Source organism: Flavobacteriaceae bacterium, assembly GCA_014075215.1.
GTDB lineage: Bacteria > Bacteroidota > Bacteroidia > Flavobacteriales > Flavobacteriaceae > Polaribacter.
On the sequence record CP046177.1, the window covers coordinates 4,150,038 to 4,207,708 of the forward strand.

The window sequence follows — 57,671 nt, forward strand, 5'->3', positions numbered from 1 at the left end:
ATAGTTGTGATAATGCTACTGTCGTTAATGCCTTTCCATATAATGATACCGGAGATGGAACAAATGCTACTAATAATAATGGTTTTATATCTGTTTGTTCGCTTGGGATGAATGACGGGGTTTGGTATACTTTTACAACTGGTAATGCCGGAACTGTTGATATAGCCATAACTGGTGTAACCGGGTGGGATCCTGAGTTAGCCATTTATTCCGGGAGCTGCGGAACATTTACTTGTGTAAGTAGTGCTGATGTCGGAGGATCCGGAAGTGGAGAAACACTTTCAGGTGTTACTGTAGCAGCCGGAACCCAATATTGGATAAATGTAGGACAATTCAGTAATTCTGCTGATGGAGCAGAAGGTCCTTTTACTATAAGTATAACTACCAGTGATACTACAACACTAAGCTTAGAAGATAATAAGATAGAAGGGTTCACATTATTCCCAACAATAGTAAAACAAGATTTAAATTTCAATGCATTGGAAAATGTAGAAGAATTATCCGTATATAATCTGTTAGGCCAACAAGTGTTTTCCAGCAGACCAAATGCAACCAATGCTTCTGTTGATTTATCAACACTAAAAGCAGGAATGTACTTGGTGAAAGTAAACGTTGGAAACGCTCAGGGAACATACAAGATTGTTAAAGAATAATCATTTTTAAATAATTATAAAAACGCAAGCTGAAAAGTTTGCGTTTTTTTATTTTAGCTATTGAACTCATTTGCATATTTATGATTTAGAATGGATATCGTTTCAATATTTAATGAAAAATGATCATTTTCTTAGCGTTAGTGCAGGCTTTAAACCCGGAACTTTCCAACTTTAAACGGAAATGATATACTCAATGATAATTCCTGTTTATAATCGCCCGCAAGAAATGGACGAGCTTATGAGTAGTATTGCTAATCAGGATTATAAAGGTTTTGCTGAGGTTGTTATTGTGGAAGATGGCTCTACTTTAAAAAGTGATTGCGTGATTGAAAAATACAAGAGGCAGCTCACTATAAAGTATTATGAAAAAGAAAATTCAGGCCCGGGAGCTTCCAGAAATTATGGAATGGCACGTGCCAAGGGAGATTATTTCATTATTTTGGATTCGGATGTCATCCTCCCAAAACACTACTTAACAAAAGTAAACGAGCAATTGAAGAAGTATTATACGGACGGTTTTGGTGGGCCTGACGCGGCACATTCAAACTTTACTCCTTTGCAAAAAGCCATCAATTATTCCATGACATCATTTCTTACAACGGGTGGAATTCGGGGGAAGAGAAAAGGTATTGGGAGATTTCAACCGAGAAGTTTTAATATGGGAATCTCCCGAAAAGCGTTTAAGGTTACAAATGGTTTTTCAGATGTAAGAGTAGGGGAGGATATAGATTTTACCTTCCGGTTGTGGGAAGCAGGTTTTGAAACACAATTGATACAAGAAGCTTTTGTGTATCATAAAAGACGAAATACCATTAAAAACTTCTTCAAACAGACGTATGCTTTTGGAATGGCCCGTGCAAAACTAAACAATCGCTACCCTAAAGAAGCAAAATGGATATATTGGCTCCCTGCTTTATTTATCATCGGGATCGATATAAGTATGCTGTTTTTCTTATTGGGTTATTGGCAGTTTATCACTTTTTACGGATTTTATTTTATCGCAATTTTTTTAACTGCAACGGTAGAAAACAAAAACCTCAAAGTTGGGTTTTTAAGTATGATTACTTCTCTTATCCAATTTCTTGGTTATAGCTTAGGGTTTTTAGTATCCCAAATTTTTACTAAAAACAATACCAAAAAGAATCGTATTCGATCAAAACATTCCTCGGATAAATAGTACCGACATTAGACGGGTCTTATAAAGCTTTTGATAAAAACAGAAAATACGGTTGAAATTTAGGAGAGACTATACTTCTAACAATCCATTTGTTTTTTGAACTCCTTCGGCAGATTCTTTCAAATGCATTTTTTCAGCATCATTGAGAGGAATGTGAACAATACTTTCAATGCCGTTTTTTCCTAAGATAACAGGAACTCCAATACATAAATCATTTAACCCGTATTCTCCTTCCAGTAGTGCAGAGCAAGGAAATATTTTTTGTTGATTACATGCAATTGCCTGAACTAGTCCGGATACGGCAGCACCGGGCGCATACCACGCAGAAGTCCCTAATAACTTTGTTAAAGTTGCCCCGCCTACCTTTGTATCTTCTTTTACCTGTAGTAATCTTTCATTAGAAATAAATTCCGAAACAGGAACCGAATTTCTGGTAGCTAATCGTATTAGAGGTACCATTCCTTTATCGGAATGCCCTCCTATAACCATACCGTCTATATCAGAAATGGGGGCTCCTAAAGCTTCGGCCAATCTATATTTAAAACGGGCCGAATCTAAAGCACCACCCATCCCAATGATTCTGTTTTTAGGTAAATTAGTAGTTTTGTGAACCAAATAAGTCATCGTGTCCATAGGGTTGGAAACCACAATAATGATAGTGTCAGAAGAATGTTCAATCAGATTTGAAGCAACTGTCTTTACAATTCCCGCATTAATTCCAATGAGTTCCTCGCGAGTCATTCCCGGTTTACGAGGAATTCCTGACGTGATTACACAGATATCAGAATTTACTGTTTTTATATAATCATTTGTGCTTCCGGTAATTCTTGTGTCAAAACCGTTTAAAGAAGCTGTTTGCATTAAATCCATGGCTTTGCCTTCGGCATACCCCTCTTTGATATCTAACAGAACCACTTCGGAAGCAAAATTCTTAATAGCAATATATTCGGCACAACTGGCACCTACTGCACCCGCTCCAACTACAGTAATTTTCATATGTATAAATTTTAGGTTTGTTTTCCGGAAATACGAAAGTAGGATAAAATATCGAGAAATTGATAACTACATATTAAAAGAAATCTTAAAATTACCCTAACAGGTTTTTTTAGCCTGTCTATTATCTAAAACCGAATGCAATTCCCAAACCAACGGTATTGTATTCTTGCAAGGTATAATCAGCAAATAACTTGAAAAAGCCTAAGCTTATTCTTGCCCCGATAGTAGATCTAAAACCGGAAACATTAAAATATTGATTTATCGGATCTACAATAGATCTTGTAAGAGTCCCTCCGTTGTATTCCAAATCATATGTTCCTAACATTTTGAATGTGGAATTCCCTCCGCTATAACCAAAACCTCCATAAAAATTGATAATTGGAAAATTTAAAGAAGCAATTGCTTGTGCGGTAAATGAGTGTAGTTCCAAATTGGTAGATTGGTTTGACCCGCTTACAGTACTATTCTGAATTTGATAATCAACATTCATATTAGTATAGGCAGCCAGAAGCGAGACATGCAAAGGAGTTTTGGTAACAGGGCCAAACCAACTAGTGATCTCTTTTTTCAAACCCAACCCGATTAGATTTCCTTTTACATCATCCGTACCAACTTTTGGTACTAAACGAACCATAGCCTCAAATTTTGCCGGTAACCCTAAATTAAATTGAACTTGCGGAACAGGAACCGCATTTAAAGGTAAGTCATCTTTTACCCCTCCGGGCATAGTAAATGTGGCGGTAGCCGGTGCACCATTAATAGTAGTGGTTACGTTTATCTGAGGGCGTAAATCATTAGGGCCGGCAACAGTAGCCGCAGAAGTGGAAGTTGATGTTACGGAGGATGTTAATCCGAGATCAGCAAAATTAAATAGCTCATCCTTATTGGGGACAACAGAAGCATTTACACCTATTGAAATATCAAATCCAAGAATTTTATGAACTTTTGCCGTATGATACCAACCATTGTTCATGCCATAAATGAACCCTTTCATTGCAGGGTTTATATAAGCTTTTGAAAGTCTATTAGCATCTTCTACAGTTGCTTGAAGGATTGCTTCTAATCCGCTTTGAGCTTTTGTAATAGTTACCAGCCCAAAAACACTTATTAAAATGAAAACGTATTTTTTCATATATGTAAAATTTGATTCATAAATTTATTTGATTGTCCGATATTACACTTAATTGTGTTTTTCAAATGAAATATTAAAGAGTTTTAATTTTACACCCTCTTTGATATTCAATAAATTAAACAATTCAAAGATTCAAGGATTTAAAAATTCTAATGATTCCTTTTATATTATTTTATCTTTTTCAAAAAAATAACTTGAAACTTTGAACTTTAAACTATATTAGATATGTAAACAAGTATTCAATTATTTAAGTATAACTAAAGAAATTAATTGTATTATTAAATACTATAAACATCAAAATCTTAAAATTATTATTCACATTAAATATATAAAAAAGTATGTTCTTAATTGAAGATTTATCAGTTTAGGTTCTATTAGGCATCTATATTAGCGTACTTTGCGTTTTTCTCAATAAATTCTCTCCGTGGAGGGACTTCATCGCCCATTAGCATAGAAAAAACTCTGTCGGCTTCTGTCAAACTGTCGATAGTTACCTGACGTAGCGTTCTAAACTCAGGATTCATAGTAGTATCCCATAACTGTTCTGCATTCATTTCTCCCAAGCCTTTGTATCGTTGAATGCTAACTCCGCCACCCATTTTTTGAGCAATTAAATCACGCTGATTATCATCCCATGCATATTCTCTCTTTTGACCTTTTTTAACTAAATAAAGAGGTGGTGTGGCAATAAAAACATACCCCTGCTCTATCATTTCCTTCATATACCTAAAGAAAAATGTCAAAATCAATGTTGCAATATGAGAGCCATCGACATCAGCATCACACATAATGACCACTTTATGATATCGCACTTTGGTCAAATTCAATGCCCTTGGGTCTTCTTCCGTACCAATAGAAACGCCCAATGCCGTAAACATATTTTTAATTTCTTCATTTTCAAAAACCTTATGTTGCATGGCTTTCTCCACATTTAAGATTTTTCCTCTTAAAGGTAAAATAGCCTGAAAATTTCGATCTCTGCCTTGCTTTGCTGTTCCCCCTGCCGAATCTCCCTCCACTAGAAATATTTCACAAGCAGCAGGATCCGTTTCAGAGCAATCCGATAATTTACCTGGCAGGCCGCCAATACTCATCACTGTTTTGCGCTGTACCATTTCACGGGCTTTACGTGCTGCATGACGTGCCTGGGCAGCCAGGATTACTTTTTGTACAATAGTTTTAGCATCATTCGGATTCTCTTCCAAGTAATCTGTTAGCATTTCGGATACAGCTTGTGATACAGCAGCAGTAACTTCTCTATTTCCTAATTTGGTTTTGGTTTGTCCCTCAAATTGTGGTTCGGAAACTTTAACAGAAACAATGGCTGTTAATCCTTCCCGAAAATCATCACCGGCAATCTCAAATTTAACATTTTTAAGTAATCCGGAAGTATCGGCATATTTCTTCAAAGTACCGGTCAAACCACGTCTGAAACCGGATAAATGAGTTCCTCCTTCATGTGTATTGATATTATTTACATAAGAATGTAAATTTTCTGCATAAGAGGTATTATATACCAAAGCTACCTCTACGGGAATCCCGTTTTTCTCTCCTTCCATAGAAATTACTCTGGTGGTTAGCTGTTCCCGGGTACCATCCAAATACCTGATAAACTCAGGTAAACCTTCATCACTGTAAAACGTTTCTCGGGTATAATTCCCCTCATCGTCTTTATTTCTTTTATCAGTTAATGTAATAGTGATCCCCTTATTTAAGAAAGACAATTCTCTTAAACGTGTAGCAAGTGTTTCATAATTATACTCTATCGTTTGGGTAAAAATAGACCTGTCTGGTAAAAAAGTGACGATAGTTCCGGTAAAATCTGTTTCCCCGATAGTTTTAACAGGATATAAAGTTTTTCCTTTTTTATATTCTTGCTGCCAAATTTTACCTTCCTTATGAACGGTAGCTGTTAAATGATCAGATAAGGCATTTACACAAGAAACACCAACACCATGAAGACCTCCGGAAACTTTATAAGAATCTTTATCAAATTTACCCCCTGCGCCAATTTTAGTCATGACTACTTCCAATGCCGATACACCTTCTTTTTTATGGATGCCGACAGGTATCCCACGGCCATTATCTTTAGTAGTAATGGAGTTATCTTCATTAATAATGACATCTATGGTATCACAATGCCCCGCCAGTGCTTCATCAATAGAATTATCTACCACTTCATACACTAAATGATGTAAACCTCTGACACCTACATCTCCGATATACATAGACGGACGCATTCTAACATGCTCCATCCCTTCTAATGCCTGGATACTGTCAGCAGAATAATGGTGTTGTTTTTGTTCTTCGGCCATATATTATTTTATAAAATTCACAAAAAAAATCATCATTGGAAAATGATGAAATCAACTTTTACGAAGTTACAAAAAAAAACAATTTTTTGAAAAGAAAAAACGAAACACATCCCTATAATTATTAACATTTGTTGATTACTGAAAAGAGTTTTGGAGTTGCTCAAAAAAGGGTCTTAAAAATGATATATTAATTGACTGAACTTTGCATGTATTATATAAATTATAAATTTTTATATCTTCAATATCAACTGATTAAAGTTAATTTTTGTGAAATTGATTTTTAGACTCAATGAACTCATTTAAACTTTATATAATCATCAAATCAAAATGTACATAAAGGTAAAATATTTAGTATTAGCATATTTTGATTAAAAAGATGTTGAATTTTAAATAATCAAAGATTAAAGTTATAATCTTTTTATTATATTTCCGTTTTAATAGTTGTTAAAGAGGGCTAAATGATTTATACAATTATGTAGAAATTATGTTTAAAAATAGTAATATAATATGTGTAACCCCAAAAAGCAACGTTGTAACAAATTTTTAAAAAATAGTTTATATAGTTTACTCCTTTTTTTAGTTACTTCACAAGCTTTTTCACAAAGTATAAGTATTTTAACGGCAATTGTAAGGTCTTGTGCCGGAGAAATTTCTGTTAGTGTTAGTGGAGGTTTGGCCCCTTATTCTTATGCGTGGTACCAGGAAGATCCGGCAGATTCGGGAACTTATGTCCTAATTACGGGGGAGACAACACAGCAGATTACCGGATATCCACCGGGGAATTATCGTATAGTTGTTACGGATTCAACCACACCTACACCCGAAACCATTACCGGCGAGTATACAATATCACCGGGCTTTCCATTATTAGGAGTGGCTAATTTTTCTGGATTAGCTTGTGTTGAAGACCCTAATTCGGGAGTGATTATGGTAAATTTTAATAATGGAATTGCTCCTTTTAATTGGAGTTTGTCAAACACCGGAGGAGGTGTGGTACGGACAGGCACGGAAAATGATTTTTTCCTTACAGTAGAAGGACTCACTGCAGGTGATTATATATTAAACTGGTCAGATGATAATGCGTGTATGGGTACCGAAGCGATAAATGTAGCTGTGCCTGGTGTTCGAGACTTGACAGTTAACAGTACTGCAGGTGCGTCTTGTTTTGGTGCTTCCGACGGTGCAGCTAACGTATCAGTTAATGGAGGTTGGGGAGCTGATTATTTTATTCTTTTAGTGAGCGTTGATGCAAATGGTAATGAATCCCAAGTATTTAATTGGACAAATATTGGCACTGCTCAAAATTACGATATAACCAATTTATCGGCCGGTACGTATCGGGTTTATCATCAGGATCGTTTGTTTGGACCGCCTTTTTCTACAAGTTATATGTTTAATCCCATAATTTATGCTGCCTGCAACAAGTTTGAAGATTTTGTCATTACGGAGCCTAATGAAATAATAGGCATGGTTACCGGAGAACTTTTACAATGTTTTGGAGATACTGACGGGAATATTACAGGTACCATCACCGGGGGAATGGCTCCTTATACAATACAAATGGATGGTACTACAAACTCAATGAATGTAGCTACTGATGGAGGACCTTTTGATTTTTCCGGCCTAAGTAGTGGAGCTTATACATTTACAATTACAGATGCAAGCGGGTGTACAGCAAATACACAAGCATCAATTACTGAGCCGAACCATATCATTACTAATTTTGTAATAAGTCAGGGTGCTTCATGTAATGCCGGAAATGATGGCAGTATTACCATCTCCGTTACCGGAGGGACTCCAAATTATACTTTTACAGTAAATGGAAATCTAGTAAGCCCGACAAATACCAGTGGTAATAATTATACCTTAGGGAACTTAACTGCAGGTCCACATACGATTGTAGTTTCAGATCAAAATAATTGTATTGCAAATCAGGTTATTAATCAAACTATCACTGAACCTCAGGCAATAAATGTTGCTATTTCAGGAGAAACACTCGTCTGTTTTGGAGATTCCGATGGAAATATTACCGGAACAATCAGCGGAGGAATGGCACCATATACCATTCAGTTAGATGAAACAGGAGCTTCAATTAATGTACCTTCCGACGGCGGATCATTCGATTTTACAGGATTGATTTCAGGTACTTATAATTTTACAATTACCGATGCAAATAATTGTTCAATCGGGGCAATGGCATCGATATTAGAAAATGATTTGATAGCAAATGAGATTATAACAGATGTAACTTGTGCTGCGGGCGCCGATGGGTCAATTATGTTAAACCCTATGGGTATACCAGGCCCTTACACATACTCCTGGACTGCTTCCGGCGGTGGAACAATCCCGGTCGGACAAGAGAACAATCAAAACATTACAGGTTTGTCAGGTGGAGATTACACGATAACTATTGTAGATGGGAATAATTGTTCTTTTGTAAGAACGTTTACGATTATGGAGACAACCGTAATGACCCTTACGAATGTACTCTCTGATTACAACGGTTTTCAGATATCCGGTTTTGGTTTGAGTGATGGTAGCATAGCTGTTACGATGACAGGAGGTGTAATGCCTTACACTTATGCATGGACAGCTTCTAATGGCGGAGTGATTCCGGTGGGTCAGGAGAATCAGGAAGACCAGACAGGTTTGGTAGCCGGAGATTATCAGTTGACTGTTACCGATGCAAATGGTTGTGGGATTATAGGACAATGGACTCTAACCCAACCTCCGGAGTTGTTGATATCCGAGGTATTGGCATCCCATCAGAATGTATTGTGTTTTGGAGATACTACGGGAGTTATAGAGGTATCGATAGATCAGGGTTCGGTACCGAATTATACAATTACACTGACAGACAGTGGTACGGGAAGTGTTGTTCAACAGGCGATGAATCAGACAGGGCCCCGGTATACATTTAGCACCTTTGCATCTGGTACCTATAATGCTACGGTTTTAGACGCCAATGGTATCAGCAAGGTTATTAACAATATATTAATCAGTCAACCTGCGAATGGTTTGATGATTAGCAATGCGACGATTTCCGACTTTAATGGTTCTAGTATCAGTTGTAATGGTTTTAATGATGGCAGTATTGACCTTACGGCCATGGGTGGTACTCCCGGGTATACCTATTCGTGGGCCGGTCCCGGAGGTTATACTGCAACGACAGAAGATATCGGTTCATTAGCACCGGGTATGTATACGGTAACGGTTACGGACACCACAGGGGTTTGTGTTATTACAGAGAGTTATACCATTACAGAACCTACAGCTTTGGGTATCACTTCGGTTTTATCAGATTATAATGGTTTTCAGATATCCGGTTTTGGTTTGAGTGATGGTAGCATAGCTGTTACGATGACAGGAGGTGTAATGCCTTATAGCTATGCTTGGGTTGCATCCAACGGCGGAGTGATTCCGGTGGGTCAGGAGAATCAGGAAGACCAGACAGGTTTGGTAGCCGGAGATTATCAGTTGACTGTTACCGATGCAAATGGTTGTGGGATTATAGGACAATGGACTCTAACCCAACCTCCGGAGTTGTTGATATCCGAGGTATTGGCATCCCATCAGAATGTATTGTGTTTTGGAGATACTACGGGAGTTATAGAGGTATCGATAGATCAGGGTTCGGTACCGAATTATACAATTACACTGACAGACAGTGGTACGGGAAGTGTTGTTCAACAGGCGATGAATCAGACAGGGCCCCGGTATACATTTAGCACCTTTGCATCTGGTACCTATAATGCTACGGTTTTAGACGCCAATGGTATCAGCAAGGTTATTAACAATATATTAATCAGTCAACCTGCGAATGGTTTGATGATTAGCAATGCGACGATTTCCGACTTTAATGGTTCTAGTATCAGTTGTAATGGTTTTAATGATGGCAGTATTGACCTTACGGCCATGGGTGGTACTCCCGGGTATACCTATTCGTGGGCCGGTCCCGGAGGTTATACTGCAACGACAGAAAATATCGGTTCATTAGCACCGGGTATGTATACGGTAACGGTTACGGACACCACAGGGGTTTGTGTTATTACAGAGAGTTATACCATTACAGAACCTACAGCTTTGGGTATCACTTCGGTTTTATCAGATTACAATGGTTTTCAGATATCCGGTTTTGGTTTGAGTGATGGTAGCATAGCTGTTACGATGACAGGAGGTGTAATGCCTTATAGCTATGCTTGGGTTGCATCCAACGGCGGAGTGATTCCGGTGGGTCAGGAGAATCAGGAAGACCAGACAGGTTTGGTAGCCGGAGATTATCAGTTGACTGTTACCGATGCAAATGGTTGTGGGATTATAGGACAATGGACTCTAACCCAACCTCCGGAGTTGTTGATATCCGAGGTATTGGCATCCCATCAGAATGTATTGTGTTTTGGAGATACTACGGGAGTTATAGAGGTATCGATAGATCAGGGTTCGGTACCGAATTATACAATTACACTGACAGACAGTGGTACGGGAAGTGTTGTTCAACAGGCGATGAATCAGACAGGGCCCAGATATATATTTACTAATTTACCGGCCGGTACTTACAATGTAGCGGTAACGGATGCTAACAGTATTGCAAAAATGATTCATGGAATTACGATTAGTTTCCAGTCTCCGGAGATTATTGCAAACTATACCACGACAGATTTATCGTGTTACAACGATAATACGGGAAGTATTGTTATGAATGTAACAGGAGGAATAGCCCCACTTACGTATACTTGGAATGACTTGGCACAGGGCCCGTAAGAAATAATTTAGCAGCAGGCGTTTATACGGTAACGATTACAGATAATGTAGGGTGTCAACAAGTACGGCAGATAGAGATTTTTAACGGTGCTTTATTTGATATTAATCCTACGGTAAATGATATTACATGCTTTGGCGAAAATGATGGATATATTCAATTAAATCTTAGTGGAGGAGCACCTCCTGTCACGGTTACATGGTCAGACGGTAGTACGGATGGTGTGGTTCGAAATAATCTACCGGCAGGAACTTACGGAGTAACGCTCAATGATGCGCAAGGATGTTCCATTACAAGACAATTTGTAATTACAGAACCTACACAACTGGTCTTAGATGGTATTATCACAAACGCTACCGATTGTAATGATCCTAATAGCGGAGCTATTGATCTTCTGGTAAGTGGAGGAACGACACCTTATACGTTTGTTTGGAGCAACGGAGCTACGACAGAAGATCTGCAAAATATAGGACCCAATAATTATCTGGTTATAGTAACAGATGCCAGAGGTTGTATGATACAGCAATCATTTAGTGTAGTACGTCCGGATCCTATTACTGCCACGATAGTTAATTCGGTAAGTGCAGATTGTACTACCCGAACTGTTATACAACGGAATATAGTAAATACTTCGGGCGGTGCTCCGCCTCTCACGATTAGTTGGAGTGCCGGAACTGTAAGTGGAGCCAACGGAGAAATTATGGAGACTTCACAAAACGGAACCTATTTTGCCGATATTACAGATTCTTTTGGATGTACGGAACGCGTTTCCGTAGATGTAAACCTGCCGGTTATAAGTGTTCCGAATTTTGAATTTTCTTCTTTGGGGTTAACTAATTACGGAGAGTTTTCTATTGAAGATCCTATTACCTTTACAAATTTGTCTACCGGTAATGCGGTTACTTATTTTTGGAGTTTTGGAGACGGTGCAACATCAGCAGAAGAGCATCCGATGCACACCTATGCACAACCAGGAATTTATGATGTGCAGTTAACTGTTGAGTATCCTTATAGTTGTAGGTATACTCATACCATTACCATTACAGTTACCGAAGGTTATAATCTGGTGATTCCTACAGCATTCACACCGAATGGGGATAATATAAACGATGTCATGAAACCGGTTTTTAGAGGTATGAATGAGGTGGAAATGAGGGTTTACAACACATGGGGAAGCCTTGTATATTCTGAGAAAGGCCCCAATCTTACAGGATGGGACGGTACTATTAATGGTAACAAAGCAGAAAATGGAAATTATGTCATCGTGGTAAAAGCTACCGTATTTTATGGACGGATAATTGAACGAAACGGACCGATAGCACTTATTAAGTAGAAAAGAATGAAAAGAAAGATAATTACTTTTATAGCAGTAATGCTAGCCAGTTTGTTACATCCACAGGATCCTATTTTTACACAATCTTTTATGATCCCTGAAAGTTTAAATACAGGTTTTACCGGCTCACAAGAAACAACCAGGTTTGGAGCCGCATACAGGGTACAATGGCCAGGACTAGATTTTGGCATCAATACACAGTTTATATATGGTGACGGCTGGATAGAATCCATCAGATCAGGTATTGGACTAAGTATTATCAGGCATCAGGAATCAAATACAGGATATAATTTTACACAGATAAACTACAATCATTCTTTGGTTTTTCAGTTGAATTCTTTTTGGTATTTCAGGCCTAGTATTTCTGTTGGAGTAGGAATAAAAAGTTTTGGTTTTCAGAACTTACTTTTAGAAGACCAGATTAATATTTTTACCGGAGTTATCAATACCTCAACCATTGATCCTGCTTTACTGAATGAAAGAATAACATTTGTAGATTTCAGTACCTCTGTCTTGTTTAATAATGAGGATTCGTGGTTTGGTATTACCCTAAGACATTTGACAAAACCGGATATATCTTTTACATTTCAGGGAAATAATGCTCCGTTAAATATCTTTTTTTCAGCACATGCCGCATATAATCTCTCCAGAGATCTTATTCCTGTTGATAGAATTTTTGGAGGAGAAAGTAAATTGTACGGACTGTTTAATTATATGAAGCAAGGTCCGTTTAGTAGAATAGATCTGGGCGCTCAACTCGTATATGAAAACCTGTCTTTTGGAATGATAGCTGTTGCCAGTCCTGAAAGAGATACTACTCTTGACGATAGTTTAATTACTTCTGTAAATTTCCTTGTAGGATTGAAATGGGAGAAATGGAAGTTTAGTTATTCGCAAGATTTTACAACGAATGAAATAAGACAAACAGGAGGAATTTATGAAATAGTGGCCACCTATGACTTTGGAGATACCAGAAGACGTACGGCATGCCCTAAGATTTTCTGATTTGTTACCCCTGTCGATATTCAATGGATGTAAAATATTTAAATATTATTGATTATACTTAATTATGCCACTAATCCAGAAATTTGTATCTTATGATAAAGGTTAAGGTTATGAATTTACTGTATCCCTATGAGCAAGTAGGTATATGAAATTACCAAATAGGGTTATAATTTGATCCTATTTGTTTTTTTGATTTGCATGGTTAAAATTCTGCGGCAGTAGTTCGGTTAGTTTATATACCTTAAGTCCTGTATGACTTTGAGTACATAATATAACCACTGGTAGGGTTCTACCTTGTGTTTTTTACAAGTAGCAAAGAATGAATAGATCATTGCAGCACAGCTGCATACCATAATGAATTACACACCATCAGCAAGACCTGTTGGGTCAACAATACCAATAACATCTAATGTTAAATGACCAATATCAGTTGTTCCTTCTGCTATATCACCCAAACCTGAAGCCAATTTTGATTGTATCTCCATTCTTGCTTTTTCAGAATCAAAGCTAGGTTGGGGAGTACTCATTTTAAGTTGCAGGTTTTCATTATAAGCTTCTTGTACTTTTCTGGGTCCTCCGGTAAACTGATTTTGAATCCTTACAATCCCTTGAGCTAATGCAGATATTATTTCGTTATGGAATAATTCTTTTCCTTCAAGTTCTCCGCCTAATCCCAACTTATTTTCAGCAAAAGCATAAGGAGAATTATATGCATAATTTTGAGCAACTGGATCAATACTAATAAATCTATCTATTGCCGGATCACTAAAACGATATTTCCATTCATGCCAATTTAACCCTAATTCGTCATGCCATTCTTGACTTTGATAGGTTTTCTTTTTCTGTGCAATACTGTTACCATTAGGGCTGACTATATTATTATACCCACGATGACGTAATCTAAATGGCATGTAATGATTCTCTTGGATAATTTCATTTTGCGAGATATCCCCGATTCATCCGTATCCGTATAGCTTAAGCGGACATTGCCTAAGTGGTCTTTTATCTGACATACATATTCAAATGCATTTACGCATTTTTTTCTCCGGTTGCCTTTTTTTTAGACGGTATCTCTCCTAAGAAGAAAAAATTTTGATATGTGTGCTCGGTTGCTGTCATAGCCGGTATTAATATATAAAAAATTTCTGACGGGTGATTGGTTAATTGGTTGATTTGTTATTGGTAATTGGTAGTGAGTATTAAGTATTGAGAGGTGGCGGGGAACTTCCGTTTTAAAAAGATGAGGATTTATAGTGGAGCCGAAGCTAGGGAGGGCCCGGCTTTTTTTTGACAAAAAGGAACGCCCGAAGGGACCCTTTTTGGGCAAACAAAAGCGGCGCACAGAGGGGCGTAGCAAACACCTTTGATTCTGCTCGTATAGATTGTTTAAAGTTCTAAGTTTTAGGTTTTGAGTTTTTCTAAATCATTGATTATAAGCCTTATACTATCAATTTTTCTTATAGTGCTATCAATAAAATTTATGGTAGGTGGAGAGTTATTAAACAGATATAAAAGAACTTTAAATTTAAATCATTCGATAACGAATTCTACTTTTGGTAACTGTGATGAACATTCCAAAAAGTTACTCGCCTTTTTGCTCAATTAAATTGACTAAAATCTGTGTGATTTCAAATCGCTCTACGTACCGATATCGTAGAAAGAGCACACTAATAGATTTTACTCCATGAGCAAAAACCCATTCTCCAAAATCTTTGTCTTCTGTCAAAATAATACGAGGAGGGTTCTGTGAAACTTCTATGATTTCCCGATCACTAATTCCTCTGTTATTTTCATAGATTGAGTATATTTCAATATTTTTTTCTCGTAAAGCACCAATAATGGTTGAAGGAATATTTTCGTCTGCCAGGATCATGTTTTAGCTAACCAATTCTTCTTTGTCAGAAAGCCTTGCAAAAGCATAGTCAAGAGCAGCATAAATGGCTTCAATATCTAATCCATGTTGTTCTGCCAATTTCGCAATAGTAGCACTTTCGGAGAGTTTTTTCAAAACAAATTCCACAGAGATCCGAGTACCTTTTATCACAAGTTTTCCCAATAGAGTTTCAGGATTGGATACAATATGATATTGGTATTTTGCCATAGGCCAAAGGTAATATTTTATTTTACACAGGATATATCAAAAATCAATCCAATATAAAAGTTTCTATTTTCAGGGATTGCAAATTTGTTCTGTATTCCAGGTCAATAAATTCTTTTACATCTTCAAAGTCTGCACTGACAGCCTCAAAAGCAGTTTGTGGTTCATATACTGAGGATTGATAATCCAGTAATTTGTAAGTATGCTTGCTTTTTACTAACTTGTACTTCCAGTCGTTGAGGTTTGTATCCAAAATAGTTTTGTCGAATTAACCATTAAGATATTAAAAATCAATGATTTATACAAGTTTATTGTGTTGAAATTCAACTATTTAAACTTGTTTTTTTTATGTAATTCTCAACCCTTGATTCGCATGAGTACTTATAAAATAAACTACTATTTTAAATATCTGACAGCCATTTATACATTCAAACCTCAATTTGAACTCAACCTATATACAAGCTATTACAATTTCTCAATTAATATAGCGGTTTAGTTGACTTGTTAACACAATTTTAGTTTCTCTGTTATATTGTCTAATTTTAATATACTAATACAGGGTTCCCGTCACTGCATATGACCCCACCCCGGGATAGGGAGGCAATCCACAATCACTAACTATTCCCCACTTTCTATAATATTCTCGTTGCGCTATTATGAGTTCTTCTAGCTGTTCAAGAAAAATATCGATATCAATACTTGTCGAATAAGCTATATATCCGATAGGCCCCCCACAAGGTTTAACACCTACACCTGTAAAAGTCCATTCCGAAGCATCTGTACATGTTACGCTTGATGCTAAATCTTGGATTTTGTTATGTAACTCAATTAAATATTGCTGATCTTGTTCTTGAGTTGATTCATTATTATCACTGCAAGAAAAGTACATTCCGATTAGGAAAAAGATTCCGATACATTTTAACTTTCTCATGATTTTATGTTAAGATGTTCAACTGTCGACTTGGTTTTGTAAAATTATACATAAATATAACGAAACTGCTTTTCTATAAGATACAGAAAAAACAAAAAGGTTGCGTCAAATAATTATATTTTTGTATTTATATGCAACATGAAATTTTTGATATCCGCACACCTAAAGAGTTTACAGATTGCGCATTTCGTATTTTTAGATATCAGTTTGAGTATAATTCGGTATATCGCTCTTTTTGTGATTTATTATGTATACATCCGTCAGATATAAAAGAAATTGCTGACATTCCGTTTTTACCAATTCAATTTTTCAAATCACATGCTGTCGTTTCTTCTCAGGATACTATTCAAGAAATTTTTACGAGCTCCGGAACTACCGGAAATAATCTTAGCAAACACTTAGTAACGGATATTTCCTGGTATAAAAAAAGCTTCTTAAAGGGATTTGAATATTTCTATGGAGGTATTCAAGACTATACTATTTTGGCTTTATTGCCTAATTATTTGGAACGCGACGGATCATCTTTGATTTATATGGTAAATGAGTTGATTTTAAAAACAAAAAACGAAAAGAGCGGGTTTTATTTAAATAATACGGATGATTTGATTCGAAATTTGACAGCACTGGATGAAAGCGGGCAAAAAATAATACTTATCGGGGTCTCTTTTGCGTTACTTGATTTGGTAGAAAAAGAGCAATTTAATTTAAAAAATACAGTCGTCATGGAAACAGGAGGAATGAAAGGCAGACGAAGGGAAATGACACGTATCGAATTGCACTCCATATTACAAAAAGGGTTTGGAATCTCTGAAATCCATTCGGAATATGGTATGACAGAATTGTTGAGCCAGGGATATTCCAAAGGGAAAGGGCTTTTTGAATGCCCTCCCTGGATGCACATTTTGATTAGAGATACCGAAGATGCTTTGACGCTTCAAAAAACGAGTCAGACGGGAGGGGTTAATATTATTGATTTGGCAAATTACAATTCGTGTTCTTTTATTGCCTCTCAGGATTTGGGAAAAATACATGATAAAGGGCAATTTGAGATTATGGGGCGTTTTGATCATTCGGATATCAGAGGATGTAATTTATTAGTTCTGTAAAATGTAATTAACAAGCTCATGAATCGACTACGTACAAAAACTAATAAAAATGAGATTATTTTTCACCGTTGCTTTTTTTACAATTTCGGGTATTTTATTTTCACAACAAATAGATTATAATACTAAAAAAGGCTATCTCGCAATAGGTTATGATGTCGTTTCTTATTTTGTTGACAATAAGCCTGTAAAAGGGAATAAGAAGTTTCAAGCGATTCACGATGGGGTAAAGTTTAAATTTTCTTCTGAAAAGAATTTAGCACTTTTCAAAGCTAATCCAGGCAAATATATTCCTCAATATGGAGGATATTGTGCTTATGCCATGGGAGCTAAAGCGACAAAAGTATCTATTGATCCGGAAACTTATGAGATCAGAGATAACAAATTATATCTGTTCTATAATTCCTGGGGAAGAAATACATTAAAAATATGGACAAAGACAGGGCCGGAAAAGCTAAAAGAACAAGCGGATAAAAACTGGGCGGAGATCAATAAATAAAAGTACCGGCATTTTCTTATCCCAGATCAAAGCCTATATCTTTTCGGTAATTCATTTTTTCAAATGAAACTTTATCTATACCGGCATACGATTTGGCTAATGCTTCTTGCATGGTATCTCCAAGCGAGGTAATTGCCAATACTCTGCCTCCGTTGGTTTGTACTCTATTTTCTTTCCAAGTTGTTCCGGCATGGTATACAATAGCATCCGTAATTGCATTTAAACCGGAAATCTCTTTCCCTTTTTCATATGCTTCCGGATATCCACCCGAAACCAACATCACTGTAGTTGCTACCTGTGCAGTTACTTCATATGATTTTTCGTATAATGTTTGATTTGCTACCCCGTCCAACAAATCATATAAATCGGAAGTAATTCTGGGCAATACCACTTCTGCTTCCGGATCTCCCATTCGTACGTTATATTCGACAACAAAAGGGTTTTCGCTTACATTCATCAGGCCTATAAAAATAAATCCTCTATAATCGATACCTTCTTTTTGCAAGCCATCGATTGTCGGTTTTATGATTTGTTTTTCTATTTTATTTAAAAAATCCTGATCTGCGAAAGGAACCGGAGAGATCGCTCCCATTCCTCCGGTGTTTAATCCCGTATCTCCTTCTCCTATCCTTTTATAATCTTTTGCCGAGGGAAGTATTTTATAGTGTATCCCATCTGTGAGTACAAATACGGATAATTCAATTCCGTCTAAAAATTCTTCAATAACTACTGCTGAGGAGGCTTCCCCAAATTTTTGTTTGGAAAGCATTTCTTCCAGTTCTGATTTTGCTTCTTCCGGAGAATGTAATATCAATACTCCTTTTCCTGCTGCCAAACCATCTGCTTTTAACACGTATGGTGGATTTAATCTTTCTAAAAATTGTTTTCCTTCTTGTAAATTTTCTGAGGTAAATGACTGATATCCGGCTGTAGGGATATGATATTTCTGCATAAATTGTTTGGAAAAGTTTTTGCTCCCTTCTAGTAAAGCCCCGTCTTTTTTAGGGCCAATTACGGCGATGTTTTTTAATTCGTCATCAGCCAGAAAATAATCATGGATTCCTTTTACCAAAGGGACTTCCGGTCCTACAACTACCATATGTACATCATTTGCCAAGACTATTTTCTTAATAGCTGCAAAATCTGTGGGGCTAACATTTATATTCACCCCCAATTCTTGTGTTCCGGCATTTCCCGGAGCAATAAATAATTGATTTATTTGGCTGCTTTGAGATAATTTTAAGGCAAATGCATGTTCTCTGCCACCGGAACCTAAAATAAGAATATTCATTAGTTATTGTATTTGGTTTGCAAATATACACTGCTAGATTATTTTTATACCGGTTATTATTTGAAATTACTGTAAGAGACCTTTGCAAAATAGGGATATATTCCGTATTTGGATTGATTTGGCTTCAAATTTCTTCCTTCTCGAAAATTTTAAATCCTCAAAACCAACAGGTTATTCCGGTTGAAAATGTTCTTCGGGCGTCGAACTTTTTTGTCAAATCAATTCTGCAAAGGTCTCTGTAAAAGAAAATGATGATTTTTTTCTTTATTGGAATTAGAAAAATAAAGCATAGCCTTAATTACGGTTTCTTTTTATAGTGGACAAAAAAGGGGAAAGAGCATTTTATTACGCTAATTTCAAGTGATAACTGGTATTATAGTTCAGTATCCCCATTTATTAAAATACCTGATAGCAGAAATAGTATGCCTAAGGAGTAAGCCGATATTTTTGTATGAGCTTTTTCTCAGAACATGTTTGATTTCTTCCTTTGGATAGTACATTTTTTTCTTCCCGATTTGATCGATTCTCTTACAGATATCTACATCTTCCATATACAAAAAGTAACGTTCATCAAAACCTCCCAATTTTACTAAATCTTCCGTTTTGTACAGATGAAAACAGCCGGTCAAATACTCAACAAAAAAAGGCACACTTATATCTATGTCCTTGTATTCTCCTCTATTTATTTTTCCTGAAAAGAAAGGTCGTAAAAAAGGTATTCTTCGTGCTACTAATTCTCCTATCGTTGGAAATCTTCTACATGAGTTTTGAAACGAACCATCCGGGAAAAGTACTCTGGGGGCTATCATTGCCAAATCCGGATATGATGTTAACGTTTGTATTAGTTCTTTAAATATAGTGGGTTGAAAAACGACATCGGGATTTAATATTAAATGGAAATAAGACGCTTTTTCTATTCTACTGATTGCTTTATTATGTCCGGCTCCGAATCCAATATTTTTGTATATCGGAATATATTCTGTAAATGGCTTGCTTTCATACTCTTTATAACTACCATCTTCTGTATTGTCAACCAGATATAGTTTTTTAGTATATTCTGTAATACTTAGAAAAGAATCAATAGTGGTATTTAAAATCTCCGTATCTTCATTAAAAAGGACAATAGAAGCAGTAATGTCAATTTTGCTTTTCATCTGCTAATATGCCTTTTCTTCACCTTTAAAAAGGTTAAAAATGGTCTTAAGTACAATTTTAACATCCAGAAAAAAAGACCAGTTTTCTATATAAAAAATATCTAATCGAATTCGGTTTTTGATATCTGATTTCTTTTTTATCTCTCCTCTATACCCGCTTACTTGTGCCAAACCGGTAATTCCCGGTTTCATAATATGTCTCTTCAAATAATCTTCTACTTGTCTCTGATACTCTTTTGAAAGGCTTTCCAAATGTGGCCTTGGGCCCACTATACTCATATCACCTAATAGCACATTGAAAAACTGAGGCAACTCATCCATACTCGTTTTTCTTAAAAATGCTCCTATCTTAGTGACTCTTGCATCGCTCTTTGTTGCGTGTACTTTATCGGACAGTTCATTTATTTTCATAGATCTGAATTTATAACATACAAAATGTTGCCCGTTTAGGCCTTCTCTATATTGTTTGAAAATAAATGACCCTTTTGATTCTAACTTTATCAATATCCATAGTACAGGTATTAGCCAGGAGAGAATACCTATACAAATACACAATGAAAACAAGATATCAAATACCCTTTTGATATAAAAATTTTCGGCAAACTCAAAAGGTAATTTTTTTACATTAAGTACCATTAATGTGTCATCATAAAATTCAATTTCTTGGTTTCTACTATAAAATGCGTCAAGGCTTGGCAGTAGTTTTAATACGATGCTTTTTTCACTTGCAAATCTTTTGAGTTCATTTATTTTTTCTTCATTTATTTCTGATAAGCAGCAATATATTTCGTCTATTTCATTTCGGTTTATAAATTTAATGTATTCTTTTTTAGTCCCCAGATAATCAGGATTTTTGTACACTCTATCGGCAAAGAATCCTAAAAATTTATATCCGAAGTTGGCCTTACTTTTAAAAATTTTAATGATTTTTTTTGCAGAATCGTCATATCCTATAACGATAGTTGTTTTGTAGTTTTTTCCGTGTGAACGGTATTTATTTAATAGAAAATATCCTAGAAACTTAAAAAAAGTTACCCCAATTACGATAGCAACCAGAATTAATAACTGGTTATTAATAATGACACCTTCTCTAAAAATTCCAAAATAAGCGAAATAGCCAAGAATAAAAATAAGAAATTGACTGACTAATAATGTGATGATTCTTAGCGCATTTGTAAATCTATATACTTTATAAAATCCTGAAAAATAAGATGTTATCAACCAAAATAAGGAGATATAAGAAAGAAAATAAAAGTTAAAAAATTCTTTATCGGAAATATAATAGATTACAAAGTTAATCACTAATATGTCTATGAATACCTGTAAAGGTCTTATTAAGGGAGAGTATCTTTTTTTCAATTATTCGGTTTTAACAGTTGATCTATTTTTGACTTAAAATACAATAAAAACTGACCTTCAGCAAATTTTTTTGCATGAGTTTGAATCCATGATGTATCAAATTGATGCGTTATAGTTTCAAAATAATCAATAGCATTTTGCAAAGATTTGTTTGTTTGCTTATCAAAGAAAACGCCTGAAGATTGTGCTATATTCTCTCTATTTTCTATAACTGTTTCCAGAGCTCCTCCTTTTTTATATGCAATTACCGGAACTCCATGAGCCATTACTTCGAGAGGGATCATTCCAAAATCTTCTTCTCCCGGAAAGAGCAATGCCACAGAGCTATAAATAATCTGTCTTAATTCTTTCCAGTTTACTTCACCCATAAAGGTAATATTTTCCCTGGCTTTTTTCATTAATTTTTCTTTTTCCGAACCTTCTCCCACAACCATTAGTTTTTTTCCATTTTCATTAAAAGTGTCTATAAGCAAATCAATCTTTTTATAGGGCGTAATAGCTCCAAAACTCAAATAAAATTCTTTTTTATGATGTAGTGGTTTATGATCCTGAAAAAGAGTTTCTGAGATAGGCGGATATACTACTTTCGATTTTCTATTGTAATATCTGGCAATCCTTTTTGATACATTTTTTGAGTTACTAATATATATATCTACATGATCAACGGTTTTTTTATCCCATAAACGGAGTCTTTCCAAAAGAAAACTCATAAATGGTCTTATGATAGGGTTAACTGAGTCCAGATAGACTTGTTTGTGGCTCCAACAATAGCGCATAGGGGAATGAACATAGCAAAGATGAGGAACTTTATATGTATTTTTAATTCCCTTTGCAGGGCCGGATTCGGAAGATATAATCAGGTCATATTTTTGCTTTAATTTTAGTGATTTTATCCCTAGCGGATATAACGGAAATATTTTTTGATAGTGTTTTCTTAAAAAACGGGTATTTAGAATAGATGTATATACTTTCTGTTTACTTAGATAGTTTCCGTAGCTATCTTTATCATAAAATAACGTATAAATATCCGCATCAGGATATAGCTTTAAAATAGATTCGATCACTTTTTCTCCTCCTCTTCTTGTTATAAACCAGTAATGAATAATTGCTACTTTCATCTAATTTTTTACCATCTTTCTTGCTAGTAAATAAACTTTGAAAAAAATCATTGCCAATAGATAAACAAGCAATGTTATAAATATTTGAGCTCTTAAAAAATTAAAAACCAACAACATAATATTACAAAGAATAAACATAACCACAACAGGCTTTAAATACGGATTACTTATCTCTTCTGAAAAAACAGCTTTTTGAATCACCCCAAATAAAAACATGATTCCTAATGAGAGCCATTTAAAATCGACATAAAGCCCTCCAAAAAAAGTGATGTATGTTTCTCTCTTTGTCGGGTTTTTTAATGTGTTCAGAGGAATATTTGAAACTCCCAACTTATTAAACATCTTAACGATAATATATAAATTATACAATCCATATTTTGCCGTATGTGTGGGCTTTTGCCGGATGACATGATCAAATTCAAAAACCCCGTGTGTAATATATTGCCCTACATGGCAATAAAACAATAGCCCGTCTTTAATTCTATTATCAGTATCAGATGACAAATAATTTTTCGTTTTATCATTTAAAGGGAGTAAATCATTGTAAGGAGCTTTTATCACCCTTTTGTAATATTTCACAGATTTTTCACTAATTCTTTCTTTAAGAATATACTGAGAACCAAAAATTAAAAACACAGCTATTGAAATAAGTAAGAGTACTCTTTTAATATCTATTTTAAATCTTTTGTTTTGGACAATAATAGAAATTCCTAAAATAAGAACCGGTTCCAGAATTAACCTTCTGGATCCTCTTAAAAAGCCTTCAGTAACAGGTATTAAAAATAGGAGTAAGCAAATAAGCAATAATTTTTTATTATTTTTTTCAGAAAGTTTATAAAATATATAAGGCACGAAATATAAAAACCTAAAAACGGAGAAAAGTCCAATTAAAAGAGAAAAATTTTCCTCCTTAGCAGCATTAATTTTATTTTGTCCTATAGAGTTATAAAATGACAATTCTCTCAAATGGAACAAATCAAAAAACCTAAAAAAAAATGACATTATAACAATGATTATGATAAAATAAAGAAAAATGTTAATATTCTCTTTTTTCAACGCTCTTTTAAAAAGTGATTTTTTTTTCCTTTTTTTATAAAAGAAATATCCGGAAACGAATACTAAATAGTTAAGAGTAATGAATATTAAGACTTGATTAGATAAAGGTCTAATTATTTTAACCGGAGTGGTTAACAAAAAGAAAAACCATAGCATAATTCCTAAAACTATTGATGTTAAAAAGAGATTCTTTTTAGATTCTTCTAACAAATTGTGTATATTAAAAAAACTATATAATCTCTTTTGTTTCATCCTGCGCTAAATAAATAGAGTAATTCAAAACAAAAGCAAACAAAATCACTCCCCACTGCCTACTTAAGATACTTTCGGTTAGGCTAAAAGAACCTATAATTAACCAACAAAAAAGAACAAAATGAGCTTTCTTTTTAACTAATTTTTTCAACAAAAGAAATAGCATCACAAATAACAATAATACTATTAAAAGGCCATGATGTAGTATTAATTGTAAATATTGGTTATGAGCATTAAACCATATAACTTCTTCAAAACCAAATGATTTATAGGAATCATTTAACTTTCTTTGGGTATCTCCAACACCGTAACCAATCCATGGTGATTTCTTAATTAGATAAATACTTCCTTTCCATATTTTTTCCCGAAAAGAGATTCCTGAAAAGGGGTTTTCACTGATTTCCATATCAGTTATTTCGTAATACGTATACAAGATTCTATCTCTTGCAAACTTATTGGAAAAACCAATGATAGTTAATAATAAAACTGTCGAAAAAATTACTATAAATGCCTTTCTTCTGTTAATTACATGGTTGAGTTTATAATAAATAAATGGTGGTAAAACTAATATAGACAGTGCAATTGCCATCCTGGAACTTAACAGAATAAGGGATAAAAAAAGTACAGGCACAAAAATCATCAATACTTTGCTCTTTCTGTTTTCCAAAAACTCTAATACAACTATATAAATGCTAATGAGAACATACATGGAAAAATAAATATGATGTGGGATATATTTTAAAAAGAGTGCAACACCTCTTCCGTAATCATATCTGGCATCTAATACCACAATATCATATAAAAAACGAATCAACCCGTAAATCAAAACTGTTATTATACCATAAAACAACCATTTAAATAATCTAAATTTCTCCAGTTTTATATTCGATTGCGCATATGAAAAAATGAAAGGGAAGATTATAAAAGAAAGGTATAAAATGAGTTTTTCTTCTGCCTCTTTATTATTAACACTTAAAAAAAATGAGAGGAGTTGTGCCGCAAAAAACAAGATGGATATTCCATAAAACCTAATATTCTTCAATGTTCTAACTTTCAAAATCTTATATGTAAAATAAGCTGAAGTTATTATTAAAATTATGGAGTTTAACTTCATTGAGACAGGAAGGGTAAATAATACAAGCCCAATACATATTTCATCTAAGTTTATTTTTCTATTTCCTATCATTTTTTCTTAAAAAAGTAATTTTTAAAACGGCTCTTTTATTCTTTGTTCTAATTGTAAGTGCACATATAAACATAAATATAACTGTAATGAAAAAGAATAAAAACATAGAACTTCCATTTTCATAAAAAGGAAGTACTAATATTTTAAACATCCAAAATACCATAATATAATAAATGAAATTGTCTCCAGAATATTTCTTGATAAAAAGGTGAATCAAATATACTAATATTCCAAATAAAATTGGCAGTAAGACAATTCCCACAAGTCCAAAATTTATATACGCTTCACCAATATATGTCGAACGCATTCCTCCAAATTCATCCGGATTTTGATTAGAAATTATTGAGGTATACCTCATATAATTATAGTTCGCTTTTAGTGCATTAATTTTTGTCGGGATAAAACTAAAAAATCCAGCTATATATGTTTTCCCATACAGAAAACCATAATCATTATTATTAAAGAAAAAAAGGACTCTTGTTAATTCTCTTACGGAAACAAAAAAAGAAGTCGATAAAGTCATCAACGTATGTTCTAATGATAATTCACCTCTGAAAATCTCCGAAAAATTTCTAGACAAACCTATAACAATTACTGACGTTGAACCTAAAAACACTAGCTTCAATAAATGTCTTTTATAAATCAAATACGCTATAAGTGATATAAAAATAGGATAATATATCTGCCCTCTTTTAGCAGTAAAAAACAATGTTATGAAAATAAAACCGAGTTTTAAAAACTTTTTATTAATCAATAATTTGAAAAAAGATATCCTTTTATAAGAGCTTAAGAAGTAGTTTATTTGTAGAAACAGTATTGTTGAAAATGCATTGATAGATAAGGTATAAAAAGGCCTATAAGGTATAAAGTCTTCTAGTCTGTCCTGAAAGTATTTGGAAATAAATGTTTTGTCTTGGAATACGGGAATATAAATATCAATGAAAACAATATAAAGCGGTATTGACAATAAAATAATTATGATCCAAGATATATCTGCTACAAAAAGTTTCTTGAATCCATTGTCCGCAGATTTCTTTAACCTGTATTCTTTAAAAAAAAACTGAAGTAAGAAAAACGTAACTAGTAAAATATAAAATCCTATTCTTAAGTATTTTATACTAAGATTGATATAACTTAAATCTTCAAATCTAATCCATTGAGCACTATAGCGAATCGAATTTTCCCCTACATAAATTCCAATCATTATATAAAAGAGGGTTATAGTGCATAGGTTGATAATCTTTTTAGAAACCAACAGGTTGCTAAATATTATATATGCTATAAATGCGAATAACATTAATTTCTTTTAATTCTATTTATCTTTTACCGATAATTTTTTTTATACAGTTAGAAAATTCTGTGATATTTTCAGGTGCCATCACTTTTTCTTTCGTATCTAATTTCGCTACGTTAAATTCAAAAGGGTACGATTTTTTCTTTAAACAGTCTATATAAAATGTTAATCTTTCATTGTAATTTTCAAAATATTTTTCAACATGAAAACTCTTCTTCATTATAAGTTGGATTGTTTTTCTTATTTCTTCATAGGATCTTACTTTAAAGGTTAATCCCGAATCATTATAAAAAACATTTCCAAGTAATATTGCCGGTTTTTTCAACATCAAAGATTCTAGCCCGACAGTACTAGATAAATTAATTGTTCCTTGAGATTTTTTTATCAATTCAAACACATTCTCCTTATAAGAAATGAGTTTAATATTAGGGTGCTTTTTCAATTCCTTGTAAAACTTTCTGGAATGCTGACCTAATGCACTCTTATGTTCCTTCACATAGAGAAATATATTTGGAGGCAATAATTTAGAAACATTAATTATTGTGTTTTTTTGATTAACGTCGAATGGAGATAGTATTAAAGTACTTGCCTCAGGCTGCATATGAAGTGGAAAAATAAAATACGAGTCTTTGTAATTTATCTTATCAAAGATTTTGTTGTGGAAGAAATTTATATTCTTTGCTTTTATAATTTTTTTGAACCTAAAGTTACTCAATAGAAAAGGGTTTCGAGTAAACAAATCATATTTATGCCTATTTGAAAAATAATACCTTTTAAATCTGATGAAAAACTCTTTAAGAAAAATGAATTTAAGACTCGAGGAATTTATTGCATTCCCCATATAATTGGGTTGTTTTGGTCTATCAACAAATTTACTGATAGATTCATACATGTGCTCTGTTATTTCTTTTTGCTGAAAATCTTTATAGCATTCCAAGACCTCATCAAAAGTATTAACCACATCAAAAGATACTGCAGTACGATTTTCTATACGGATGCCATAAAAGGAAACATGCTTTACACCTAACCTCTTCGCAACTTGAAATGATACTAAATTGTATGTATATGCTATCCCTGTAGTAAAATAATAATTTACTCCTCTAGAAAATAAATCTTCAAAAAATAAATATGTGTATACTAGCATTTTCTTCTGATAAGCTCTTGGTTTTTCAATCAAATAACGATCACAAGCATACATATTGAAGTTGTCGTACGTTTTTGATATCCTTAATATCTCTGAAGTGATATCTATTTTTTTTGCATCTAATTCATCAAAAAAGTGAAGTCGATTAACACAAGCCAAAGCTTGCGATTCTTTTAACCACCTATTACCTTCCACAACCCCAATAATTTCTTCTTTTTGTTCAAGGGTTCTCTTTTTCAGAAGTTTTACTCCTTTAATAAACAATGGAGCTTCATCATTAATTAAATCAAATACTATCATTTTCTGTACTAATCTTTTGTAAACTAAAAAAAAACTTTGCCATAAATATCACAATAAATGAAAAAAGAGTAGCAATTGAGGCTCCATAAATTTCATACTTAGGGATCAATATTAAATTCAGTATAATATTGCAGGACATACTTGTAATTGCTATTTTTAATAATAAATAATCTCTTTTTTTCGCGTATAAATCATAATGAAACACATTTGACATTACAAGGAAAAAAACACCAATTAACAATATGTTGTATGTGCTAATATAATTTATAAATGATGGTTTCTCTAAAAACTCAAAAACAAAGGGGGCTAGAAAATAACTCCCTAATACCAAAACAATTGTAATTGCCAATAAGTTTTTAAAAAAATTATTCTTTAAGTTTTTATAGATGTTTTTATCAGAAAAAAATTTAATCATTTTAGGGTATGTTACCATAATGATTCCACTAAATGTAAAAACATCAATTGCATTAATAAATTGCGAATAAGTGGTATAAACACCTACGAGATTCTTTCCATGATAAAAATCTATCATAAATCTATCGGAAAACTGAATTACTAAAAAAGATAAAGAACTCATAAAAAATATACTTGAACTTTTTATTCCTTTCAAAATCCATGATATGTTGGGTTTATAAAACTTTATATTCTTAATTTTCAATAATCTCTTTATGTATATCAATCCTATTAGCAAAGAAAACCATGAAAATAAAGACCAAATGAGAATGTATCTGAAAATATTTATTTCATTGTTTAAGAAGAAAAAATCGAACAATATATACCATATCCATAAACCTGATTTTACGAAGAAAAAAAAGTTTCCAACTAATGATTTTTCTAATGTAGTTAAAAGCCTAAATAGTTCTTGACCTAAATGTTCAGAAATCAATAAAATTATAAAAAGTACAAGGTATTTTATTTCTATAAAATTAAATCCAAAAATGATTGCTAATGAGAGTGGCATTAACAATAAATAAAGTGATAAATGAAAATATAGTTGATCTCTTATCTTGGGGATAAAATTATTTTTAATCTGTATTATCTCTCTCATATTGAAAACATAAAAATCGAATCCTAAAAAATAAATTAAAAAAGCAATGGCAGTAATTAACATACCGTATACTCCTAAATTTGTTTCATCTATAGAATACCTTCCTAAAAAAAAAACAAAAATAAACTTCGAAATTAATGTAAGTCCTCTAAAGCTAATATTTCCAAAACTAACTTTATTCATCAAATTCAAAATTTTTAATAAAACCCAATTTTAAAGGTGTTCCTCTTTTTATATCATCATCAAAAATTTTTCCTAAAATTTCATTATAAAACTTAGGATGCAAACCATAACCTGGTCGTATAGAACGAATATTTTTTTCTGTTATCTTATCTCCTTTTTTCACATCTTCCACTACAAATAAGGATCGCGAAAACTTCCTGTTATTTATTACTTTTTCAGATAATTCATACGAGACTTTTCCTAACATTTTCTCGGTATTTCTAACTGCATTTACCATCTCTGCAAACTCTTTTTCATCAAGAGAAAAATCAGCGTCAGGACCTCCAATAGATTTATCTAAAATAAAATGCTTCTCGATAATTTTTGCTCCCAAAGTTACAGCAACAGACGGAGCTAATGAACCATAAGTATGGTCTGAAAACCCTACTTCTACATTAAATCTCTCTTTTATATCTGGGATTGTTTTCAAATTTGCTAATTCTAATGGAGATGGGTAAGAAGAGGTACATTTTAACAATGCTATATTATGATTTCCAACTTCACGACATGTATTCACAGCCAATTGCACATCTTTTTCATCAGCAATTCCTGTTGAAATAATAATAGGCTTCATTTTGGAGGCAGCATATTTTATTAAAGGAATATCTTGAATTTCAAAAGATGCTATCTTATATGCTGGGACTTCCATTTTTTCTAAAAAATCAACTGCCCGAATGTCAAAAGGAGAAGAAAAACAAATTAACCTTTCTTCTTTAGCTACTTCAAAAAGTTGTTGATGCCATTCCCAAGGAGTATAAGCTTCTCCGTATAATTCATATAAGGTTTTACCATCCCATAAAGTTCCTTTATTGATTTGAAAATATTCATTATCACAATCAATAGTCATAGTATCCGGTGTATATGTCTGGAGCTTTATTGCATCGGCTCCCACTCTTTTAGCAGCTCTTATTGTTTCTACAGCTACTTCCAAACTCCCATTGTGATTTGCTGATAGTTCTGCGATAATAAAAGAGGGTGAATTTCCACCTATATGTTTATTTCCTATTTTCATAAATCTGTATTCTAATTAATATTCCTAACCAAGCAGAATGCTTCTGCATAGTTTTTACCAACTACGATTCCCCACCTTTTTGCTAATGTTCTTAAAGCTTCTGGAGATCTTGGATGTGGAAAAATTCTTTTTTCAAACTCATAACTTTCCATACCTTTGATTTTTGCTTTCAAATTTTCTTCAGACACCTCAATAAAAAGGTTTGGAATAAAATGACGTGGATCTATTGATGCTCTCCATTCTGTGCTAGAGGGAGTTTCAAAAGTAATAATCGTGGTCACTTTTTCTCGCTTCATAGGTCGAATGGCAGTAATAACCGCTTCAAATGTTCTCTGATGATCTATATTCAAATCTCCTCCATGATGTGTGAAAATTACTTCAGGGTTAAATTCGTGTTTTTCTTTTTCTACAATTTTAATAATTTCAAGTAAATCAATAGCATCAAACCTATTATCTGGAAAGTCATGAATTCTTACAGAATGATACCCAATAGATTTTCTAGCATTTTCAATATTATTTCTATGACTTTCCAATTCTTTTTCCCAAAGATCGATATCTCTTTGATCGGATCGAGAAGTAATTCCTTCTCCTAAAATAACAACTCTGATTGTACAGTCAAATTCTGTAATTAAACGATTCATACTTGCTCCCAAACCCAATAATTCATCATCTGGATGAGCTGCTACAACTAATATTTTTTTATTTCTTAATGATTCTAACATCGGCTAAAATTATTTTATCTGATTCTATTGAAGCTCCGCTAAACTCAAGTTTTAAGTATTCTGTTTCCAGAAATGCTTTCGGATACCCTTTTGCATCTAACATTCTTATATAATTATATATTACTTCAGGTTGGTCTAAGTTTCCAATATCTCCTTGTTCTGGTTTTCTTCTTTTAAAAAAAGTAGGAATTCCTTCTTGATTTTTTGGTTCAGGGTTTTCTATTATTATTTCTTTAATCATTTCCGCAATCACATCATTAGCTCTTAAAAAAATCTCTTCTGCTGTTCCTAATAAATTTAACTCTTTTTTTAAATATATTGGCCCTTCATCAATTCCTTTTGTAACTCTTAACGCAGATATTTTTGTTTCTTTGTGCCCTCTTATAATTAAATTCTGTAATGGACTTCCGCCTCTACCATAAGGCAAATCAGTCATGTGAAAAACAATACATTCAAAATTTGAAAAAATTTTTTCTGGAATAATATAAGACCAATGAGGGATAAAGATTTTTTTTGGTTCTACCTTTTTTAAAAATTCATACGTAAATTCTCCGCGAGTTTTAATTAATATCCAATTGCTATCCGGAAAAATATTTTCACAATACTCTTTGAGTGTTTTATTCCATTTTTTTTCTGATAAAATTACAAAATTATTCATTCTCTTTGAAGATTTTAAGTATATACTTTACATCGTTCTTATAAAAAAATGCAGGGTATCTCTCGTTATCACAAATTCTTAATAAATTAAATTGTTTATCAATACTTGAGCGAATATCTAATTCGCTATCTTTTGCTGTTCTTCTCTTATAAAAACTTTCTTCTCCGAATTGTTCTCTACCTGTTATACTTGGATATTTTTTTATGAATTCAAGTATTAATTTATTTGTAATAATTCCTTGTTGATGTTTTATTTCAGTCAACAATTCGTCTCCTTTTAAAATGATAAAATCTTGTAGATATATTTTCCCCGAATCTACTTTATCAGTAGCTTCAAAAAGCGTTACAGGAATCTTTGATTTCCCTTCCAGAACTTGCCAAGTAACTGGAGACCATCCTTTACCTTTTGGTAAATTACTTTCATGAACTACTAAATTATATGTATTCAATTTTAACTTTTTGAAAACCTTCTCACATGCTAACAAACACAAAACATCTCCTTCTTTCACTTTTTCGTGATCATCAACAAGAAGAACACGGTAACTTGGATAGCGCAGTTTTAAATCTTCTTTTAGTTTATGAACATAGGGGATTATCCATGATTTTGGGTTGTCTGTTAATAATTGGATTTTCATTTCATAATGCTTTGATTAAAGACAAAAATCGTTCTTTTTGTTGACCATCAAAAAGGGCATATTGATTTTTTATCTGCTCTTCATATTTTTCTTTAGGGTACTGAAATATTTCATTAATTTTTTTTGTAAAATCATTTACGGAGTAGTTTTTAAGGTTACCCCCTTCAAATATCACATTTTTTTCTACAAACCCTTTATAAATCAATTCTTGATTGTCTACAAAATACCCTGAAAGAATTGGCATTTTCACACTACATAATTCATAACAAATAGTGCTAGAAGGAACAATTCCAAAATTACTTTTTTTCATGATATGCAATAATTCTAATTCGTTCAAATTAGAATGCAAAGTAAGTATATTTTTATTGTTTTTCACTAGATCATATATCGCATTGTGTTTATATGATGCCCCTAGAATTATGTGGATTTTTTTAACATTTGAAAACGTTAATAAAGCTTGTGTTGATTTATATGTTAAATCAAAAAAATCTGCCCCACCAAAACAAATAAATACAGAGTCAATTTTTTTAATTTGTTTTTTCTCTTGAGCTACTTTTAAAAACTCTGGTCTTAAAATTGCATAAGACAAACCTAAAGCTAATTGTGTGTATTCTTGTTTACAAAAATGACTCGGTTTTACATAAGGTGAATGATTTACAACACAGTCTGCATATAGCGTTTCAATAGCTAAATCATCAATGTAAATTAATTGAAATCCTAGCTCTTTTATTCGTTTTTGATAGGCCGATGTGTATTCATAACCATCAGCAATTATAATTAGTTTTGGATCTTTGTAACATTCAGACAGCCACTTAGGTTCATCTAAAATTGCTAATTCCTTGGGTATTATCTTTATATTATAAGAATCGGGTATTATTTCTGTTGCAGATGTTTCTCTTGTTACAAAGTCATAATTATAGTACTCTTTATATATTTCTACAAGTGCAAACAATCTATATAAATGACCTAGCCCAATCTTTTCATTTCCATCAGCTCTAAATAATATTTTCGTCTTCATCAATTTTTATTTTATACTTCAACTCTGCTAATTTCCAATCTGTTTCATTATCAATGTCTTGTGCTTCTAGCTCACTAATTTCTATATAGCTAGTATTTGATGTCCAAAGTTTTTTCTCTTCTAAAAATTTACTAATATGAAAACTGTAAAATTGCCCAGCGTCATGAAATGATGGTATTAAATCTTGTGATCGTTTAGACATATTTTCACTATTTATCATTGCGATTCTATGTTCTTTATCAATTCGCATAGCTCTCTGAATTGGAAAACTATATCTTAATATCGGGAAAACACAATCGAATTTTCCAGAAATTAATTTTTCTATAGATTGTTTAATTAGTTCTTGAGTAATAAATGGGGAAGTTGGATAAATACATGAGCAATAAGTAAATTCCTTTCCTAATTCTTTGTATTTCTTTATAACTTCTACCAACACATCTGCTGTAGTTGCAAAATCATTAGAATTGTCGTCACTTCTTAAAAAGGGAATTTTAGCACCATATGCCATTGCTATTTTCGCAATTTCCTCATTATCCGTAGAGACCATTACTTCGTCAAATAAATTACTTTGTATGGCTGTCTCTATCGAATACGCTATGATAGGTTTTCCTAAAAAGGGTCTGATGTTTTTTCTCGGTATTCTTTTACTCCCCCCTCTTGCTGGTATGATAGCTAACATCTTACTCACAAACAAAAGATACTACTTTTTCTATAATAAAGTCTTGTTCTTCATCAGTTAATGTTGGAAACATTGGTAAACTTAGACAATGTGCATAATAATTTTCTGCGTTGGTCAAATTAGTATTATCATACCCCATTTCCTTGTAATACGGTAAGGTATAAATTGGAATGTAATGAACCTGAGCATAAATTTGATGTTCTCGTAAGTAATCGTACAGTCCTTTTCTATTTGCTATTTCTATAACAAATAGATGGTGTGCATTGTACATTCCAGAAGGTAGACTCTGAAATTTTACGATGTTATGAAATGCTTTTTTATACTTTTCTGCAATTTGATTTCTTCTAGTAACGCCTGTGTCATTTTTTGCTAATTGTGTTATTCCTAATGCCGATTGTATGTCTGTTAATCTATAATTAAATCCCAGTTCCTGCATTTCATAATACCATCCTCCGTGATTTTGAGACATATTTTTTTTAGTGATTCCATGAGTTCTAAGCAAGCTTAATTTTTCATATATTTTTTTAGAATTGGTCGTTATTATGCCTCCTTCTCCGCAGGCAATATGTTTAACAGGATGAAAAGAGAAGACACTTACATCTGCCAAATTTCCGTTTCCGCATTTTTGACGGACTCCTTTTGAATCTGTAAAATAACCTCCCGGGGCATGACAGGCATCTTCTACCATCCAAAGATCATGAGCATCTGCCAATGCTCTAAATGCTTCCAAATTCACTGGTAGCCCGGCAAAATCAACAGGTATGATTCCTGTAAAAAAGCCTTTCGGTTTGCTTTCAATTAATTGCTTTGTACTTTCTAATGACAGCAAATACGTGTCTTTATCTATATCTGCAAACCAAACCTTTGCACCTACATATCTGGCGCAATTTGCAGAAGCAGCAAAGGTGATAGGAGTGGTAATGATCCGTTCTCCCTTTTTTAATCCTAATGCCATTACTGCCAGATGGAGACCGGCAGTTGCATTAGTTACGGCAACGGCGTATGTTGCTCCTACATATGCTGCAAACTTTTGTTCAAACTCTTGTATTTTGGGTCCCTGAGTCAAAAAGTCTGCAGTGAGTGTTTCCACTACCGCATCGATATCATCTTGATCTATATATTGCCTGCCATATGGTATGGGTTTCATGATAAAGAAAAGTTAGCATCAACGTGTTTTTTTATAAGTTCTCTTAGGCTTTCCAAGGTTTCCCAGTACTTATTTTCTCCGGAGTTATAACTAAATCCTTCCGGTACTTTTTTTGCATTAAATGCAGTAATGAATTCTTGCATGTCAAAATTAGGTTTTATGGGGATAATGGCATAATACTTTCCCAAGTCATATGTGTTTAAGGAATCTGAAGAGGTAATCATTTCTTCATGTAACTTTTCTCCTGGCCTGACACCAACAATTTTTTGTTCGCACTCTGGAGCTATGGCTGTTGCTACGTCAGTAATTTTATACGACGGTATCTTGGGCACAAATATCTCGCCTCCAAAAGCATTTTCTAAAGCATTGAAAACCATCTCACAACCATCTTCCAGGCTGATATTGAAGCGTGTCATTTTTTTATCGGTAATAGGCAAAAAACCTTCTTTTTTCTTTTTTAAAAAAAAGGGCATTACAGAACCGTTAGAACCCATTACATTTCCATATCGTACCACAGAAAATTTAACATCTCTTTTTCCTTTAATATTATTGGCGGCAACAAATAATTTATCTGAAGCTAATTTAGTAGCACCATATAAATTTATGGGTGCTGCAGCTTTATCTGTAGATAATGCTACCACATTTTTAACTCCGGTATTAAAACAAGCTTCTATAAGATTTTCTGCTCCTAAAATATTAGTTTTTACACATTCAATGGGGTTATATTCTGCAATATGCACATGTTTCATAGCTGCTGCATGAATTACGATATCTACGCCTTCCAGCGCACGAATCAACCTTTTTGCATCTCTTACATCTCCAATAAAATAGCGTATGCTGCTATATTTTTCTTCAGGAAACTCCATAGACATTTGATAGTGTTTTTGTTCGTCTCTGGAAAATATAATAAGACGTTTTACATCGGGGTACCTTTCAAAAATCAATTTTGTAAACATCTTTCCGAAGGATCCTGTCCCTCCCGTTATCAAAATTGATTTTTTATTCAGGTTTAGCATATTTCATTTTTTTACGCAAGTTGTCTAAATTTTTTAGTTCTTTGTCTTTTGACGATAGTATTATTTCGTGTGGTTGCAACATCCAATCTATGTTTAACTCCGCATCGTTATATATAATTCCGCTTTCCGCTACTTTGTTGTAATAATTATCACATTTATAAGCAAAAATAGTCTCATTTTCCAAAACAGAAAAGCCATGTGCAAAGCCTCTTGGCACAAATAATTGCTTATTATTTTTTTCTGATAATTCTATTGAAAAAGGCTGCCCAAAAGTAGCCGATCCGAGTCGAATATCTACCACTACATCTAATACACTTCCTTTAATAACTCTTACCAGTTTGGCTTGTGCATATTTTCCTGTTTGAATATGCAACCCTCTCAAAACACCTCTTTGTGAACAGGACTGATTATCTTGAACAAACGTTATTTTTAACCCTGTTAATTTTTCAAATTTTTGTTGATTGTAACTTTCGAAAAAATAACCTCTGTCATCGCCAAAAATATCGGGTTCTATAATAAAACATCCTTTTAAATGTGTTTCGGTAATATTCATGATACATCTAACAGGTTTTTTCCATACCCGCTTTTTAATAGTGTCTTTGCCAATTTTTTTAGTTGTTCTTTTGAGATAAATCCACTTCTGTAAGCTGCTGCTTCAATAGATCCTATTTTAAGCCCTTGTCTTTCTTCTATTACCTGTACAAACTGGGAGGCTTGCATTAAGGAGTGAAAAGCTCCCGTGTCCAGCCATGCTGTGCCTCTGTCTAAAATACATACTTTTAATTTTCCCCTACTTAAATAATCTCTGTTAATATCGGTGATTTCTAACTCTCCTCTGTCACTGGGTTTTACATTTTTTGCTATTTCCACAACAGTGTTATCGTAAAAGTAAATCCCGGGAACGGCGTAATTTGATTTGGGTTTTTCCGGTTTTTCTTCTATAGATATCGCATCTCCTTTTTCATCAAATTCAACAACTCCGTATCTTTCCGGATCCTGAACATGATAAGCATAGATAATGCCTCCTTCAGGGTTATTATTTGCCCTCAATAATCCGGACAATCCTGTCCCATAGAAAATATTATCTCCTAGAATCAACGCAACTTTATCGTTTCCTATAAATTTTTCTCCAATAATAAAAGCTTCGGCCAAACCGTTTGGATGTTCTTGTGAAGCATATTCAAATGTACATCCAACCTGACTCCCATTATTTAGTAATTTTTTAAAAAGAGGTAGGTCCTGAGGTGTGGATATTATTAATATTTCACGAATTCCGGAAGCTATCAGAGTAGCTATAGGATAGTATATCATCGGCTTATCATATACAGGCATCAATTGCTTACTCACTGCTAATGTAAGCGGGTGTAATCTTGTGCCCGAACCGCCTGCTAAAACTATTCCTTTCATTAATACTTATATTTATTTAAATACCATTTGATGGTTTTTAGTATTCCCGATTCAAAATTTTCGTCAGCTCTCCACCCCAGGTTGTTTTCAATTTTAGATGCATCTATTGCATATCGGAAATCGTGACCCGGCCTATCCTCAACAAAGCGTATTTGAGTTTTATACGATGACTTTTTAGGTTTTATCTGATCTAATAACTCACAAATAGTATGAGCTATATATAGATTGCTTCGCTCGTTCCTTCCACCAATAGCATACGTTTCTCCTATACGGCCATTTTTATATACCAATTCAATTCCCTTGCAATGATCTAAAACATATAACCAATCTCTGATGTTTTGTCCATCCCCGTAAATGGGAATGGTTTCTCCGGAAATTGCTTTTCTGATAATAGTTGGAATTAGCTTTTCATCATGTTGCTTTGGCCCGTAATTATTTGAACAATGCGTAGTTACCACATTCATTCCATAAGTATGAAAATAGCTCCTTACTAAAAAATCCGAAGATGCTTTGGAAGCACTATAAGGGCTGTTTGGTGCATAAGGTGTTCTTTCCGTAAAAAAACCTTTTTCTCCCAAGGTTCCGTATACTTCATCCGTTGAAATATGGTGAAACCTGACATCTTTATACTCTTTTTTAGATACATTTGGAGCTTCCATCCAATATTTTTTTGCCACGTCCAGTAAATTAAACGTTCCGAACACATTGGTTTTTACAAATAAATCCGGATGATCTATAGAATTGTCTACATGTGATTCGGCAGCAAAATGAATGACTCCTGTAAAACGATATTCTGAAAACAGCTTCTCTATAAGGTTTCTATCACAAATATCTCCTTCTATACATGAATATTGCGGGTGGTGTTCAATATCTTTCAAATTCCTTAAATCTCCTGCGTATGTCAATACATCAATATTTACAATTTTAGTGTTCGGATTACTTTTCAGATAATAAGGTATAAAATTTGCACCGATAAATCCCGCTCCTCCCGTAACTAAAATGGTATCCATTATAATTATTTTTTATAATTATTCAAAAAGATATTTACCTCTTTTAATAATAAGACAAGTAATGTTACCAAAACTCCAAATACAAAAAAGACAAATGTTTTTGAGTTTTTTAACCCACCTACTTTTGTTCCTATAACCTGGAAACTGGAAATAACGTTTATTATTTCCTTTTTATTTGTTTTGTTTATAGCAATTTGAGATAATCTGGAATTTATTTCCCTACTAGTCCTAAAAAGCTCTAGCTCTTTATCTTTGTTATTTCTATTTCCCATATCTATAGAAGTACCCGTTGTAGGTTTCTTCGCTTCTTCCAAAAGAACTTTTGTATATACTTTTCTCAGCGTATCTGCTTCTTTGATATTTTTTTGTAACAAAGCATAACTCCTGTCCAAATTTAAGTTTTCCGTTTCTTTTACTCTTTTAAAATAGTCATGATCTTTTATTGAAGATAAGATAATATCATCAAGTTTTGCAAAAATTTTATTGTTTGTAGATTTTACTTTTATCTCATAAACTATGTAATCATAGCTCGTAAAAGATTTTTTGAAATCTTCTAACTCATAATTTTTTATTGCCAGAGTATCAACCGAAAGAGTTAATTTATCATAGGCATTAATAATGTCATTTTCGTTTTCAACAGGTTCTATTGAAAATAACCTTAATGAGATGGCTTCTTCTTCACTAATTTTAAATATTTCCTTTAATAAATTAAATTCTTCCTGATAAATTAAATTATTATAAAGTTCAATATTAGCATAAAGTTGTCTGACACTATTGAAATTCGGTTTCACAAGCATTTTGGAATCATATATATCATCATCATTATATTCTAAAATAAATCCTACAATGCCAAAAACGATACCAACGGCAATCATTTTAACTACGTGCTTTCTTAAAAATAACAACAGTATTATACATGTATTAAATACTGCTATAAAAATATTTGCTATAAAATTAAAAACTTTGGAAACCCCCTTACCAATGATTGTAAATAATGACCCTAAATCCACTTCTTCTTCGGTTTTGCTCTGTTTTGCTGACATATTAAATCTGATTAATTTTATTCTATATAACTCTAAAAAATTTGTTCTAGTATTTTTTGCGTAATGGCATAAGTGGGTTTTACTCCTGACATTCCTAATCCTCCCGAAGCTAAGGTTGCTCCTGTTTTTAACGGGTTATCCGATGCATAATAAGCATACCGAACCTTTACATCCTTGGAAATATTTCCTCTTATTTTAGAAGCAGACTGAATCGCTTTTTGGTAATGCGCTCCTTCCATCTCCAAACCGATAACGTTCCATGTAGAGTTGTGAAAGAATTTTAAAATGTCTTTATTTTGGAGAGATGTCCCTAAAACCGTTACCATAGCTCCGTCAAAAGATTGTACTCCAAAACCCTCCAGATCTTCTTTTGTCAACTCATTTTTAAACGGATAATTATCTGCTGTTCCTTCAAAAATATGTGCGGACGGAATCATAATATCTCCCTTACCTCCATCTAAAATTCCCGCTTTTCCCATAATAGAGATGGACTGTACATCTAAGTGAATTGTATCCGTTTCTGTTTTATATGGTTTTAACAACTCATCCATAGTTTCATAAGCTTGCTCTCCAAAAGCGTAGTCCGTCACAATAATTACCGGGTGCTGCCCTGAAGCGTTTACCTTATGGTATCCGGAGTTTTCAAAATCAATTTTACCGGTATCAATAATTTGAACGTTGATATTTGTTCCGGATGTGTCCCTTACATAAATTAACCCGTTTTTTAAAGCATATTTTTTTATCTCTTTTCGTAACTCTTTACTTTCTCCGGTACTTAACAATTCATATAATGAAAAATCTTTGTTCTTTTTTGCTTCATTAGGCAACGCTTTCCGCGCGTATATAGAATTTAATACACTGTGCATGTTTGCACTAATGATATGTATAGGCCTCTCTAATAAGTCATTCCCTAAGAGTGTTTTTTTGATGTTGTTTGCCCATATTTCTCCGTAAATATGATGTCCTATTTGTTCATTTAAGACCGAGCTAAATATTACAACTCGTTTTTTAGCATCACAAATTTCATTGATTGCCAATTTTCCCAACCAATAAATAAGCTGAAAAAACCTATTGTGGTTTTCTTCAGACAAAAAAGCTTTATAAACTTGTAATACTTCATTATAAGTTCTTCCTAAAACACTTGCTAAATGTACAAGAGTAACCTCTCTTTCCTTATCGTTTAATTGTTTATGGTATAAAACAACTTTTTCCAAATGCTCCCATTCTCGTATGCATTTTCCTTCTTCATCTAACAATACTTTATCTTTTATTTTGTGCGACTCGATAAATAAAAAAGTAATATGAGTTAGGATATCATAAATTTCAGATCTCCCTCTGGTAATTTCAATGTTCATTTGATCTTTATCTATACGATAACAATTTCGTCTTCTTTTAGGTGGAATAATGGTTTTAAAATGGGAGTTGGCATACCCTTCATCTGCAGTTAGATTTATAAACTGACATTCCTCTATACCTTCCGGCAATCTTTCAACTACATATATCAGTCCGTTTAATTCAACTCTGTCTTCTGCTATAGATCCATATATTTCCGGTTGTAAGAGTAGTAGTGATTTTCTCAGGGTTTCTCCCGAAACACCCATGGGTTTATAAAAACCTCTGCTAAACAGATGACGCATAGAAATATATAATTTTTCTATGGCATTCGTAGATTCCTGAGCTCTGGTTCTATCTTTATATTTATTCTGAAACATCCTTATTTTAGAGCAAAGATATTAATTTAGTCTTGAGTTACTTCTTTAACAAAATATAAGTGTATCTGTTTGTGTCTTTCAAGAGTTTTACTGCATCTAAAATGACCTTATCGTTTCTTAGTTTATTCTTATAAACACCTTCTTTGTAATAGTACCCGGAAATGATAGTTTCTTTTAAAAGTTCTTTTATAACATCTTTATTTTTTGATATTTGATTGACTTTATCTATTGTTAACTTTTTCAGAATACTGTTATATTCCTGACGTATGAATTTCGAATCTAAAACAGCATCATTTGCTTTTTTAAAAAGACGTTCTTGCCTGGTTATAAAAGTAGTATCGGTTGTCAAATAGTTTTGAAACTTTTTAAAATCAGCATCGGAAAAGTTAAACTTTTCAACTTCGACAATTTCTTTATTTTCATTAAAATAAGCTATTGCATAGTTAAATATTACTCTGGATTTAATTAATTCTTCGGCCTGACTTGTTTGTTCAGGTATTTTGATCTCGACATCCGGTAAAATCCCTCCTCCGCCAAAAACAGTTCTTCCGTTTTTTGTTGTAAATGTATGAACCCCGGCTTCTGAAAATTTAGGTACATGCCCATTTTCATACCTATTGGCATAATCCAACTCTTGAATACACCTTCCACTTGGAGTATAATACTTGGAAATCGTTACTTTTAATTGTGCCCCATAACTGAGGGGTCTATAACGCTGCACCAATCCTTTCCCAAAAGATCGCACTCCCATAATGACCGCTCTGTCATAATCTTGCAGTGCTCCGCTAACTATTTCCGAGGCAGATGCCGAACTACCGTTAATTAAGGCAATCACCGGTATATCCAAATCTAATGGAGTATTCGCTGCCCTGTATGTATTGCTCCATTTTTTAACCTTTGCTTTTGTAGATACAATCGTGCTTCCTTTCGGCAAAAAGAAATTGGAGATATGAATTGCTTCCAAAAGAGACCCTCCCGGGTTTCCTCTTAAATCGAAAACCAATTTTTTCATTCCGCGTTCCTTCAGCTTTCTAAAAGCTTTTTTTACTTCCACAGATGCTTTATTACTAAATTGTGTAAGCACTATATAACCCGTTTCTTCATCGATCAAATCATAAAAAGGTACCGGATTTATTGTAATTTTTTCCCGGGTCAATTTTATATCGAAACTCGTTCCGTTTCTTAAGACGGTTACTTCAACAGTACTATTTGGTGCTCCTTTTAAGAGTTCTGACATTTGATCGCTCTTCATATCTTCCAGATATTGTCCGTCAACTTTAATAATCATATCTCCTGCTTTCAAGTGGTTCTTATCTGCCGAATATCCTTTGTAAATTTCCGTTATAATAATTCCTTTTTTATCATAGTATGTAGAAATTCCTACACCTGCATATGCTCCTTCTCTCCTGATTTTTGCTTCTTCTACATCCTGTTCGTTGTAATAATTTGTATATGGGTCCAAATCTTGCAATGTATATTTTATTGCTTTCGTTGTTAATTCGGCAGGATTGATCTCATTTACATAATACATATTTAACTCTTTAAACAATGTATTGTATATTTCTATTTGTTTTGCTACTTCAAAAAAATCAGATTTAAAGGAAAATGAAATAAAAATGAATACTGTTAAAATAAAAAATCCCGAATATCTCTTAATCCTGCCTTTCATAATTCACTGTTTTAGTTCTTTCAAAAATAACTTCAATAAGCTGCTCATACTTTTTTGAATATCTGCATATATTGGTTTTTTCTTACCAATAAAGGTAATCATAAAAGTAGCATTGGTAACATCATAAACCGTATATTTTTCATGTCTGTACGCTTCTTTTATAAGTCGTCTTATCCTGTTTCTATCTACTGCTTTTTTAAATTGCTTTTTAGAAACGGAAAAACCTACCTGAACAGGAAAACCTGATGTGTGCTCAGTTTGTAAATATGCCAATCTAAGCGGAAATATTTTTAAGCTCCTTCCTTCTTCAAAGAGTTGAGTTATCAACTTTTTGCTTTTTAAACGTTCGTATTTCCCCAGCGTAAATTTCATGCTCACAAACTTACAGAAAAGTAGTGTTTTTTAATGGTTTTAAATTGTTATTTTCTTCTGTAAAAAACTAAATTTTGTATTTTTTAATCAAAATTTAGTTTCACTTCAGTAACCACTTCGTTAGTCCATAAATTTTTTTCATTTGTTTTTGTGAACTTTCAAATGAAAAAATTCATGTACTTTTGAGAACACATAATCACTGTATGTATCATGAAACCAGATATATTTCAAGCACCGGATTATTATCAAATAGATGATTTGCTAAATGATGAGCATAAATTAGTACGAGAAGCTTCCAGGGAGTGGGTAAAAAGAGAGGTTTCTCCCATCATAGAAGCGTATGCTCAAAAAGCAGCGTTTCCGGATCATATCATAAAGGGTTTAGCGAATATAGGTGCTTTTGGCCCTTATATTCCGCCGGGTTACGGAGGGGCCGGACTAGATCAAATTTCGTATGGCTTGATCATGCAAGAAATAGAACGAGGTGATTCCGGTGTTCGTTCCACTGCTTCCGTACAGTCCTCACTGGTAATGTACCCTATCTGGAAATATGGTAATGAGAAGCAAAGACAAAAATACTTACCGAAATTAGCTACCGGAGAATGGATGGGTTGTTTTGGACTGACCGAACCGGATTACGGATCCAATCCGGGGGGAATGGTAACTAATTTTAAAGATAAAGGAGATTATTTTTTACTAAACGGCTCAAAACTTTGGATTTCCAATGCTCCTTTTGCTCAAATAGCTGTGGTTTGGGCAAAAAATGAAGAAGGAAAAATTCACGGATTAATTGTTGAAAGAGGAGTGGAAGGGTTTTCTACTCCTGAAACACATAATAAATGGTCTTTAAGAGCTTCTGCTACCGGAGAGCTGATTTTTGATAATGTAAAAGTTCCCAAAGAAAATATATTGCCCAATAAATCCGGTTTAGGTGCTCCTTTAGGTTGTCTGGACTCTGCCAGATATGGAATCGCCTGGGGAGCCATTGGTGCTGCTATGGATTGTTATGATACTGCTCTGCGCTATAGTAAAGAACGCATTCAATTTGGAAAACCCATTGGTCAATTTCAATTACAACAAAAGAAATTAGCGGAAATGATTACGGAAATTACAAAAGCACAGTTACTGGCATGGAGATTAGGAACGCTTCGCAATGAAGATAAGGCCACTTCTGCCCAGATTTCTATGGCAAAACGCAATAATGTGGAAATGGCACTGAATGTGGCAAGAGAAGCTCGTCAAATATTAGGAGGTATGGGAATTACAGGAGAATATGCTATTATGCGCCATATGATGAATCTGGAAAGTGTGATAACCTATGAAGGGACACACGATATACATCTGTTAATTACCGGTTTAGATATCACAGGGTTAAATGGTTTTAAATAACTTTTATATACCAGAGACCTTTGCAAAATAGTGATATATTCCGTATTGAAATTGATTTGGCTTCAAATTTCTTCCTTCTCGAAAATTTTAAATCCTCAAAACCAACAAGTTACTCCGGTTCAAAATTTTCTTCGAGCGTCGAACTTTTTTGCCAAATCAATTTTACAAAGGTCTCTACCATTTTATTCGTAACAGAATTATATATCTTTAAACCAAATATTTTTTTTGATTTGCAAAAACAATTATAACGCCCGTACTTTTTCCAGTGTTTCTCAAATTCCCGATATTGTCTGGCAACAATTGGCTTGTGATACCAATCTATATTTTCATAAAGAGTATTTACAGTCTTTGGAAAACAACAATACACAAATTGATTTTTCTTATATTGTTTTAGTAAATAAACAACAAAAAGCAATCGCTTTTGCTACCCTTCAAATTATTGGTTTTGATGTAAATTCCATTAAAAATGATTTGGAGAAACTTTTACGAAAAGTGACTGCTATAGCCAGAAAAATAAGACTATTACCTAAAGAAAAGCCTCTTAAATTTTTAGTTTGCGGCAATATTTTTGTGAGTGGTGAACATGGTATTTTTATTAAAGACGGAGTTGATAAAAACAATACCATTAAACAATTGGGAAAGGCTATCCAGAGTTTTGCTTCGGAACACAAAGATAAAGAAATTGCTATTTTCATTTTAAAGGATTTCATCAAAAATTCGCTATTTATTACAAATGAGTTATTAGATTATAATTATTACAGTATCAATGTTGAGCCCAACATGAAACTGGAAATCAATAAAAGCTGGAACACCTTTGACGATTACCTGGCTGCATTAAAAACCAAATTTAGAGTAAAAGCCAAAAAAGCGTTACATAAAAGTGACACATTACATATTATAGATATTACGACAAAAAATATTGACCGTTTATTACCTAAAATGACTCACCTCTACGAAAAAGTGGTTTCCAAAGCGGATTTTAATTTTGGTGATTTTAATCTGGCAACCTATAAGAATTTAATTGAAAAATTAGGTGATTGCTATATTTTAAAAGCCTACTATTTAGAAGATACCATGATAGGTTTTATGTCCGGGCTAATCAACGGTACATCTTTAGATGCTCATTTTGTGGGTATTGATTATCAATATAATAGAGAATATGCCGTATATCAAAGAATGCTGTATGAATATATAATGATTGCTATTGATAAAAAATTAAAGACGTTGAACTTTGCCAGAACTGCCAGTGAAATTAAAAGTTCTGTCGGAGCAATCCCGGAAGATCTAACCGTATATATTCGTCATAAAAAATCAATTACAAATAAACTTCTAAGGTTATTTTTGACAAATCTGCAACCTACAAAATTCAACCAAAAATTTCCATTTAAAAATATTGTAATCCCCAATGAAAACAATTCATGATCTTATAGCAATTCTTACTTTAGAAGATGCAGGCAATAATTTGTATAGCGGAGTGAGTAAAACTATCGGAGGTCCGAATGTATTTGGCGGGCAAGTTTTGGCTCAGGCATTACATGCAGCTTATAAGACCATTTCAAACGGCAGGATTGTACACTCTTTGCACTCCTATTTTTTAGAGTCGGGAAACCTCTTAAAACCCATTACTTATCGGGTAGAGGAAATGAGAAACGGAAAAAGTTTTTCTACGAGAAGAGTTACCGCCATACAAGAAACAAATACGCTGTTTATTATGGCAGCTTCTTTCCATAAAAAAGAAGTGGGTTATGAGCACCAGATGTCCATCAAACAAGATATTAAACAACCTGAAGAATTATTAAGTTGGAGTGAAATACTAGACAAATTCGGGCCGAAGCTGCCTCATAAAATGAATGCTTTTTTAAAAGTGGAAAGACCTGTAGAATTTAAGCCCGTTGAAATGATTAATCCTGCAAGCCCTAAAAATTTACTGGCTGTAGAAGATGTCTGGTTCAAGTTAAAAGGAGATGCCGGCACATTAGATTTACCCTTAAAACAACAGGTTTTAACATATATTTCCGATTATAATATTCTAACGGCGGCTCTAAAACCGAATGCCGGTAAGGCTAATTTTGGCAACACTCAAATAACAAGTTTAGACCATTCTATGTGGTTTTTTAGAGACTTTACTTTTGATGACTGGATGCTTTTTTCAATAGTATCTCCTAATGCATATGGTTCCAGAGGCCTGGCTATCGGAAACATATTTACGAGAACAGGCGAATTAGTAGGTGCCGTAGCTCAGGAAGGGCTCATTAGAAATATTCGGAGATAACGGACATACCTAAATAAGGTTGTTTTTTTAGATTTTTAAAAGATACATATTTATTTTTTATATTTGGCAGAGTTATCCAAATAAGAATTGTTTTAAGTACTATAAAATTACAATCCCTAAAATATTTATTGAACAGGTAAGTTTTCATGATAAAGAGAAAATGAGAAATTGCTGGGCATATTTTGTTTCAAACGGATGGAATAAAGAGCGGCATCTGTGTACCATTTCTGTTACGGTAATTTCTATTGTTTTAATATTGACAGGGATTTCCAATAGAATTGAAAATCATTTTACAGTGAAAAATAACAATTTAATAGCTTCAACTTTACTAGTACTAGCAAGCCTGTTTGGAGAAATCGTTATATGGGTTAAAAGAACAAAACTTCGCTATAAAATAAGATATATTGAAGAATTAGATGCAAAATTTGAGCTTCAGGAAATAAAACCGATTCCAAAAAATAAAAGAACTGTTAAACTATAATCTTATTTACATTTTAGTACCAATGAAATATGTGAACATGATTATTTCTTGTTGAACTCATCTTGACTTCTTATTTTTGCATAAATAATAAAGCTTCATGACACTTTTATTTTTTTATGCACTTATTTCGATATTCTTTTCTTTTTTATGTTCCATTCTGGAAGCTGTTCTATTAAGTGTAACACCCACATTTATCAATGTGAAAATTTCGGAAGGTAAGGCATATGCACACACGTTGGAAAAAATCAAAGAAGATATTGACCAACCTTTAATTGCTATTCTGACACTCAATACCATAGCACATACTGTTGGTGCGGTTTTAGTAGGGGTTCAAGCAGAAAAATTGCCCTATAAGTTTGAAATTTTAGGTATGAATATAGTGGGAATCGTTTCGGCTATCATGACAATCTTAATCTTAATAGTTTCCGAAATCATTCCAAAAACCATTGGCGCAACACATTGGGAAAAGCTAGCACGCCTCACAACTGCTTTTTTGTCTGTATTGATTTTCTTTTTTAAATGGATAGGTATTCTTTTTATACTACAATTGATCACCAAACTCTTTGGAAAAAACAAGTACGGCTCTGTACTAAGCAGAGAAGATTTTACGGCTATGGCAGATATCGCACAACAAGAGGGTATTTTTCAGGAATCCGAAAGCAAAGTGATCAAAAATTTAATCAATTTCAAGAAAGTTCAGGTAAAAGATATTATGACTCCCAGAACTATTTTAACATCTGCTGATGAAGAACAGACCATTCAATCTTTTTTTGATGCACACCCTTCATTACGCTTTTCCAGGATTCCGGTTTATAAGAAAAACCCGGACAGTATTATAGGGTATTTCTTAAAAGATCAACTATTAGAAGCCATTATTAAAGGAAATGGAGAACAGCCGTTAAAGAACATCAAACGCCCGATATTAATTACCAAACGCAATTTACCTATTCCTAATTTATTTGAACAATTAATAGATCAACGCGAGCACATTGCTTTGGTAGTAGATGAATACGGTTCCGTAAGTGGCCTGGTTACACAGGAAGATGTAATAGAAACACTGTTGGGCCTGGAAATCATGGATGAGAGCGACACAGTAGCAGACCTACAGTTATTGGCTCGTAAAAGTTGGCAACTTCGTGCTAAACGTTTAGGCATTATTGATAATATTGAAGAATAAAACACGCTAAGTAAAATATTGAAAAATAGCATAACTTTTCATTAAAACCTTGAATTAAATATGAAAAAAACTATTGACCATAGCCTAAAAAAAACACTTTCTTATCCGGAATACAGAAATTTAGTTAAAAAATTGATAGCTGACGGTAAATCAACGGGGCCTTATCAATCGGAAAGCCTTTTAAATTACAGCATACTAAATGACAAAAGAATGGATCGTTTAGATAAAACCATTAAATTAACAGTAAAAACCGTTTCAGATGTCAGAAAAATTAAAATGCCTCAAACCTGGTTGGTGTTGACTGAAAGCTGGTGCGGTGATGCAGCACAGACCTTGCCTGTAATTCATAAAATAACTGCATTAAATCCCAATATAGAATTGAAGATTGTACTTCGTGATGAGAATGAAGCATTGATGAATCAATTTTTAACAAACGGAACAAAATCAATTCCGAAATTAATTGCTATAAATAAAGAAAAAGAAGTTCTAAGCTCCTGGGGTCCAAGGCCTAGTATTGCTACTAAAATGGTAAATGACTATAAATCCAAACACGGCCGGTTAGATGCCGATTTTAAAAAGAGCTTACAAATCTGGTACAACAAAAACAAAGGGATAAATACTCAAGAAGATATGTTATCACTATTAAACCCGGAACTTCATAACGAAGGTTGAAATCGTGATAAATTATATCGAATCTAAAAATTAAACTAAGCTGTTGATCTAGAGAAAGTAAAAATTCGTAATTGTGTATTTTATATGCTTATGTTGTGTCAGGTCTGGTTAATTTCCAACGATTATGAGTCCATAGCCACATTTCGGGTGATGTAAATATGGATTCTTCCAGTTTTTTAGAGTAGGATGCAATAAGTTCCGAGCTTTCAATTTCTTTTGGGTTCCTGGCAATTAGCGAAAATCTTAATTCATATTTTCCTCTTTTGAATTTTTTAAAAGTTGAAAATATAACTACATAATTTAATTTCTTTGCAATTCTATCCGGTCCTACTAAAAATGCCGTATCCTGATGTAAAAACTTGACCCAGTGTTTTGAGGTTTTTACACCCGGGCTTTGGTCGCCAATTATACAGTTAAACGTAAACTTATTATCTTTTTCCAAATTGACGAGCCCTCTATATGCATTGCTCGATTCCATACAAATAATGCCATATCTACTTCTTATAATTTGCATTAAATGATTGAAATAGTTACTGGATAATTTTTGATAGAACGCCGTACATTGATGAGGAAGAAATAATGGTAAAAAACCAAACCATTCCCAATTTCCGAAATGTGCAGTATATATTATGATATTCTTTTCTTGTTGATAGTATTCTTCAACCATTTCAATATCCTTGACTTTAAATCGCTTGAAAATTTCTCCTTTGCTAATAGTCAGGCATTTTATTGTTTCAAAAAAAACATCACAGAAATGTCTGTAGAATTTTTTTTCTATTCTTACCCTTTCAACCTTTGTTTTATCCGGAAACGAGCGTTCCATATTTGAGTTGACAACTTTTCTTCTGTATTTGACCAAATAGTATATAAAAAAGAATGTGAAATCCGAGACTATATATAAAAATCGTAAAGGGAAAATAGATAATAAATAAAAGGGCAAAAATTTTAAATACTTCATCATTTCTAATTAAACTTAAAATTCACTCTTGACGGCTATTTTTTAGTCACAGAACTCATTTTTAAAGCGTAAATATATGTAACAAACATTGATTATTGTGAATTTTCTTTTAGAACTCATTTAAAAGAATCTAAAATAACGGGGTTTTGATTTTGATCTTTTATGGATACAATAAAAACTCTAATTTCCTCAGTACAGATTACATTTTTACACTTTAAATTAGGATCATCTTCCTTATTGCTATTACACGCTATTTGAGTGATGGTCAAAAGTAACGATAGGGTTACTACAAATAATGGTCTGGGCGATTTGATCATGGTTTTTAGTTTTTTATTCTAAGATGTGAAAAAAACAGAATGGTTGCGTCAAAATTGCATACAATTTGTTTATAATACCCAAAAGAATAATAAAATGATCTAAAGACTGTGTGAGGAAAATTTCAAAGTTCGAGTTAAAAACACAGGTGTAGCCTGAGTTACACTGAGTATCTTTAAAATTGATTTTGAATCAAAAAGACTTTGAACGCTATTAAGTGTAACAGAGCCTATATGGCATGCATCCTAAATAGTTTTGCCGCAATTACGAGATTTTTTTCACAGAATTAACTTTAGAAAAAGAAGAGTCTCTACTATTACAGCAACAGCTAGAAAATTAGCAGTAATTATTTGGAATATGGTCGTCAAAGGTGTCCAATACGAAAACCCAGAAGGTTATCTTTATCTAGATCAAAAAAGAAAATTAGGATTAGTCAAAAGAATTAGAAACCAAATTCATAAATTTGGTCTAACTCATGAAGATTTAAATTTAAACACAACTAATTGTAATACAGAAACTTAATTTTACGTTAGTCAGAATTATAAATCTAATACCATTTCTGATTTAAAAATACTCAATGAAAAAAGAGGCAGCTATCACTGCCTCTTCACCTCTGATAAAATTTCCTTTTCACAGAATTTAATGCCAAAGTACAATGCTTTTAATATCAAACCAATAGCTAAAAGCTATAATTTATAGCTTTTAAGAATATTCTGCTGTTTTTAGCTCTTTTTTTAGTAAGGTTTTGCTTTAAACGTTGTTTATTTTTGTATGTTTGAATCGCTACTAAATAAAAAATTGAAGATGGAAGAAGAAATTCTACAACTGATTTACATACGAATAAGAAAATTTCGCCACGAAAAAGGATATACACAACAAAATATTGCTGACCTTTTAAAAATTAGTCAAAATGCTTATTGCAAAATTGAAAATGGTCATACCAGATTACTTGTAAGTACACTGATATCATTAGCCGGGATTTTTGAGGTACGTTTATGCAACTTTTTCAATGATGCTAAATAAATAACTTTTAATTTTCTATTTTATGAGGGTCACCTTACCTTTGTACTGTTCTCTATAAAGGGGTGCTTTTTAGTGGTAACTACAAAGTTTAACCAAGTGTTCACTTTTGAGCTTGCAACTAATAAGGCTGAGATCATACCCATAGAACCTGGGCGGGTAATGTTGCCAAGGAAATTAAGTATTCAAAAACAGTAATAATTGCCTCTTTTTATTCATTTTATTTTATAAGTGGAATGTATATTATTTTTTAAAAAAGCGAAGATATTAGTACCTTTTTTAAGCTTGTTTGCAATAAGTGTTTTGCACGCACAAACGTTTAAGTTGTCAGGGAAAGTAGTAGATCAAAACCAAGAACCACTGGCAGACGCAGCTATTTTCATAAAAGAAATTAACAAAGGGACTTCCACAAATTTGCAAGGAGCGTTCACATTCAATTTAGAACAGGGGAATTATCTTATCAGCATTTCTTTTGTCGGGTTTATAACAAAAGAACAAAAGATAACCCTCGCAAAAGATCAAACCATTGTAATTGAACTATCTCCTAACTCAATTACGCTGGATGAAGTTTTGGTTTCCGCTATTCGGGCAAACTCTGAAATTCCGGTTACCTATTCTAACCTGAGCAAAAAAGAAATTGCAAAGCGTAATTTAGGGCAGGACATTCCTGTACTTTTAAATTACCTCCCTTCGGTTGTTTCTTCTTCTGACGCCGGGGCCGGCATAGGGTATACCTATTTAAATGTTAGAGGTTCTAACGGTGAACGCATTAATGTAACGATCAATGGGATTCCATATAACGATGCGGAAAGTCATGGTACTTTCTGGGTGAATCTGGGAGATTTTGCATCGTCTACGGAAAACTTACAACTCCAAAGAGGTGTGGGTACTTCTACCAATGGTTCCGGTGCTTTTGGAGCCAGCCTAAATATATTGACCGATGCTGTTTCGGAAAAATCCTATGGGGAAATTTCAAATTCTTTTGGATCTTTTGGTACCGGAAAACATACCGCAAAATGGAGTACCGGAAAATTAAATGAGCATTTCGAAATATCAGGACGCTTATCTAATATCTATTCCGATGGATATGTAGACAGGGCTTTTGCCGATTTAAAATCCTACTTTTTACAAGGTGCTTATTCTGATGATAATACCTTGGTGAAAACCATTGTCTTTGGAGGAAAAGAAAGAACTTACCAAGCCTGGTTTGGACTGACTGCACAACAACTGGAAGACAACAGAAGACAAAACCCATATACCTATGAAAATGAAGTAGATGATTATAAACAAGATCATTATCAGCTTCACTGGAATGAAAAATGGAATGATCGCTGGTCTACCAATTTAGGGTTGAACTATACTCAGGGGGCCGGTTTTTTTGAACAATTCAAAGATGAAGAAAGTATTGCTGGTTATAACGGAATTGTAGTAGCTACCAATGGAAACGGGGGAACAGATTTGATTGTAAGGCGTTGGTTGGATAATACCTTCTATGTAGCAAATTTCAATACTGATTATAAAAATGAACACCTCAACGTTATCACTGGAATATCCTATATTAAATATACAGGAGATCATTTTGGCGAAGTCATTTGGGCGCAGCAATTTGCACCAAATGCAAACATTAGAGATCGTTATTATTTTAGCGATTCTAAAAAAACTGATTTTAACGTATTTACGAAAGCCACATACAAATTCAATGAAAACTTTTCAGGATATATAGACCTGCAAGGTCGTTTTATAAATTATAAAACACAAGGAATTACTTCTGATATTGATGCTATTAATGTAGACGCAACGTTTGATTTTTTTAATCCGAAAATGGGTTTTATTTATCAACTAAAAGAAAACAGCAGTTTGTATCTTTCTTTTGCAAGAGCAAATAGGGAGCCTAACAGAAACGATTTTGAAGGAGGAGTAACGACCCATGAAACCTTAGACGATATTGAGTTTGGATGGCGATTAAAGAAAAAGTATGTAAAACTGCATACGAATCTTTATTTTATGAATTATACAAACCAACTGGTATTAACCGGAGCATTAGATGATGTTGGAGCTCCCGTAAGAGCCACCAGTGGAAAGAGCTATCGCTTAGGTCTGGAAGTTGATGCGGAAATTTCATTATCTGATCAATTTAGTATCAGACCTAATCTGGCACTAAGCCAAAACAGGAATCGCAATTTTAAAGCACCCATTAACGGTATAGTAGAAAACCTCGGGAATACACCCTTATCATTTTCTCCCAATATCATTTTAGGAAACATCATTACATATCAACCGAAGGAAAGTTTCCAAATTTCATTATTATCAAAATATGTGGGAAAACAATTTATGAGTAATTTAAACAGTCGTATTTCTGAAAATGATGTTTTAAAAAGTTTTTTTACAAGTGATTTGAATTTTGTGTACCAAATAGAAACAAAAACTATTTTTGATTCTATTACTATCTCCGGTTTAATCAACAATATATTTAATGCAAAATATGTAGACAGAGGATATTATTTTACGTTTGATTTTACGGGAGCTAACGGAAGCACAATTACCGGTGACGGAGCAGGGTATTATCCGCAGGCAACTATCAACTTTTTGTTGGGGTTAACATTAAAATTTTAAGTTTAAGAGGCCTTTGCAAAATAGTGATATATTCCGTATTGAAATTGATTTGGCTTCAAATTTCTTCCTTCTCGAAAATTTTAAACCCTCAAAACCAACAGGTTACTCCGGTTCAAAATTTTCTTCGGGCGTTGAACTTTTTTGCCAAATCAATTTTTGTTCAAAGGTCTCTTTAATACAGTTTCAAGTTAGAACGTAAGTATTAAGATTTAGTATTGAGTGTTTATAATAGATTTTATTTATGTGCTATAAATAAAATTTATCGTTCTATAAAGCTTTTAGATATCCGGCTGCTAGCTATCTTAGCGGCTAAATAGCCTAATACAATAATAGTAGCAGCTACTATCACAAAATTATTGACTCTTAGTTCTACCGGGTATGGAATATGTTCGGCAATTATGAACAGTCCGCATCTTTGTTGTATAAAAACCAATAGTACCCCTAAGAAAAGCCCGATAAATGTTCCTGTGAGTGTTAATAAAGAACCTTGAAAAACGAATATTTTTTGAATATCTTTTAAAGAGGCTCCCATATAAAACAGGGTCTTTAAATTCTTTTGTTTGTCTATAATCATCATTATAATTACACCCACCACATTGAATAAGGCGATAATAACAATCAAAGTAAATATTAAATAAGAAACAAAGTTTTCGGTATTTATTACCTTATAAAACAAAGCATTGAGTTGTGCTTTGGTTTCGACTTTAAAACTATTTCCTATTTGTTTTTGAAAGTCGGCAGCAAAACTATCCGCATTTTTAGGGTCGGTTAATTTAATTTCTATAGCAGCAATTTGATTGTCTTTGTATTTTAACAATTGTTGTGCTAACGGTAAGTTTACAAAAACATATTTATTTTCAAATTCTTCTGTTCCGGAATAAATACCGGTAACTTGAGCTGTTATTTTATTAAAAGAATTTGACGGATGTATGATCTTATTCCCCGGCTTCGGAACATAAATTTCCAGGGGTTCTGTAAAATTCATCACTCCCAGAGAAAGTTTAAACGAAATTCCGTTTCCCAAAACGGCAGTTTTTACATATTTTGGATCCAGCCATGAGCCCACTACGATTGCAGAATCTATCTTAGTTACGTGGTTGTAATGCTCATCAACTCCCTTTATATAAGCAATATAAGGCTTCTCATTATACGTCAAAAAAACACGCTGTTCAATTACTTTGGAAAAAACAGCAATTTTCGTATTTCCTGTCAATTTATTTTGAAGACTGTCAGTAAATAAAAATGTTTTTCCTTTAACTGCTGAGATTTTAATATCCGGATCAGAAATAGCTAATAACGAGTAACTAAATGTTCTTAGCCCGGAAAAACCGGATAAAATAATAAACAGTGCCAGAGCTCCTATAATCACTCCAAAAGAAGCAATGAGTGTAATAATGTTAATGGCATTATTGCTGTTTTTGGTAAATAAATATCTCTTTGCTATGTAATATGAAAAATTCAATTTTCCGATTTGATATCCATAGTACTAGTACTGCAACTTAAAAATTATCTTCTAAAAGTTCTCTTTTTTTTTCCGTCCGAGTATTATTTCCGGGGTTTTAATAGGGTTGTCCACATCTCCTCGTAGCGATTTATCTATATGCTCTATATAATCTAACGAATCATCACCAAAAAATAATAATTCAGGCATTCTCCTCAATTGATTTCTGGTTCTTTGTGCTATTTCCTGCCTTATCAGAGAAGCATTAGATTGTATTGCCTTCATGATATCCTCTCTCTTGCCGGAAGGAAAAACACTTATATATACTTTAGCTATCCCTAAATCCGGAGTAACAGAAACTTTGGACACAGAGATAATAACCCCCCGCATGCCATCTTGAGCATCTTTTTGAAGTACATCTGCCAGGTCTTTTTGTAATACTGCGGCAATTTTTTTTTGCCTGTTTGTTTCTTCCATCGAGGTAAATGTACTTATAATTTCACAAAAGATTAGCTATTTTTGTCGATAAGAAAGTAACACATGAATCAAATTGAGCACATAGGCATTGCCGTAAAAGATTTAGGTAATGCCAATAAATTATTTGCCTCCCTTTTTGGCAAATCTCACTATAAAATTGAGGAAGTAGCCTCCGAAGGTGTAAAAACCTCTTTTTTCCAGATGGGCCCTAATAAAATAGAATTATTGGAAGCTACAAATCCGGCAAGCCCAATTGCAAAATTTATTGAAAAAAAAGGAGAAGGAATTCATCATATAGCTTTTGCCGTAAATGATATCGTTTCTGAAATTGCCCGTCTAAAAACAGCAGGCTTTACTGTTCTTAATGAAACACCAAAAACAGGAGCCGATAACAAATGGGTGGCTTTTCTACATCCCAAAAACACGAATAGTATTTTGGTTGAGTTATGCCAGGAAATAGAGGGTACTCATCCTGCAGGTTAATTATAGAGAATTGCTCGTATTTAATAAATAATACCAGGATCGATGCTAAAGTGGTTTAAAAATTGTCTAAGAAAAAATATCCTCATCAGGGCAAACGCATTAAACTTTTATGAATATATCAGTAAAACTAATTTTTCATTAAAGAATTGACATTTAATAATGGATTTTATTCGTAATTTTTTAAACTTACCTTTAATGATTATTCATTTTTTTGAAAATAATTACAGGTTAACTTGGAATTAAAAAATCATAAAGTATTGATTAAAAACATGTTAACTTTAATGCGTTTACCCTGATATCCTCATATATTTATTTGGATATAAAGAATGATTTGCATATTTTTAGCTTGCACTTGAAATAAGGAGAGCTATAGTTTAAAAAATAATCTTATAACCCCCATTCCTCTCAGTAGGCCGATTTCATTGCACCATTTTTAGCACTGTCTTTTTTTAGCATAAAGCAAAAAGCATAAACGGGCAGTACATCATTTGTTCTGACGGTAGGAAATAAAGGCATTCCAAAAAAATGCCTGTAAAAAGAAATATCCGGTAGCTGTAGCCAGACGGACACAGCAAAACGGTGCGTATTAACTAATTTAAACAATTTTAAACCATGAAAATGAAAAAAACTTCATTCATCAAAATCGGGGTCTTACTCTTTAGCCTATCTTTGTTCTTATGGAACTGTATACGAGAAGATTTTATGAATCCTCAAAACACTGTTACCTCTAACAAGCTCAAGTATTCCTTAACGAAAATAACTTACCGGGAACTACTTGCAGACAAGGAAATAAAACCCTCTTTACCTCTGATTGAAAGACGATTTTCTAACCACTCGCTACAAAGCATC

The 57,671-nt window shown here is 33.3% G+C and carries 54 protein-coding genes and 3 pseudogenes (2 of these 57 cut by a window edge); 19 read left to right on the top strand and 38 right to left on the bottom strand.

The genetic code is table 11. The features are described 5' to 3' along the window. Positions 1-653, top strand: partial view of a T9SS type A sorting domain-containing protein gene (locus GKR88_20595; protein ID QMU66445.1) — the 3' portion only. Its footprint begins 2,068 nt before the window's first position; the window shows 653 of its 2,721 coding nt (coding positions 2,069-2,721); its start codon lies off the left edge, out of view; it ends in the stop codon at positions 651-653. Between the two features lie 181 nt (positions 654-834). Then, positions 835-1,830, top strand: a complete 996-nt coding sequence (locus tag GKR88_20600) for a glycosyltransferase (GenBank protein QMU66446.1) — start codon at positions 835-837, stop codon at positions 1,828-1,830. A gap of 69 nt (positions 1,831-1,899) precedes the next feature. Here the strand turns inward: GKR88_20600 and mdh are convergent, their stop codons facing one another. From mdh to gyrB, 3 genes are all read right to left on the bottom strand, one after another. After that, complete coding sequence (mdh, locus tag GKR88_20605) at positions 1,900-2,826, bottom strand: malate dehydrogenase (GenBank protein ID QMU66447.1); 927 nt, start codon at positions 2,824-2,826, stop codon at positions 1,900-1,902. A gap of 121 nt (positions 2,827-2,947) precedes the next feature. Continuing rightward, on the bottom strand, positions 2,948-3,958 hold the full coding sequence (locus GKR88_20610) for a hypothetical protein (GenBank protein ID QMU66448.1): 1,011 nt from the start codon (positions 3,956-3,958) through the stop codon (positions 2,948-2,950). 374 nt (positions 3,959-4,332) lie between these two features. Next, entirely contained in the window at positions 4,333-6,273 is a 1,941-nt protein-coding gene (gene gyrB / locus GKR88_20615) for a DNA topoisomerase (ATP-hydrolyzing) subunit B (protein QMU66449.1), read from the bottom strand. Positions 6,274-6,780: 507 nt separating this feature from the next. Here gyrB and GKR88_20620 point away from each other — a divergent pair. From GKR88_20620 to GKR88_20635, 4 genes and pseudogenes are all read left to right on the top strand, one after another. After that, positions 6,781-11,034: a hypothetical protein gene (locus tag GKR88_20620; protein ID QMU66450.1), complete on the top strand. Its 4,254-nt coding sequence runs from the start codon at positions 6,781-6,783 to the stop codon at positions 11,032-11,034. 35 nt (positions 11,035-11,069) lie between these two features. After that, positions 11,070-11,249: pseudogene (locus GKR88_20625) on the top strand (hypothetical protein). A 6-nt stretch (positions 11,250-11,255) separates the two neighbouring features. Beyond that, the gene (locus GKR88_20630; protein QMU66451.1) at positions 11,256-12,365 is read left to right on the top strand and encodes a PKD domain-containing protein; all 1,110 of its coding nucleotides are present in this window, start codon (positions 11,256-11,258) and stop codon (positions 12,363-12,365) included. Between the two features lie 6 nt (positions 12,366-12,371). After that, positions 12,372-13,370 carry a type IX secretion system membrane protein PorP/SprF gene (locus tag GKR88_20635; protein ID QMU66452.1) on the top strand — a complete coding sequence of 333 codons (999 nt, stop codon included), beginning with the start codon at positions 12,372-12,374 and terminating at the stop codon, positions 13,368-13,370. Between the two features lie 227 nt (positions 13,371-13,597). On the opposite strand, the pseudogene GKR88_20640 reads toward GKR88_20635, so the two are convergent. The 6 genes and pseudogenes from GKR88_20640 to GKR88_20665 all read right to left on the bottom strand — a co-directional run bounded on the left by GKR88_20640 (position 13,598) and on the right by GKR88_20665 (position 16,399). Beyond that, positions 13,598-13,708: pseudogene (locus tag GKR88_20640) on the bottom strand (hypothetical protein). Positions 13,709-13,729: 21 nt separating this feature from the next. Beyond that, the gene (locus tag GKR88_20645; protein QMU66453.1) at positions 13,730-14,281 is read right to left on the bottom strand and encodes a hypothetical protein; all 552 of its coding nucleotides are present in this window, start codon (positions 14,279-14,281) and stop codon (positions 13,730-13,732) included. Positions 14,282-14,952: 671 nt separating this feature from the next. Further along, positions 14,953-15,243 (bottom strand): toxin-antitoxin system, toxin component, encoded by a 291-nt coding sequence (locus tag GKR88_20650; GenBank protein ID QMU66454.1) that lies wholly within the window; start codon positions 15,241-15,243, stop codon positions 14,953-14,955. Between the two features lie 3 nt (positions 15,244-15,246). Continuing rightward, positions 15,247-15,471, bottom strand: a complete 225-nt coding sequence (locus GKR88_20655; protein ID QMU66455.1) for a DUF433 domain-containing protein — start codon at positions 15,469-15,471, stop codon at positions 15,247-15,249. A gap of 43 nt (positions 15,472-15,514) precedes the next feature. Continuing rightward, positions 15,515-15,721 carry a hypothetical protein gene (locus GKR88_20660; GenBank protein ID QMU66456.1) on the bottom strand — a complete coding sequence of 69 codons (207 nt, stop codon included), beginning with the start codon at positions 15,719-15,721 and terminating at the stop codon, positions 15,515-15,517. A gap of 297 nt (positions 15,722-16,018) precedes the next feature. Continuing rightward, positions 16,019-16,399, bottom strand: a complete 381-nt coding sequence (locus GKR88_20665) for a hypothetical protein (protein ID QMU66457.1) — start codon at positions 16,397-16,399, stop codon at positions 16,019-16,021. A gap of 131 nt (positions 16,400-16,530) precedes the next feature. Between GKR88_20665 and GKR88_20670 the strand changes: the two genes are divergently transcribed. Continuing rightward, entirely contained in the window at positions 16,531-17,505 is a 975-nt protein-coding gene (locus GKR88_20670) for an acyl transferase (protein QMU66458.1), read from the top strand. A gap of 49 nt (positions 17,506-17,554) precedes the next feature. Next, the gene (locus GKR88_20675; protein ID QMU66459.1) at positions 17,555-18,001 is read left to right on the top strand and encodes a YHS domain-containing protein; all 447 of its coding nucleotides are present in this window, start codon (positions 17,555-17,557) and stop codon (positions 17,999-18,001) included. Positions 18,002-18,017: 16 nt separating this feature from the next. Here GKR88_20675 and purD read toward each other — a convergent pair whose 3' ends face one another. The 24 genes from purD to rnpA form a co-directional block, all read right to left on the bottom strand. Beyond that, positions 18,018-19,292 (bottom strand): phosphoribosylamine--glycine ligase, encoded by a 1,275-nt coding sequence (purD, locus tag GKR88_20680; GenBank protein ID QMU66460.1) that lies wholly within the window; start codon positions 19,290-19,292, stop codon positions 18,018-18,020. A gap of 380 nt (positions 19,293-19,672) precedes the next feature. Next, positions 19,673-20,446 (bottom strand): glycosyltransferase, encoded by a 774-nt coding sequence (locus GKR88_20685; GenBank protein QMU66461.1) that lies wholly within the window; start codon positions 20,444-20,446, stop codon positions 19,673-19,675. A gap of 3 nt (positions 20,447-20,449) precedes the next feature. Next, the gene (locus GKR88_20690) at positions 20,450-21,805 is read right to left on the bottom strand and encodes an exopolysaccharide biosynthesis polyprenyl glycosylphosphotransferase (protein ID QMU66462.1); all 1,356 of its coding nucleotides are present in this window, start codon (positions 21,803-21,805) and stop codon (positions 20,450-20,452) included. Next, on the bottom strand, positions 21,802-22,923 hold the full coding sequence (locus GKR88_20695) for a glycosyltransferase (GenBank protein ID QMU66463.1): 1,122 nt from the start codon (positions 22,921-22,923) through the stop codon (positions 21,802-21,804). Before GKR88_20695 ends, GKR88_20690 begins: the two co-directional genes overlap by 4 nt. Next, positions 22,924-24,231: an O-antigen polysaccharide polymerase Wzy gene (locus GKR88_20700; protein ID QMU66464.1), complete on the bottom strand. Its 1,308-nt coding sequence runs from the start codon at positions 24,229-24,231 to the stop codon at positions 22,924-22,926. Then, the gene (locus GKR88_20705; protein QMU66465.1) at positions 24,209-25,417 is read right to left on the bottom strand and encodes a hypothetical protein; all 1,209 of its coding nucleotides are present in this window, start codon (positions 25,415-25,417) and stop codon (positions 24,209-24,211) included. The genes GKR88_20700 and GKR88_20705 overlap by 23 nt, the downstream gene beginning before the upstream one ends. After that, a complete protein-coding gene (locus GKR88_20710; GenBank protein QMU66466.1) occupies positions 25,404-26,621 on the bottom strand; it encodes an O-antigen polysaccharide polymerase Wzy in 1,218 nt (405 codons plus the stop codon). The genes GKR88_20705 and GKR88_20710 overlap by 14 nt, the downstream gene beginning before the upstream one ends. A 112-nt stretch (positions 26,622-26,733) precedes the next feature. Then, positions 26,734-28,155, bottom strand: coding sequence for a hypothetical protein (locus GKR88_20715; protein QMU66467.1), 1,422 nt, complete (start codon positions 28,153-28,155; stop codon positions 26,734-26,736). Further along, a complete protein-coding gene (locus tag GKR88_20720) occupies positions 28,142-29,386 on the bottom strand; it encodes a hypothetical protein (GenBank protein QMU66468.1) in 1,245 nt (414 codons plus the stop codon). The genes GKR88_20715 and GKR88_20720 overlap by 14 nt, the downstream gene beginning before the upstream one ends. Continuing rightward, positions 29,379-30,437, bottom strand: a complete 1,059-nt coding sequence (gene pseI, locus GKR88_20725; protein QMU66469.1) for a pseudaminic acid synthase — start codon at positions 30,435-30,437, stop codon at positions 29,379-29,381. The genes GKR88_20720 and pseI overlap by 8 nt, the downstream gene beginning before the upstream one ends. Before the next feature lie 11 nt (positions 30,438-30,448). Next, positions 30,449-31,159: a PIG-L family deacetylase gene (locus tag GKR88_20730; protein ID QMU66470.1), complete on the bottom strand. Its 711-nt coding sequence runs from the start codon at positions 31,157-31,159 to the stop codon at positions 30,449-30,451. Next, positions 31,137-31,817 carry a methionyl-tRNA formyltransferase gene (locus GKR88_20735; protein ID QMU66471.1) on the bottom strand — a complete coding sequence of 227 codons (681 nt, stop codon included), beginning with the start codon at positions 31,815-31,817 and terminating at the stop codon, positions 31,137-31,139. Before GKR88_20735 ends, GKR88_20730 begins: the two co-directional genes overlap by 23 nt. Then, on the bottom strand, positions 31,810-32,451 hold the full coding sequence (locus GKR88_20740; GenBank protein ID QMU66472.1) for a methionyl-tRNA formyltransferase: 642 nt from the start codon (positions 32,449-32,451) through the stop codon (positions 31,810-31,812). Before GKR88_20740 ends, GKR88_20735 begins: the two co-directional genes overlap by 8 nt. Before the next feature lies 1 nt (position 32,452). Beyond that, on the bottom strand, positions 32,453-33,469 hold the full coding sequence (gene pseG, locus GKR88_20745) for a UDP-2,4-diacetamido-2,4,6-trideoxy-beta-L-altropyranose hydrolase (protein QMU66473.1): 1,017 nt from the start codon (positions 33,467-33,469) through the stop codon (positions 32,453-32,455). After that, complete coding sequence (pseF, locus tag GKR88_20750; GenBank protein QMU66474.1) at positions 33,447-34,148, bottom strand: pseudaminic acid cytidylyltransferase; 702 nt, start codon at positions 34,146-34,148, stop codon at positions 33,447-33,449. The genes pseG and pseF overlap by 23 nt, the downstream gene beginning before the upstream one ends. 1 nt (position 34,149) lies before the next feature. Next, on the bottom strand, positions 34,150-35,295 hold the full coding sequence (gene pseC / locus GKR88_20755; GenBank protein QMU66475.1) for a UDP-4-amino-4,6-dideoxy-N-acetyl-beta-L-altrosamine transaminase: 1,146 nt from the start codon (positions 35,293-35,295) through the stop codon (positions 34,150-34,152). Next, positions 35,292-36,311: a UDP-N-acetylglucosamine 4,6-dehydratase (inverting) gene (gene pseB, locus GKR88_20760; protein ID QMU66476.1), complete on the bottom strand. Its 1,020-nt coding sequence runs from the start codon at positions 36,309-36,311 to the stop codon at positions 35,292-35,294. Before pseB ends, pseC begins: the two co-directional genes overlap by 4 nt. Further along, positions 36,295-36,864 (bottom strand): dTDP-4-dehydrorhamnose 3,5-epimerase, encoded by a 570-nt coding sequence (gene rfbC, locus GKR88_20765; protein ID QMU66477.1) that lies wholly within the window; start codon positions 36,862-36,864, stop codon positions 36,295-36,297. Before rfbC ends, pseB begins: the two co-directional genes overlap by 17 nt. Beyond that, positions 36,861-37,718 carry a glucose-1-phosphate thymidylyltransferase RfbA gene (rfbA, locus tag GKR88_20770; protein QMU66478.1) on the bottom strand — a complete coding sequence of 286 codons (858 nt, stop codon included), beginning with the start codon at positions 37,716-37,718 and terminating at the stop codon, positions 36,861-36,863. The genes rfbC and rfbA overlap by 4 nt, the downstream gene beginning before the upstream one ends. Then, positions 37,718-38,728 carry a dTDP-glucose 4,6-dehydratase gene (gene rfbB / locus GKR88_20775; GenBank protein QMU66479.1) on the bottom strand — a complete coding sequence of 337 codons (1,011 nt, stop codon included), beginning with the start codon at positions 38,726-38,728 and terminating at the stop codon, positions 37,718-37,720. The genes rfbA and rfbB overlap by 1 nt, the downstream gene beginning before the upstream one ends. A gap of 5 nt (positions 38,729-38,733) precedes the next feature. After that, positions 38,734-39,771: a hypothetical protein gene (locus tag GKR88_20780; protein QMU66480.1), complete on the bottom strand. Its 1,038-nt coding sequence runs from the start codon at positions 39,769-39,771 to the stop codon at positions 38,734-38,736. Positions 39,772-39,803: 32 nt separating this feature from the next. Further along, complete coding sequence (locus GKR88_20785) at positions 39,804-41,483, bottom strand: hypothetical protein (GenBank protein ID QMU66481.1); 1,680 nt, start codon at positions 41,481-41,483, stop codon at positions 39,804-39,806. Positions 41,484-41,520: 37 nt separating this feature from the next. Further along, a complete protein-coding gene (locus GKR88_20790) occupies positions 41,521-43,152 on the bottom strand; it encodes a PDZ domain-containing protein (protein QMU66482.1) in 1,632 nt (543 codons plus the stop codon). Between the two features lie 3 nt (positions 43,153-43,155). Beyond that, complete coding sequence (gene rnpA / locus GKR88_20795; protein QMU66483.1) at positions 43,156-43,524, bottom strand: ribonuclease P protein component; 369 nt, start codon at positions 43,522-43,524, stop codon at positions 43,156-43,158. A 210-nt stretch (positions 43,525-43,734) separates the two neighbouring features. Between rnpA and GKR88_20800 the strand changes: the two genes are divergently transcribed. From GKR88_20800 to GKR88_20825, 6 genes are all read left to right on the top strand, one after another. Next, complete coding sequence (locus GKR88_20800) at positions 43,735-44,913, top strand: acyl-CoA dehydrogenase (GenBank protein QMU66484.1); 1,179 nt, start codon at positions 43,735-43,737, stop codon at positions 44,911-44,913. Between the two features lie 225 nt (positions 44,914-45,138). Continuing rightward, on the top strand, positions 45,139-46,335 hold the full coding sequence (locus GKR88_20805) for a GNAT family N-acetyltransferase (GenBank protein QMU66485.1): 1,197 nt from the start codon (positions 45,139-45,141) through the stop codon (positions 46,333-46,335). Then, positions 46,319-47,185: an acyl-CoA thioesterase II gene (locus GKR88_20810; protein QMU66486.1), complete on the top strand. Its 867-nt coding sequence runs from the start codon at positions 46,319-46,321 to the stop codon at positions 47,183-47,185. Before GKR88_20805 ends, GKR88_20810 begins: the two co-directional genes overlap by 17 nt. A gap of 160 nt (positions 47,186-47,345) precedes the next feature. After that, positions 47,346-47,666, top strand: coding sequence for a hypothetical protein (locus tag GKR88_20815; GenBank protein QMU66487.1), 321 nt, complete (start codon positions 47,346-47,348; stop codon positions 47,664-47,666). A gap of 97 nt (positions 47,667-47,763) precedes the next feature. Beyond that, positions 47,764-48,843 (top strand): DUF21 domain-containing protein, encoded by a 1,080-nt coding sequence (locus tag GKR88_20820; protein QMU66488.1) that lies wholly within the window; start codon positions 47,764-47,766, stop codon positions 48,841-48,843. Between the two features lie 60 nt (positions 48,844-48,903). Beyond that, entirely contained in the window at positions 48,904-49,515 is a 612-nt protein-coding gene (locus GKR88_20825) for a thioredoxin family protein (protein QMU66489.1), read from the top strand. 88 nt (positions 49,516-49,603) lie between these two features. Here the strand turns inward: GKR88_20825 and GKR88_20830 are convergent, their stop codons facing one another. Then, entirely contained in the window at positions 49,604-50,476 is an 873-nt protein-coding gene (locus tag GKR88_20830; protein ID QMU66490.1) for a hypothetical protein, read from the bottom strand. Positions 50,477-50,589: 113 nt separating this feature from the next. Continuing rightward, positions 50,590-50,790 (bottom strand): hypothetical protein, encoded by a 201-nt coding sequence (locus tag GKR88_20835; protein ID QMU66491.1) that lies wholly within the window; start codon positions 50,788-50,790, stop codon positions 50,590-50,592. A 262-nt stretch (positions 50,791-51,052) separates the two neighbouring features. Between GKR88_20835 and GKR88_20840 the strand changes: the two are divergent. The 3 genes and pseudogenes from GKR88_20840 (at position 51,053) to GKR88_20850 (ending at position 54,421) form a co-directional block, all read left to right on the top strand. Further along, positions 51,053-51,310, top strand: a pseudogene (locus GKR88_20840) (IS110 family transposase). A gap of 249 nt (positions 51,311-51,559) precedes the next feature. Continuing rightward, a complete protein-coding gene (locus GKR88_20845; GenBank protein QMU66492.1) occupies positions 51,560-51,811 on the top strand; it encodes a helix-turn-helix domain-containing protein in 252 nt (83 codons plus the stop codon). A gap of 300 nt (positions 51,812-52,111) precedes the next feature. Further along, complete coding sequence (locus GKR88_20850; GenBank protein ID QMU66801.1) at positions 52,112-54,421, top strand: TonB-dependent receptor plug domain-containing protein; 2,310 nt, start codon at positions 52,112-52,114, stop codon at positions 54,419-54,421. A gap of 259 nt (positions 54,422-54,680) precedes the next feature. Here GKR88_20850 and GKR88_20855 read toward each other — a convergent pair whose 3' ends face one another. Together GKR88_20855 and rbfA are read right to left on the bottom strand one after the other, a co-directional pair. Beyond that, entirely contained in the window at positions 54,681-55,883 is a 1,203-nt protein-coding gene (locus GKR88_20855; GenBank protein ID QMU66493.1) for an FtsX-like permease family protein, read from the bottom strand. A 51-nt stretch (positions 55,884-55,934) separates the two neighbouring features. After that, entirely contained in the window at positions 55,935-56,339 is a 405-nt protein-coding gene (gene rbfA, locus GKR88_20860; GenBank protein ID QMU66494.1) for a 30S ribosome-binding factor RbfA, read from the bottom strand. Between the two features lie 63 nt (positions 56,340-56,402). Between rbfA and mce the strand changes: the two genes are divergently transcribed. Further along, a complete protein-coding gene (gene mce, locus GKR88_20865; protein ID QMU66495.1) occupies positions 56,403-56,822 on the top strand; it encodes a methylmalonyl-CoA epimerase in 420 nt (139 codons plus the stop codon). Positions 56,823-57,227: 405 nt separating this feature from the next. On the opposite strand, the gene GKR88_20870 is transcribed toward mce, so the two are convergent. Further along, entirely contained in the window at positions 57,228-57,425 is a 198-nt protein-coding gene (locus GKR88_20870; GenBank protein QMU66496.1) for a hypothetical protein, read from the bottom strand. A 9-nt stretch (positions 57,426-57,434) separates the two neighbouring features. On the opposite strand from GKR88_20870, the gene GKR88_20875 reads away from it, so the two are divergent. Beyond that, a protein-coding gene (locus GKR88_20875) for a hypothetical protein (protein ID QMU66497.1) crosses the window boundary here: on the top strand, positions 57,435-57,671 show its start. The gene runs 1,068 nt beyond the window's last position; 237 of the gene's 1,305 nt are visible here — the first part of the coding sequence; it begins with the start codon at positions 57,435-57,437; the stop codon falls past the right edge of the window.

Bases quoted from the DNA above. Each gene is read 5' to 3' on its own strand.
- GKR88_20600 (QMU66446.1), top strand. From the start codon at position 835: ATGATATACTCAATGATAATTCCTGTTTATAATCGCCCGCAAGAAATG.
- mdh (QMU66447.1), bottom strand. From the start codon at position 2,826: ATGAAAATTACTGTAGTTGGAGCGGGTGCAGTAGGTGCCAGTTGTGCC.
- GKR88_20610 (QMU66448.1), bottom strand. From the start codon at position 3,958: ATGAAAAAATACGTTTTCATTTTAATAAGTGTTTTTGGGCTGGTAACT.
- gyrB (QMU66449.1), bottom strand. From the start codon at position 6,273: ATGGCCGAAGAACAAAAACAACACCATTATTCTGCTGACAGTATCCAG.
- GKR88_20620 (QMU66450.1), top strand. From the start codon at position 6,781: ATGTGTAACCCCAAAAAGCAACGTTGTAACAAATTTTTAAAAAATAGT.
- GKR88_20635 (QMU66452.1), top strand. From the start codon at position 12,372: ATGAAAAGAAAGATAATTACTTTTATAGCAGTAATGCTAGCCAGTTTG.
- GKR88_20645 (QMU66453.1), bottom strand. From the start codon at position 14,281: ATGCCATTTAGATTACGTCATCGTGGGTATAATAATATAGTCAGCCCT.
- GKR88_20650 (QMU66454.1), bottom strand. From the start codon at position 15,243: ATGATCCTGGCAGACGAAAATATTCCTTCAACCATTATTGGTGCTTTA.
- GKR88_20655 (QMU66455.1), bottom strand. From the start codon at position 15,471: ATGGCAAAATACCAATATCATATTGTATCCAATCCTGAAACTCTATTG.
- GKR88_20665 (QMU66457.1), bottom strand. From the start codon at position 16,399: ATGAGAAAGTTAAAATGTATCGGAATCTTTTTCCTAATCGGAATGTAC.
- GKR88_20670 (QMU66458.1), top strand. From the start codon at position 16,531: ATGCAACATGAAATTTTTGATATCCGCACACCTAAAGAGTTTACAGAT.
- GKR88_20675 (QMU66459.1), top strand. From the start codon at position 17,555: ATGAGATTATTTTTCACCGTTGCTTTTTTTACAATTTCGGGTATTTTA.
- purD (QMU66460.1), bottom strand. From the start codon at position 19,292: ATGAATATTCTTATTTTAGGTTCCGGTGGCAGAGAACATGCATTTGCC.
- GKR88_20685 (QMU66461.1), bottom strand. From the start codon at position 20,446: ATGAAAAGCAAAATTGACATTACTGCTTCTATTGTCCTTTTTAATGAA.
- GKR88_20695 (QMU66463.1), bottom strand. From the start codon at position 22,923: ATGAAAGTAGCAATTATTCATTACTGGTTTATAACAAGAAGAGGAGGA.
- GKR88_20700 (QMU66464.1), bottom strand. From the start codon at position 24,231: ATGAAACAAAAGAGATTATATAGTTTTTTTAATATACACAATTTGTTA.
- GKR88_20705 (QMU66465.1), bottom strand. From the start codon at position 25,417: ATGATAGGAAATAGAAAAATAAACTTAGATGAAATATGTATTGGGCTT.
- GKR88_20710 (QMU66466.1), bottom strand. From the start codon at position 26,621: ATGATTGGAATTTATGTAGGGGAAAATTCGATTCGCTATAGTGCTCAA.
- GKR88_20715 (QMU66467.1), bottom strand. From the start codon at position 28,155: ATGATAGTATTTGATTTAATTAATGATGAAGCTCCATTGTTTATTAAA.
- GKR88_20720 (QMU66468.1), bottom strand. From the start codon at position 29,386: ATGAATAAAGTTAGTTTTGGAAATATTAGCTTTAGAGGACTTACATTA.
- pseI (QMU66469.1), bottom strand. From the start codon at position 30,437: ATGAAAATAGGAAATAAACATATAGGTGGAAATTCACCCTCTTTTATT.
- GKR88_20730 (QMU66470.1), bottom strand. From the start codon at position 31,159: ATGTTAGAATCATTAAGAAATAAAAAAATATTAGTTGTAGCAGCTCAT.
- GKR88_20735 (QMU66471.1), bottom strand. From the start codon at position 31,817: ATGAATAATTTTGTAATTTTATCAGAAAAAAAATGGAATAAAACACTC.
- GKR88_20740 (QMU66472.1), bottom strand. From the start codon at position 32,451: ATGAAAATCCAATTATTAACAGACAACCCAAAATCATGGATAATCCCC.
- pseG (QMU66473.1), bottom strand. From the start codon at position 33,469: ATGAAGACGAAAATATTATTTAGAGCTGATGGAAATGAAAAGATTGGG.
- pseF (QMU66474.1), bottom strand. From the start codon at position 34,148: ATGTTAGCTATCATACCAGCAAGAGGGGGGAGTAAAAGAATACCGAGA.
- pseC (QMU66475.1), bottom strand. From the start codon at position 35,295: ATGAAACCCATACCATATGGCAGGCAATATATAGATCAAGATGATATC.
- pseB (QMU66476.1), bottom strand. From the start codon at position 36,311: ATGCTAAACCTGAATAAAAAATCAATTTTGATAACGGGAGGGACAGGA.
- rfbC (QMU66477.1), bottom strand. From the start codon at position 36,864: ATGAATATTACCGAAACACATTTAAAAGGATGTTTTATTATAGAACCC.
- rfbA (QMU66478.1), bottom strand. From the start codon at position 37,718: ATGAAAGGAATAGTTTTAGCAGGCGGTTCGGGCACAAGATTACACCCG.
- rfbB (QMU66479.1), bottom strand. From the start codon at position 38,728: ATGGATACCATTTTAGTTACGGGAGGAGCGGGATTTATCGGTGCAAAT.
- GKR88_20780 (QMU66480.1), bottom strand. From the start codon at position 39,771: ATGTCAGCAAAACAGAGCAAAACCGAAGAAGAAGTGGATTTAGGGTCA.
- GKR88_20785 (QMU66481.1), bottom strand. From the start codon at position 41,483: ATGTTTCAGAATAAATATAAAGATAGAACCAGAGCTCAGGAATCTACG.
- GKR88_20790 (QMU66482.1), bottom strand. From the start codon at position 43,152: ATGAAAGGCAGGATTAAGAGATATTCGGGATTTTTTATTTTAACAGTA.
- rnpA (QMU66483.1), bottom strand. From the start codon at position 43,524: ATGAAATTTACGCTGGGGAAATACGAACGTTTAAAAAGCAAAAAGTTG.
- GKR88_20800 (QMU66484.1), top strand. From the start codon at position 43,735: ATGAAACCAGATATATTTCAAGCACCGGATTATTATCAAATAGATGAT.
- GKR88_20810 (QMU66486.1), top strand. From the start codon at position 46,319: ATGAAAACAATTCATGATCTTATAGCAATTCTTACTTTAGAAGATGCA.
- GKR88_20815 (QMU66487.1), top strand. From the start codon at position 47,346: ATGAGAAATTGCTGGGCATATTTTGTTTCAAACGGATGGAATAAAGAG.
- GKR88_20820 (QMU66488.1), top strand. From the start codon at position 47,764: ATGACACTTTTATTTTTTTATGCACTTATTTCGATATTCTTTTCTTTT.
- GKR88_20825 (QMU66489.1), top strand. From the start codon at position 48,904: ATGAAAAAAACTATTGACCATAGCCTAAAAAAAACACTTTCTTATCCG.
- GKR88_20830 (QMU66490.1), bottom strand. From the start codon at position 50,476: ATGATGAAGTATTTAAAATTTTTGCCCTTTTATTTATTATCTATTTTC.
- GKR88_20835 (QMU66491.1), bottom strand. From the start codon at position 50,790: ATGATCAAATCGCCCAGACCATTATTTGTAGTAACCCTATCGTTACTT.
- GKR88_20845 (QMU66492.1), top strand. From the start codon at position 51,560: ATGTTTGAATCGCTACTAAATAAAAAATTGAAGATGGAAGAAGAAATT.
- rbfA (QMU66494.1), bottom strand. From the start codon at position 56,339: ATGGAAGAAACAAACAGGCAAAAAAAAATTGCCGCAGTATTACAAAAA.
- mce (QMU66495.1), top strand. From the start codon at position 56,403: ATGAATCAAATTGAGCACATAGGCATTGCCGTAAAAGATTTAGGTAAT.